At 56.7% G+C, this 54,947-nt stretch carries 63 protein-coding genes (2 of these 63 only partly in view); 24 read left to right on the plus strand and 39 right to left on the minus strand.

All coding sequences use genetic code 11. The features are described from left to right. On the minus strand, positions 1 to 515 hold the 5' portion of the coding sequence (locus A4E33_RS06535) for a respiratory chain complex I subunit 1 family protein (RefSeq protein ID WP_292346882.1). It extends 367 nt beyond the left edge of the window; the window shows 515 of its 882 coding nt (coding positions 1-515); its start codon is at positions 513 to 515; its stop codon lies beyond the left edge, outside the window. Next, positions 512 to 2,428: a proton-conducting transporter membrane subunit gene (locus A4E33_RS06540; RefSeq protein WP_363053937.1), complete on the minus strand. Its 1,917-nt coding sequence runs from the start codon at positions 2,426 to 2,428 to the stop codon at positions 512 to 514. Before A4E33_RS06540 ends, A4E33_RS06535 begins: the two co-directional genes overlap by 4 nt. 739 nt (positions 2,429 to 3,167) lie before the next feature. On the opposite strand from A4E33_RS06540, the gene A4E33_RS06545 reads away from it, so the two are divergent. Beyond that, entirely contained in the window at positions 3,168 to 3,581 is a 414-nt protein-coding gene (locus A4E33_RS06545; protein WP_292346883.1) for a hypothetical protein, read from the plus strand. 241 nt (positions 3,582 to 3,822) lie between these two features. Here the strand turns inward: A4E33_RS06545 and A4E33_RS06550 are convergent, their stop codons facing one another. After that, positions 3,823 to 4,290 (minus strand): hypothetical protein, encoded by a 468-nt coding sequence (locus A4E33_RS06550; RefSeq protein WP_292346884.1) that lies wholly within the window; start codon positions 4,288 to 4,290, stop codon positions 3,823 to 3,825. A 604-nt stretch (positions 4,291 to 4,894) separates the two neighbouring features. On the opposite strand from A4E33_RS06550, the gene A4E33_RS06555 reads away from it, so the two are divergent. Together A4E33_RS06555 and A4E33_RS06560 are read left to right on the plus strand one after the other, a co-directional pair. Next, positions 4,895 to 6,955, plus strand: a complete 2,061-nt coding sequence (locus A4E33_RS06555) for a sodium-translocating pyrophosphatase (RefSeq protein ID WP_292346885.1) — start codon at positions 4,895 to 4,897, stop codon at positions 6,953 to 6,955. A 67-nt stretch (positions 6,956 to 7,022) separates the two neighbouring features. Continuing rightward, complete coding sequence (locus A4E33_RS06560; RefSeq protein WP_292346886.1) at positions 7,023 to 7,832, plus strand: ABC transporter substrate-binding protein; 810 nt, start codon at positions 7,023 to 7,025, stop codon at positions 7,830 to 7,832. Positions 7,833 to 8,123: 291 nt separating this feature from the next. Here the strand turns inward: A4E33_RS06560 and A4E33_RS06565 are convergent, their stop codons facing one another. From A4E33_RS06565 to A4E33_RS06590, 6 genes are all read right to left on the minus strand, one after another. Beyond that, on the minus strand, positions 8,124 to 8,801 hold the full coding sequence (locus A4E33_RS06565) for an amino acid ABC transporter permease (protein WP_292346887.1): 678 nt from the start codon (positions 8,799 to 8,801) through the stop codon (positions 8,124 to 8,126). A gap of 20 nt (positions 8,802 to 8,821) precedes the next feature. Further along, a complete protein-coding gene (locus A4E33_RS06570; protein WP_292346888.1) occupies positions 8,822 to 9,562 on the minus strand; it encodes an amino acid ABC transporter ATP-binding protein in 741 nt (246 codons plus the stop codon). A gap of 3 nt (positions 9,563 to 9,565) precedes the next feature. After that, positions 9,566 to 10,240 carry an amino acid ABC transporter permease gene (locus A4E33_RS06575; RefSeq protein ID WP_292346889.1) on the minus strand — a complete coding sequence of 225 codons (675 nt, stop codon included), beginning with the start codon at positions 10,238 to 10,240 and terminating at the stop codon, positions 9,566 to 9,568. Between the two features lie 126 nt (positions 10,241 to 10,366). Continuing rightward, positions 10,367 to 11,164, minus strand: coding sequence for an ABC transporter substrate-binding protein (locus A4E33_RS06580; RefSeq protein ID WP_292346890.1), 798 nt, complete (start codon positions 11,162 to 11,164; stop codon positions 10,367 to 10,369). A 101-nt stretch (positions 11,165 to 11,265) separates the two neighbouring features. Beyond that, the gene (locus A4E33_RS06585; RefSeq protein ID WP_292346891.1) at positions 11,266 to 11,451 is read right to left on the minus strand and encodes a YHS domain-containing protein; all 186 of its coding nucleotides are present in this window, start codon (positions 11,449 to 11,451) and stop codon (positions 11,266 to 11,268) included. Positions 11,452 to 11,538: 87 nt separating this feature from the next. Continuing rightward, the gene (locus A4E33_RS06590) at positions 11,539 to 12,252 is read right to left on the minus strand and encodes a DUF6498-containing protein (RefSeq protein ID WP_292346892.1); all 714 of its coding nucleotides are present in this window, start codon (positions 12,250 to 12,252) and stop codon (positions 11,539 to 11,541) included. Positions 12,253 to 12,383: 131 nt separating this feature from the next. Between A4E33_RS06590 and A4E33_RS06595 the strand changes: the two genes are divergently transcribed. The 3 genes from A4E33_RS06595 (at position 12,384) to A4E33_RS06605 (ending at position 14,107) form a co-directional block, all read left to right on the plus strand. Further along, positions 12,384 to 13,247, plus strand: coding sequence for a GyrI-like domain-containing protein (locus A4E33_RS06595; protein ID WP_292346893.1), 864 nt, complete (start codon positions 12,384 to 12,386; stop codon positions 13,245 to 13,247). Between the two features lie 129 nt (positions 13,248 to 13,376). Next, a complete protein-coding gene (locus A4E33_RS06600) occupies positions 13,377 to 13,880 on the plus strand; it encodes a flavodoxin domain-containing protein (protein WP_292346894.1) in 504 nt (167 codons plus the stop codon). A gap of 50 nt (positions 13,881 to 13,930) precedes the next feature. Continuing rightward, a complete protein-coding gene (locus tag A4E33_RS06605; RefSeq protein ID WP_292346895.1) occupies positions 13,931 to 14,107 on the plus strand; it encodes a hypothetical protein in 177 nt (58 codons plus the stop codon). Between the two features lie 92 nt (positions 14,108 to 14,199). Here A4E33_RS06605 and A4E33_RS06610 read toward each other — a convergent pair whose 3' ends face one another. Together A4E33_RS06610 and A4E33_RS06615 are read right to left on the minus strand one after the other, a co-directional pair. Next, entirely contained in the window at positions 14,200 to 14,712 is a 513-nt protein-coding gene (locus A4E33_RS06610; RefSeq protein WP_292346896.1) for a hypothetical protein, read from the minus strand. A 178-nt stretch (positions 14,713 to 14,890) separates the two neighbouring features. Next, on the minus strand, positions 14,891 to 15,484 hold the full coding sequence (locus A4E33_RS06615) for a hypothetical protein (protein WP_292346897.1): 594 nt from the start codon (positions 15,482 to 15,484) through the stop codon (positions 14,891 to 14,893). 159 nt (positions 15,485 to 15,643) lie between these two features. Between A4E33_RS06615 and A4E33_RS06620 the strand changes: the two genes are divergently transcribed. The 3 genes from A4E33_RS06620 to A4E33_RS06630 all read left to right on the plus strand — a co-directional run bounded on the left by A4E33_RS06620 (position 15,644) and on the right by A4E33_RS06630 (position 18,047). Beyond that, positions 15,644 to 16,183: a hypothetical protein gene (locus tag A4E33_RS06620; RefSeq protein ID WP_292346898.1), complete on the plus strand. Its 540-nt coding sequence runs from the start codon at positions 15,644 to 15,646 to the stop codon at positions 16,181 to 16,183. A 102-nt stretch (positions 16,184 to 16,285) separates the two neighbouring features. Then, a complete protein-coding gene (locus tag A4E33_RS06625; protein ID WP_292346899.1) occupies positions 16,286 to 17,608 on the plus strand; it encodes a sensor histidine kinase KdpD in 1,323 nt (440 codons plus the stop codon). Between the two features lie 70 nt (positions 17,609 to 17,678). After that, on the plus strand, positions 17,679 to 18,047 hold the full coding sequence (locus tag A4E33_RS06630) for a hypothetical protein (protein WP_292346900.1): 369 nt from the start codon (positions 17,679 to 17,681) through the stop codon (positions 18,045 to 18,047). Positions 18,048 to 18,062: 15 nt separating this feature from the next. Here the strand turns inward: A4E33_RS06630 and A4E33_RS06635 are convergent, their stop codons facing one another. After that, positions 18,063 to 19,160 (minus strand): amidohydrolase, encoded by a 1,098-nt coding sequence (locus A4E33_RS06635; protein WP_292346901.1) that lies wholly within the window; start codon positions 19,158 to 19,160, stop codon positions 18,063 to 18,065. A 12-nt stretch (positions 19,161 to 19,172) separates the two neighbouring features. On the opposite strand from A4E33_RS06635, the gene A4E33_RS06640 reads away from it, so the two are divergent. The 7 genes from A4E33_RS06640 (at position 19,173) to A4E33_RS06670 (ending at position 23,153) form a co-directional block, all read left to right on the plus strand. Then, entirely contained in the window at positions 19,173 to 19,424 is a 252-nt protein-coding gene (locus A4E33_RS06640; RefSeq protein ID WP_292346902.1) for a hypothetical protein, read from the plus strand. Between the two features lie 256 nt (positions 19,425 to 19,680). Next, positions 19,681 to 20,127, plus strand: coding sequence for a hypothetical protein (locus A4E33_RS06645; protein WP_292346903.1), 447 nt, complete (start codon positions 19,681 to 19,683; stop codon positions 20,125 to 20,127). Beyond that, entirely contained in the window at positions 20,127 to 20,918 is a 792-nt protein-coding gene (locus tag A4E33_RS06650; RefSeq protein ID WP_292346904.1) for an SdpI family protein, read from the plus strand. The genes A4E33_RS06645 and A4E33_RS06650 overlap by 1 nt, the downstream gene beginning before the upstream one ends. Next, a complete protein-coding gene (locus A4E33_RS06655; protein WP_292346905.1) occupies positions 20,918 to 21,520 on the plus strand; it encodes a hypothetical protein in 603 nt (200 codons plus the stop codon). Before A4E33_RS06650 ends, A4E33_RS06655 begins: the two co-directional genes overlap by 1 nt. A gap of 181 nt (positions 21,521 to 21,701) precedes the next feature. Next, complete coding sequence (locus tag A4E33_RS06660) at positions 21,702 to 21,851, plus strand: hypothetical protein (RefSeq protein ID WP_292346906.1); 150 nt, start codon at positions 21,702 to 21,704, stop codon at positions 21,849 to 21,851. Between the two features lie 149 nt (positions 21,852 to 22,000). Then, entirely contained in the window at positions 22,001 to 22,669 is a 669-nt protein-coding gene (locus A4E33_RS06665) for a hypothetical protein (RefSeq protein ID WP_292346907.1), read from the plus strand. A gap of 91 nt (positions 22,670 to 22,760) precedes the next feature. Continuing rightward, entirely contained in the window at positions 22,761 to 23,153 is a 393-nt protein-coding gene (locus A4E33_RS06670) for a nuclear transport factor 2 family protein (protein ID WP_292346908.1), read from the plus strand. Between the two features lie 43 nt (positions 23,154 to 23,196). Here the strand turns inward: A4E33_RS06670 and A4E33_RS06675 are convergent, their stop codons facing one another. Beyond that, a complete protein-coding gene (locus A4E33_RS06675; protein ID WP_292346909.1) occupies positions 23,197 to 24,072 on the minus strand; it encodes a CPBP family intramembrane glutamic endopeptidase in 876 nt (291 codons plus the stop codon). 95 nt (positions 24,073 to 24,167) lie between these two features. Next, positions 24,168 to 26,135, minus strand: coding sequence for a M3 family metallopeptidase (locus tag A4E33_RS06680; protein ID WP_292346910.1), 1,968 nt, complete (start codon positions 26,133 to 26,135; stop codon positions 24,168 to 24,170). Positions 26,136 to 26,610: 475 nt separating this feature from the next. On the opposite strand from A4E33_RS06680, the gene A4E33_RS06685 reads away from it, so the two are divergent. Further along, positions 26,611 to 27,054 (plus strand): YdeI family protein, encoded by a 444-nt coding sequence (locus tag A4E33_RS06685; protein WP_292346911.1) that lies wholly within the window; start codon positions 26,611 to 26,613, stop codon positions 27,052 to 27,054. Here A4E33_RS06685 and A4E33_RS06690 read toward each other — a convergent pair. The 7 genes from A4E33_RS06690 to A4E33_RS06720 form a co-directional block, all read right to left on the minus strand. Further along, positions 27,011 to 27,580, minus strand: a complete 570-nt coding sequence (locus A4E33_RS06690; protein WP_292346912.1) for a flavodoxin family protein — start codon at positions 27,578 to 27,580, stop codon at positions 27,011 to 27,013. The genes A4E33_RS06685 and A4E33_RS06690 overlap by 44 nt on opposite strands. A gap of 21 nt (positions 27,581 to 27,601) precedes the next feature. Continuing rightward, positions 27,602 to 28,168: a nitroreductase family protein gene (locus A4E33_RS06695; protein ID WP_292346913.1), complete on the minus strand. Its 567-nt coding sequence runs from the start codon at positions 28,166 to 28,168 to the stop codon at positions 27,602 to 27,604. 81 nt (positions 28,169 to 28,249) lie between these two features. Next, positions 28,250 to 28,837, minus strand: a complete 588-nt coding sequence (locus A4E33_RS06700) for a nitroreductase family protein (protein ID WP_292346914.1) — start codon at positions 28,835 to 28,837, stop codon at positions 28,250 to 28,252. A 6-nt stretch (positions 28,838 to 28,843) separates the two neighbouring features. Beyond that, positions 28,844 to 29,494, minus strand: a complete 651-nt coding sequence (locus tag A4E33_RS06705; RefSeq protein ID WP_292346915.1) for a flavodoxin family protein — start codon at positions 29,492 to 29,494, stop codon at positions 28,844 to 28,846. Positions 29,495 to 29,523: 29 nt separating this feature from the next. Then, positions 29,524 to 30,342: a nitroreductase family protein gene (locus A4E33_RS06710; protein WP_292346916.1), complete on the minus strand. Its 819-nt coding sequence runs from the start codon at positions 30,340 to 30,342 to the stop codon at positions 29,524 to 29,526. A 55-nt stretch (positions 30,343 to 30,397) separates the two neighbouring features. Continuing rightward, positions 30,398 to 30,985 carry a flavodoxin family protein gene (locus A4E33_RS06715; protein ID WP_292346917.1) on the minus strand — a complete coding sequence of 196 codons (588 nt, stop codon included), beginning with the start codon at positions 30,983 to 30,985 and terminating at the stop codon, positions 30,398 to 30,400. Positions 30,986 to 30,989: 4 nt separating this feature from the next. After that, positions 30,990 to 31,553 carry a flavin reductase family protein gene (locus A4E33_RS06720; RefSeq protein WP_292346918.1) on the minus strand — a complete coding sequence of 188 codons (564 nt, stop codon included), beginning with the start codon at positions 31,551 to 31,553 and terminating at the stop codon, positions 30,990 to 30,992. 169 nt (positions 31,554 to 31,722) lie between these two features. Between A4E33_RS06720 and A4E33_RS06725 the strand changes: the two genes are divergently transcribed. The 3 genes from A4E33_RS06725 to A4E33_RS06735 all read left to right on the plus strand — a co-directional run bounded on the left by A4E33_RS06725 (position 31,723) and on the right by A4E33_RS06735 (position 35,174). Beyond that, complete coding sequence (locus A4E33_RS06725; RefSeq protein ID WP_292346919.1) at positions 31,723 to 32,100, plus strand: helix-turn-helix domain-containing protein; 378 nt, start codon at positions 31,723 to 31,725, stop codon at positions 32,098 to 32,100. Positions 32,101 to 32,341: 241 nt separating this feature from the next. Continuing rightward, a complete protein-coding gene (locus A4E33_RS06730; protein ID WP_292346920.1) occupies positions 32,342 to 34,300 on the plus strand; it encodes a glycosyl hydrolase family 18 protein in 1,959 nt (652 codons plus the stop codon). A gap of 160 nt (positions 34,301 to 34,460) precedes the next feature. Further along, entirely contained in the window at positions 34,461 to 35,174 is a 714-nt protein-coding gene (locus tag A4E33_RS06735) for a DNA alkylation repair protein (protein WP_292346921.1), read from the plus strand. Positions 35,175 to 35,497: 323 nt separating this feature from the next. Here the strand turns inward: A4E33_RS06735 and A4E33_RS06740 are convergent, their stop codons facing one another. Beyond that, the gene (locus tag A4E33_RS06740; RefSeq protein ID WP_292346922.1) at positions 35,498 to 35,827 is read right to left on the minus strand and encodes a tetratricopeptide repeat protein; all 330 of its coding nucleotides are present in this window, start codon (positions 35,825 to 35,827) and stop codon (positions 35,498 to 35,500) included. Positions 35,828 to 35,853: 26 nt separating this feature from the next. After that, positions 35,854 to 36,237, minus strand: a complete 384-nt coding sequence (locus tag A4E33_RS06745; protein WP_292346923.1) for a HEAT repeat domain-containing protein — start codon at positions 36,235 to 36,237, stop codon at positions 35,854 to 35,856. A gap of 256 nt (positions 36,238 to 36,493) precedes the next feature. Between A4E33_RS06745 and A4E33_RS06750 the strand changes: the two genes are divergently transcribed. Beyond that, positions 36,494 to 37,828, plus strand: coding sequence for a PAS domain-containing protein (locus A4E33_RS06750; protein ID WP_292346924.1), 1,335 nt, complete (start codon positions 36,494 to 36,496; stop codon positions 37,826 to 37,828). A gap of 66 nt (positions 37,829 to 37,894) precedes the next feature. Here A4E33_RS06750 and pdxT read toward each other — a convergent pair whose 3' ends face one another. From pdxT to A4E33_RS06795, 9 genes are all read right to left on the minus strand, one after another. Next, complete coding sequence (pdxT, locus tag A4E33_RS06755; protein ID WP_292346925.1) at positions 37,895 to 38,485, minus strand: pyridoxal 5'-phosphate synthase glutaminase subunit PdxT; 591 nt, start codon at positions 38,483 to 38,485, stop codon at positions 37,895 to 37,897. Then, positions 38,475 to 39,371 (minus strand): pyridoxal 5'-phosphate synthase lyase subunit PdxS, encoded by an 897-nt coding sequence (gene pdxS, locus A4E33_RS06760; RefSeq protein WP_292346926.1) that lies wholly within the window; start codon positions 39,369 to 39,371, stop codon positions 38,475 to 38,477. The genes pdxT and pdxS overlap by 11 nt, the downstream gene beginning before the upstream one ends. Beyond that, on the minus strand, positions 39,368 to 40,309 hold the full coding sequence (gene cbiB / locus A4E33_RS06765; protein ID WP_292346927.1) for an adenosylcobinamide-phosphate synthase CbiB: 942 nt from the start codon (positions 40,307 to 40,309) through the stop codon (positions 39,368 to 39,370). Before cbiB ends, pdxS begins: the two co-directional genes overlap by 4 nt. Next, the gene (locus A4E33_RS06770; protein WP_292346928.1) at positions 40,291 to 40,863 is read right to left on the minus strand and encodes a hypothetical protein; all 573 of its coding nucleotides are present in this window, start codon (positions 40,861 to 40,863) and stop codon (positions 40,291 to 40,293) included. The genes cbiB and A4E33_RS06770 overlap by 19 nt, the downstream gene beginning before the upstream one ends. Before the next feature lie 16 nt (positions 40,864 to 40,879). Then, positions 40,880 to 41,059: a methytransferase partner Trm112 gene (locus A4E33_RS06775; RefSeq protein WP_292346929.1), complete on the minus strand. Its 180-nt coding sequence runs from the start codon at positions 41,057 to 41,059 to the stop codon at positions 40,880 to 40,882. Beyond that, the gene (locus A4E33_RS06780; protein WP_292346930.1) at positions 41,056 to 42,069 is read right to left on the minus strand and encodes an adenylosuccinate synthetase; all 1,014 of its coding nucleotides are present in this window, start codon (positions 42,067 to 42,069) and stop codon (positions 41,056 to 41,058) included. Before A4E33_RS06780 ends, A4E33_RS06775 begins: the two co-directional genes overlap by 4 nt. 95 nt (positions 42,070 to 42,164) lie before the next feature. Continuing rightward, the gene (locus A4E33_RS06785; RefSeq protein WP_292346931.1) at positions 42,165 to 43,322 is read right to left on the minus strand and encodes an aminotransferase class I/II-fold pyridoxal phosphate-dependent enzyme; all 1,158 of its coding nucleotides are present in this window, start codon (positions 43,320 to 43,322) and stop codon (positions 42,165 to 42,167) included. Positions 43,323 to 43,331: 9 nt separating this feature from the next. Continuing rightward, a complete protein-coding gene (locus A4E33_RS06790) occupies positions 43,332 to 43,823 on the minus strand; it encodes an Lrp/AsnC family transcriptional regulator (RefSeq protein ID WP_292346932.1) in 492 nt (163 codons plus the stop codon). A 6-nt stretch (positions 43,824 to 43,829) separates the two neighbouring features. Continuing rightward, positions 43,830 to 45,122, minus strand: a complete 1,293-nt coding sequence (locus A4E33_RS06795; protein WP_292346933.1) for an ORC1-type DNA replication protein — start codon at positions 45,120 to 45,122, stop codon at positions 43,830 to 43,832. Between the two features lie 709 nt (positions 45,123 to 45,831). On the opposite strand from A4E33_RS06795, the gene A4E33_RS06800 reads away from it, so the two are divergent. Next, positions 45,832 to 46,320, plus strand: a complete 489-nt coding sequence (locus tag A4E33_RS06800; RefSeq protein WP_292346934.1) for a molybdenum cofactor biosynthesis protein B — start codon at positions 45,832 to 45,834, stop codon at positions 46,318 to 46,320. Between the two features lie 56 nt (positions 46,321 to 46,376). Here the strand turns inward: A4E33_RS06800 and cgi121 are convergent, their stop codons facing one another. The 6 genes from cgi121 to A4E33_RS06830 form a co-directional block, all read right to left on the minus strand. Then, positions 46,377 to 46,901, minus strand: a complete 525-nt coding sequence (gene cgi121, locus A4E33_RS06805; RefSeq protein WP_292346935.1) for a KEOPS complex subunit Cgi121 — start codon at positions 46,899 to 46,901, stop codon at positions 46,377 to 46,379. A gap of 4 nt (positions 46,902 to 46,905) precedes the next feature. Further along, the gene (locus A4E33_RS06810; RefSeq protein WP_292346936.1) at positions 46,906 to 49,101 is read right to left on the minus strand and encodes an ATP-dependent DNA helicase; all 2,196 of its coding nucleotides are present in this window, start codon (positions 49,099 to 49,101) and stop codon (positions 46,906 to 46,908) included. A gap of 154 nt (positions 49,102 to 49,255) precedes the next feature. Beyond that, positions 49,256 to 49,801, minus strand: a complete 546-nt coding sequence (locus A4E33_RS06815) for a KH domain-containing protein (protein WP_292346937.1) — start codon at positions 49,799 to 49,801, stop codon at positions 49,256 to 49,258. 78 nt (positions 49,802 to 49,879) lie between these two features. Next, the gene (locus A4E33_RS06820) at positions 49,880 to 50,608 is read right to left on the minus strand and encodes a serine protein kinase RIO (RefSeq protein ID WP_292346965.1); all 729 of its coding nucleotides are present in this window, start codon (positions 50,606 to 50,608) and stop codon (positions 49,880 to 49,882) included. Between the two features lie 87 nt (positions 50,609 to 50,695). Beyond that, a complete protein-coding gene (locus A4E33_RS06825) occupies positions 50,696 to 51,637 on the minus strand; it encodes a tyrosine--tRNA ligase (protein ID WP_292346938.1) in 942 nt (313 codons plus the stop codon). 138 nt (positions 51,638 to 51,775) lie between these two features. Next, entirely contained in the window at positions 51,776 to 52,807 is a 1,032-nt protein-coding gene (locus A4E33_RS06830) for a type II glyceraldehyde-3-phosphate dehydrogenase (RefSeq protein WP_292346939.1), read from the minus strand. A gap of 153 nt (positions 52,808 to 52,960) precedes the next feature. Here A4E33_RS06830 and A4E33_RS06835 point away from each other — a divergent pair, with 153 nt between their 5' ends. Next, positions 52,961 to 53,677, plus strand: a complete 717-nt coding sequence (locus A4E33_RS06835) for an HdeD family acid-resistance protein (RefSeq protein ID WP_292346940.1) — start codon at positions 52,961 to 52,963, stop codon at positions 53,675 to 53,677. Here the strand turns inward: A4E33_RS06835 and A4E33_RS06840 are convergent. Next, positions 53,666 to 54,175, minus strand: coding sequence for a DUF367 family protein (locus A4E33_RS06840; RefSeq protein ID WP_292346941.1), 510 nt, complete (start codon positions 54,173 to 54,175; stop codon positions 53,666 to 53,668). The genes A4E33_RS06835 and A4E33_RS06840 overlap by 12 nt on opposite strands. Positions 54,176 to 54,205: 30 nt before the next feature. On the opposite strand from A4E33_RS06840, the gene A4E33_RS06845 reads away from it, so the two are divergent. Beyond that, on the plus strand, positions 54,206 to 54,947 hold the 5' portion of the coding sequence (locus A4E33_RS06845; RefSeq protein WP_292346942.1) for a nucleoside 2-deoxyribosyltransferase. 116 nt of this gene lie beyond the right edge of the window; 742 of the gene's 858 nt are visible here — the first part of the coding sequence; it begins with the start codon at positions 54,206 to 54,208; its stop codon lies beyond the right edge, outside the window.

The raw sequence follows: 54,947 nt of genomic DNA on the forward strand, positions 1-54,947 counted from the left end.
TAGCCGATGAAGACGCCCGGGAGGTAGAGGATGATCGGGACCGCCGAGGAAACAATGGTGCTGACAAAGAAGCTCTTCGTAACCATGTACATCCCCACGGCGGTCATGATGATCATCGGCTCGTACGCGATGATCTGGAGGAGTTCCCGCTCTGCTCCCACGTGGCTGTACGGCGAGTACGAGGCGTACGCCCCGAGCACGATGAAGATATGGGAGAGCGTGAACGCGAAGATCACGAGCAGCATGTCCCCGCCCGAGAAGAACAGGGCGCCTGCCACGACCATGAAAACAAGGTAACTCAGGACGTAGAAGTTCTGGGTCACCGTGACCACCGGGTTCTCCTTCTCGAAGAGCTTGCCCACATCGTAAAACGGCTGGAGGATGGGCGGGCCGACCCTCCCCTGCATCCGTGCGGTGACCTTCCGGTCGATCCCGGCAATCAGCCCGCCGAGCAGGGGGGCGACGAGGATATACACCAGTGCATACACGATCGGCTGGAACTCTGCCGGGATCATAGCATCACCCCGACCAGCATGATGCCGGCAATGAGGAGCAGTCCCCAGCACATCGAGGTGCCGATCATGAACAGCCGCTCCTCGCCAAACATCTTCTCAAGGTAGTAGTTGGAGAGGACGACCTCGCGGGAGTTCCCCAGCGACCCGGCGAAATGCATGTTGCCGTCCATCGGCCTCCCGCCCATGTAGGGGGTTGCGGGGACGTGGGGGCCCTTCCTGTAGAAGAGCATGGAGAGCGGCATGATCATCAGCAGGCAGAGCATCATGATCATGATCGTGAGGTTGGCCTGCGCAAGCCCGGCCGTCTGGCCGTAGATGTTCAGGACGAACGGCTCGATCAGGACCCACGAGATGACCGGGAAGATGAGGCAGACGACCACGACGAGGCCGGTCAGGATCCAGAGCACGACCCACTTCTCCTTCTTCACGGTGTCCTCGAGAACCTCCTGCTCCCGCATCACCGAGATGATCTTGCCCATCCACTTGCTCCAGAAGAAGACGGTGGCAGAACCGCCGAAGGCCAGGATGGCGATGAAGATGAGGCCGAACGGGGCCTGGATGAATGCCTCGATCGCCGCCCACTTGGAGATGACCATACCGAACGGGGCAAGGAACATGCCGGCCATGCCGATGAACATCATGATGGCGATCCGCGGCATCCGGACAATGAGCCCGCCCATGTCCTCGATGTTCCGGCTGCCGATCCGGTTCTCGACTGTCCCAACGCAGAGGAAGAGGAGGGACTTGGCAATCGCGTGGAAGATGATCAGAAGGATCGCGACCCACATCAGGTTGTAGGTGCCGACACCGGCGCAGGCTACGATCAGGCCGAGGTTTGCGATGGTCGAGTAGGCGAGCACTTTCTTGGCATTGTTCTGCGATATCGCCATGAAGGAGGCGAGGGCGAACGTCATGCCGCCGACCAGCGCGATCATGAGCCCTTCGGTCGTTCCCGAGAGGACAGGGGCGAACTTCACAATGATATAGACACCCGCCTTGACCATGGTGCTGGAGTGGAGCAGGGCGGAGACCGGGGTCGGTGCGACCATGGCCCCGACCAGCCACGAGGAGAAGGGCATGAGGGCTGCCTTGGTGATGCCGGCAAAGCAGATCAGGACTGCCGGCACGAGCGCAAGGGCCTTGCCGGTCGTGAGCAGGTAGTTCAGGTCAAGCAGCCTGCCGGAGGGGTCCGAGAGGACGAGCCAGATGAGGGCTGCGAGGAACGCGAGCCCGCCCAGCAGGTTCATCACAAGGGCGAGGAACGAGTTGTTGGTCGCCTCCTCGGTTTCGGAGTACCCGATGAGCAGGAACGAACAGAGGGTCGTGATCTCCCAGAAGAAGAAGACCCAGAGCAGGTTGTTGGAGAAGACCAGCCCGAACATCGCGGCAAGGAAGAGGAACAGGATGGCAAAGAAGATGTTCCGGCGGTCCCTCACCTCGGGGTGGCGGGTGTGGTAGGTCTCCATGTATCCCACGGCATAGACGCAGATCAGGGTGCCGATGATCCCGATGATCAGGGCCATGATGATGGAGAACTGGTCGACGAACAGGTTGTTTGCGACATGCAGGCCGTGCGACAGGCTCGTCTCGAACCAGACGAGCAGGCCGGCCTGCAGCAGGACCAGGACCGCTGCAAGGGTCTTCCTGTGCTTCACCGCGAGATACAGGATGAATGCCACCATCAGCAGCTCAATGAAGAACATGACCTGCCCGACCTGTTCCGAGCCGACGGCATATAACAGCGTGTCCCGGTTATACCCGAGCACGAGCAGCAGCAACGATACAATCCCGATAGCAACCGCAGAGAGCTGGACGATCAGCGAGCGCGATGAGTCCCTGCGTTCAAAGAGCAGGAAGATCGCTGCAATCAGCGGAAACAGGATGAGATACCCTAAGAGATCCAATATATGCACCAGAGAGCCTCCTGAGAAGATCATGGGGATTTTTCATTATTAATCATATTGAATTGAGTCCGGAAACCGGTTCCGGTATGAAAAAGCTGAGATAAAATGGGGGATTTTGTTGTTTTTTGGATCGGATCGCGATTTTTGTACGGAGATCGGGCAGCGGTTTTTCCGGAAAAATCGATCCTCGAATTTTTTTCCGGATCGGATCGCGATTTTCAGAAAAAAATCGATCGCCGGAATTTTTTTTCAAATCGATCCGTGATTTTCAAAACAAAACCGGATCCTGTTTTTTGTTCAGAGATCGATCCGCGATTTTGATTCGTAAAACCGGGTTTCCGTATTTATTTTGGATCATGTCACGAATTCACTATCAACTCCGGATTCTGATTTTCTGCACCGCAGAAACCTCCGGTTGCTCGAAGTATACGGAACTTCACCTCCCGTAGTCTGGTACAGGTACTGACGGTTTGATCTGAAAATTCAGGCAACAGTCATATTCCGCTGACCCCCGGGGGAATCTTGTGGGACAGGTATACCTGCTGGAGGCAATGATCCAGGTCACGGGTTGAGTACCCTGCACCGAAATCGCAACCGGCAAATAGGAGGACAACTTATCACATTCTCTGAGAACATCCTACCCATAGGGGTTTGATCTTTATTGAGGGTAAAAGCAATCATACCCGATAAACGCATCTTCGTTTTCAGGGTCACCCAGTGGATTGGCCGGCTGAAAGGATCCCCATACATGGTACTGGAGGTTCCCGGAGAGTGCTCGCTGTATGATTTCGCCATATTCATCCTTGCGAACTTTGACTTTGACGATGATCATGCCTTCGGGTTCTACAACCACCTGACCCGGTATACCGAGGCAACGGAGGCATACGAGCTCTTCTACGATAACAAGGATACCCGCATGGAATGCCCGCCATTTGTCAGGAGCGTTAAGAAGACGCTGGTGAAAACAGCGTTTCCCGAACCGGGAAAGAAGATGCTCTTTCTCTTTGATTATGGGGACAACTGGCAGTTCCGCATTGAACTTCTGGAGATCGAACCGGCTGGTTCCAGAAAGCCGTACCCCAAATGCAGAGAGCGCCATGGGAAACCCTGTTCGCAATACGGGGACGATGACAATGAGGAGGGCGCCGGCGATCACTTCTGATCCGGACCGGTGGCAGGGAACCACGTCATGGCCGGCATTTCCATGTAGGACACAGCGTGAAGATATTCACCCTCCGATCCGGATGACATGTCAGCGCTGCTGAACGTGACGCAGATTGACTTGCTCTGTCTCATGTTGTTTGTCCGAGTCAGCCGGTCCTGCCCTGCCGCGTGGGGACCCCCCGCATTGCGATATTCTCTCAGAAAGTAAGCGGGAAAGTGAACAGAAAAAGAAAAGCCCGTCACCTGTTTCGACGCATCCTGATGAAAAGAGCGGCACATATTGCAATTGCAACGAATGCTCCCGGCACAACAAAACCCGGGGTTTTTCGGGCATTCACCGGAATCATCGAGCCCGACCAGGTCTCGTTGGCGCCGATAATCCAGACATCGGTAATCTGTGTCGGGTCATCCCGTGCCGCTCCTTTTCTGGCTTCGAAGATGAGTTGTTTCCCGCAGGAATTGGCCGCCGCGAGGTGAACAGACTTGTAGTATGCACCCATATGCTCTTCGTGCCAGCGCCCTAAACCGCATTCCCCGATAAATCCCATGATGGCAGTGTTACTTTTTGCCATCGGATACCTGCCATAAAAGTCAGAATCTGAATCTCCCTTACCGGGATAGATGGGGGTTGTCTCTGCTGCCAGAACCGCACCGGGAACTATCCCGGTTACAAGGATTATGATCAAAACAAGTGCAGTCGGTCTCATTGAACTCCTCAGGAAAACACTATTGGAATTTCATATCACAGATGACAGCCTTGTAGCCCGGATCCGGATACGTGACTGTCTCCGCCTTCCCTTCATATCATTATATGTTAAAAATAATTCATAATAATATTATTGATTTGATCCCGTGTGAGTTCGTTTCGCATTGTTTTGAAAAAATCGGGGCAGGGAAATTTCCTGCCCCTTGTTGTCGAAGAACGTTGAAACGTTCATCTCCTCCTTCAGGTCTTACAACCTTCAGGATTTTTGAGGGGATAACATGTACAATCATCCCAGGTTCCAGCAATAAACCACCATTTCCCCGTTTCCGCCCGATTATCAAGGCGCTTTTAGAATCTGGTGCACCTGAATACAGAAGATAAAAGTTTAATCTTCCAAATGTGCACTAATAATCTCTTAGGATGGGGCGTGGAAAGCCGTTGCACCCTCCTTTGGTTCCGTTCAGGCAGGATTCTGCCGATACCAATTCATCATACTTCATCAGACCTGATGTGATGCCGGGCCCTGCCCGGAAATCCTGCATATGCACCACGCGTATGCCGGTTTCCGGACGGCTGCCCGGCAGGTACAGCAGGGAGGTCATGGAATGATCGATCTACCGTTACAGATTGTAATTGCAATATGCATCCTCGCGCTGGCCCTTGCCGCGATTCTCGCCCGCAACCTGCTTGCGCAGGACCAGGGCACGCCGAAGATGCGTGAGGTTTCCGATGCCATCCGTGTGGGTGCGGAAGCATTCGTCAAACGCCAGTATTCGACCATCGCTATTCTCGCCGTCGTTCTTGCGCTGGTGATCTTTGTTGTCTACTTCCTTACCGGACAATCGGACCTTGCCCTGGCAACCGCCGCCGCATACATCGTCGGCGCGACCTGCAGTGCCGTTGCCGGTATCGTTGCCATGTACGTTGCCGTGCGCGCCAACATCCGCACCGCTGCAGCAGCCCAGACCAGCGATGGCAAGGCACTCGACATGTCCTTCCATGGCGGGGCCGTCTCCGGCCTGATCATCGCCTCGATGTCGCTCCTTGGCGTCTCGATTACGTACATCGCCCTTGGCGCTGACCCGCTGCACACCCCGTTCGTCATCGTCGGGTTCGGCTTTGGTGCGTCGTTCGTCGCCCTCTTCGCCCAGCTTGGCGGCGGTATCTACACCAAGGCAGCAGATGTCGGTGCTGACCTCGTCGGGAAAGTCGAGGCCGGTATCCCCGAGGACGATGTCCGGAACCCCGCGGTCGTTGCCGACCTTGTCGGCGACAACGTGGGCGACTGTGCCGGCCGTGGCGCCGACCTTTTCGAGTCTACCGCTGCCGAGAACATCGGTGCGATGATCCTCGGTGTTGCGCTCTTCCCGGTCTTCGGGGTCAACGGCATCCTCTTCCCGATCGTCATGTGTGCCTTCGGTCTCCTGGCGAGCATGATCGGTATCCTGTGTGTCAGGGGCAGGGACGGCGCCGACCCGATGGACGCCATGAACATGGGATACTACATCACGGCGGCTATCTCCGCGGTCTTCCTCTTCTTCGGGGTCCAGTGGCTCCTCGGCGCCTCCGCAGGCTGGATGTACTTCTTCTTTGCCGGCCTCATCGGTATCATCCTCTCCGTCTGTTTCCTCCGGGTCACCCTGTACTACACCGACCACCACTACCGGCCGGTGCAGGAAATTGCCGACGCGTCCGAAACCGGGGCGGCGACAAACATCATCTCCGGGTTCTCCGTTGCCCTCGAGACCACCGCGATCCCCGCGATCCTCATCGGCATCTCGCTCCTGCTCTCCTACTGGTGCGGTACCCAGACCGGTATCGCAAACGGCGGCCTGTATGGCACTGCCGTTGCAACCATCGGCATGCTGATGGTCTGCGCCTATGTCCTTGCCATGGACACCTTCGGCCCCATCGCCGACAATGCCGGCGGTATTGTCGAGATGAGCCAGGCACCTGATGCGGTCCGGCACCGCATGGACAAACTTGACGCAGCAGGCAACACCACCAAGGCACTCACCAAGGGATATGCCATCGGCAGCGCATCGCTCGCGGTCTTCCTGCTCTTCAACGCCTACATGGCAGACATCGCCAAACTCACCGGCAAGGCATTCGAGGTCGTCAACCTTGCCAAGGTCGATGTATTCGTCGGGGGACTGCTTGGTGCAATGCTCGTCTTCCTCTTTGCCAGCTTCGCCATCCGGGCAGTCTCCAAGACCGCCCAGTCGGTCATCGAGGCCGTCCGCGTCCAGTTCAAGGACAACGCCATTATGGCCGGCGACCGGAAACCCGACTACGCCGCGGTCATCGACATCACCACGTCCGGGGCCCTCCGGAACATGGTCCTCCCCGGTATCCTCGTGGTTGGCTTCCCCGTCATCATCGGCATGACCATGAAGTACGAAGCCCTTGCCGGCTTCCTCATGGTCGGCACCATCGCCGGCATCCTCCTCGCCCTCATCCTGAACAACGGTGGCGGCGCGTGGGACAATGCCAAGAAATACATCGAAGCCGGTGCCCACGGCGGCAAGAAGAGCGAGGCCCACAAGGCAGCCGTCATCGGCGACACCCTCGGCGACCCCTTCAAGGACACCGCCGGCCCGTCGCTCCACGTGCTCATCAAGCTCCTCGCGACGCTCACGCTCGTGCTTGCGCCGCTCTTCATCTGAAATACCTTTTTTTTATACCCGTCACGGATCGCAAGTTCTTTTCATTGCCGGCTGTTATCCTCTGAGCATGAAACACAATTACCTGACATGCACTCTTGCTGTTTCCTTTGTCGTCGTCTTCCTGCTCCTGGCAGGATGTACCGGCTCCCCGTCGTCGTCCCAGCCTGCTGCCCCGGCATCCGCCGGCAGCCAGCCCGAGAAGACCTATATCGTGGGTATCGACGGCCAGTACCAGCCGTTCAGTTACATAGACGCCAATGGCACCGCGCAGGGTTTCGATGTCGATTCCATGCGCTGGATCGCGCAGAAGAAGGGGATGAAGGTCACGTTCCAGGCAACGGCGTGGGACGGTATTATCCCGGCGCTCCAGGCAAAGAAGATCGACCTCATCTATGCGGGGATGACCATCACACCGGAACGGGCGGAGCAGGTCAACTTCAGTATCCCGTACTGGGAAGTGAACCAGGATGTTGTTGCCCGGAAAGATTCGAACCTCACGCTTGACGATGTGAAGGCGGGAAAAGCCATCATCGGCACCCAGAGCGGGTGTACCGCGGCCATCTGGATCGACAAGAACCTGATCAGCACCGGCAGGATGCCGCAGGGCAACCTCAAGCTCTACGACAATACCCCGCTTGCGGTCGACGATCTCTCTGCAGGCCGGGTTGATGCGGTCATGTACGATGACCTTGTCCTCAAGGATATCATTGCAGGCAAGTCCATCAAAAAGATCGGCAACATCGAGACAAAGGAAGAGTTCGGCGTGGCTGTCCGGAAGGACGACACGGAGCTCCTTGCCACCATGAACGACGGCCTCACCCAGCTGAAGGCGGACCCCTACTGGCAGGAACTCATCGTGAAGTACAAGATGAAGTAATCTGAAAACACTGGTTTTCTTTTTCGACTCTTTGAAATTTTTCTTTGGTGAAATCTTTCCCACAGCGTCCTAAGTCGAATTGCGAGGGTGACCCCCTCTCTCCCCCAGAGGGGGAGGCAGCCCAAGGGGGCAAGCCCCCTTGACCCCCGTATTCTATCATTTTTTCGATACCCGGATAAGCTCATGCTCCACGGGGCGAGGGTCGAAAGACCCGAGCGCCCGTGGCTCCATCCCAATCCAATATTATCCCTTGCGAGGTTTCTATAGAGCCGATTTTTTTAAAGACATTGTCTACGCCCGGCTCTTCCCGGTCAATCCCGGCACCGCCACCCGTTTCTCGAGCAGGTGGACACCGTACGTGGTGAGCGTGACCAGCACGAGGTAGACGACACCGACGGCAAGGAATGCCTCGTTGAACATGAAGTACTTGGTGGCAACGAGCTTGGCTGCGCCGGAGAGCTCGACAACGGTGATCATGTACGCGAGCGACGAGTACTTGATGAGGTAGATGAACTCGTTCGAGAGGCCGGGGATAGCCCTGCGGAGCGCCTGCGGGAGGATGATGGTCTCGATGGCCTGCACCTTCGTCATGCCGAGTGCCTGCGCTGCGGTCATCTGCCCGTCCTTGATCGACTTGATTGCCCCGCGGACATACTCCGAATTGTATGCGGCGTTGCAGAGGATGAACCCGAGGACCGATGCAGTGAATGCCGGCAGGGTGATCCCGACCGTCGGGAGACCGAAGTAGAGCATGAAGAGAAGGAGGAGGAGCGGGCAGCCCTTGAAGAAGACGACATAGCCGGCGCAGGCAGTGGAGAGCGCGGGCCCGCCGTACTGCCTCCCGAGGGCGATCCCGATCCCGAGCACGAGGCCGAACGGGGCCGTGAGAAGCACCAGCTCAAGGGTGACGATCAGCCCCTGCCACAGTGCGGGCATCAGGAACTGGGTGAGAAAGGTGACCGGGTCCATGGCTGGTGAGTGCTCCGCGTTCAGTGCTCCGATATCTTTCCGATGAACTCGCGGGTCCGGGGGTGCTTCGGGTTCTTCATGATCTCCGACGGGGGGCCCTGCTCCACGATCTGACCGCCTTCCATGAAGACCACCTCGGTGGCAACCGACCGTGCGAATCCCATCTCGTGGGTGACCACGAGCATGGTCATGCCGCTCTTTGCCAGGTCCTTCATGACCTCCAGGACTTCACGGGTCAGCTCGGGGTCGAGCGCGGAGGTCGGCTCGTCGAAGAGGATCACTTCGGGGTCCATGGCAAGCGAGCGGGCAATCGAGACCCGCTGGGCCTGCCCGCCCGAGAGCTCGGACGGGTAGTGGTCCGCCCAGTCCTCCATGCCCACCCGGCGGAGCTCTTCCATCGCCTTATCCCGGGCCAGTGTTTTGTCCATCTTCCGCACCTTGATCGGGGCGATCTCCACGTTCTGCACCGCGGTCAGGTGGTCGAAGAGGTTGAAGTTCTGGAAGACCATCCCGATCCGCTGCCGGTACTCGCTGATGCGGTGGCCGCAGCCGGTGATCTCGTCGTCGTCGATATAAACGTGGCCCCGGTCGGGTACGGTCAGCTGGTTGATGCAGCGCAACAGCGTGCTCTTGCCGGTCCCCGAGGGGCCGATGAAGACGATCGTCTCGCCTTTTTTTACATTGAACGAGATTCCGTGGAGGATCTCCCGTTCGCCGAAATTCTTGTGCAGGTCAACGACCCGGAGGATGTAGTCGCTCATGGTTCACCCTGATTGTATCCCGAAGCCCGGGATGGCGAATTTCTCTTCTGCCCTGAGGATCACCTGCATGCCGGCGTAGTTCAGCAGGATGAAGATCCCGGCGCAGGCCATGTACACCGGCAGGGTGACATAAGTCTGGCTGACGATCTGGGACGTGCGGGTCAGCAGTTCCATCACGCCGATGGCATAGCAGACTGCCGAGTCGGTGAGGATCTCCGGGTACTCGTTCGACCAGCCGGGAAGGGAGATCCGCAGCGCCTGCGGCAGGATGATTGTCCTGATCGCCATCCACCGCGTCATGCCAAGCGAGAGGGCTGCGGTCATCTGTCCTTCGGCGATCGACTGGATGGCTCCCCGGAAGATCTGGGACTGGTACGCCGCCCCCCGGAGCCCGAGCACAACCGCGCCCACGACAAACGGTGGGAAATCGAGCCCCATGACGGGAAAAATACCGAAGTAGAAGAGGAAGAGGAGGACGAGGATGGGCAGGCCGCGGAAGAACCAGACATAGACCGCCGCGGGCGCCCGGAGCATACGGTTCCCGTACACCTGGATGAGAGCTATCGGGAGGCCGAGGACAAACCCGATCGCAAGGGCGCTCAGGACCAGGCCGAGCGTGACAGCAATGCCCCCCAGAAGGTAGGGGCCCCACGCGATCAGGATTGAGATGATGTCCATGTCCGCTCCCGTGTCCGTGCAGCCTGCCCGTGATGCCGCCGGTGAGTGGCTGCGATATAGAGTATAAGCAGGCCGGGCGGTTAAAAAAATTGTCTTTTAATCTTCCACAGGGGCTGCGGGAGGAAATCACCCGAGGGAATACTTCGTCCGCAGGGTCTGCCAGTATGGATCCTTCATGAGATCCGCGAGGCCCTCATTGATGGTCCGGAGGAGCTCAGGATTGTTCTTCGGGATGGCGACGCCATACTGCTCATTCGTATCGATCTCCGTAATGAGATGCGCGGGCTTCCCGGCAATGGCCGTGACCATGGAGGGTTTGTCGTAGATCGCGGCATCGAGCCGGCCGATGGCGAGATCCTCGGCAACAAGCGGGAAGCTGTCGTACAGCTTCAGGTTATCGGCGGGCATGAGGCCCTTGTTCACCAGGTTGTTCTCCACCCAGATAGCGCCGGTCGTGCCCCGCTGGGCGCCGACCACCATCTTACCAGCGTAGAAGTCGTCGAGGGTCTTCTTCCCGCTGTCGGGAACCGCAACGGTCTGGTTGATCTTGAGGTACGGGATCGAGAAATTCACCTTCTCCTGCCGCTCGGGCGTGATGGTCATGCCCGAGTAGACCATGTCGATCTTGCCGGCGTCCATGGAGGGTATCATGCCATCCCAGGCGGTCGGCTGGAACGTCACGTTCAGCCCTTTCTTCTGTGCGATCCACCGCATGGAATCCACGTCAAACCCGGTGGGGGTGCCATTCGGGTCGAGATAGCTATACGGCGGGTACTCGGCATCGATGCCGACAATGTACATTTTCTGCTGTCCGGATGCAGGTGCAGAGGCCTGCTGCGGGCTGCTGCCGGTGCCAGTACATCCGGCAAGGAGTAGTACAGTAACGAGCATGATGGTGAGAGGTACTGCAAACGATCGTTTCATGAAAGAAGAGGTACCTGCCGGCCGCTATTTACCCGTTCCGTATTGATTCCCCAATCGCTGGGCCGCCTGATCCAGCAGATGCCGGGGAGCATATGGTACGGTCAGTCGCACCCGCAGCCGAGATCGACACTGGCATCGATCCCCAGCCGGGAATACCGTTTCGGGTTTGCCTCGAACTGCTTTTTACAGTAGCCTGAGCAGAAATAATACTTTGTGCCCTTGTAGGTTGTGGTCGCTTTCGCTTCTTCCTCGCCAATGACCATGAGACAGACAGGATCAGTTGCCACGGGTATCGCCTTTTCCTGTACAAGAATCGTGCCGGGATCCTTAAGATTTATCCCATGATTCCGGAGACGGACCCCAAGAGAGACCCATCAGAAAAACCGGACCGGCGCATCCGGATTCGTCTCCCGCTCGTGCTTAATCAGGTGGGCGTTGATATCCGAGAACGTTTTGAGGATGAGGAAGAGGACGAGCACCGGAAGGGTGGTTGTCAGGCCGAGGATCTGCAGGGCAAGGATCACGATGCTCCCGAAGATGATGGTCAGGTGCATCGGTATGATCCGCCCGTACGGCGAGAAGAAATTCTCGTTCACGAACCGGTAATCCTTCGGTCCTGTATGCCGGTACGTGATATACGAATACAGGTGATTTACAAAGAAGAGGCCGCAGGCGATCCGGATATTAGGATCGGAAAAATTCACGGCCCCGAAGATCTCCGAATCGACGATGATGAAGAAATAGCCCAGGTGGAAGAGACCGTAGTGGAGCGTGAAAAATCCTGCCATGATACACAGGTAGAACCAGGCAAACCTGAGGGTGACCCTGTCTGTCCCGCCCCGTTCGTCAATCGGTCTCTGGAGGTCGCCCCGGATGACCGCTGTATCGGCACTGAGAATTGAGATCACGGAGAAAATACCGATCACGACGCTCTGCACCCAGTAGACGAACAACACCGTGGCAAGGTCCCAGTTACCAAGGATGGCAAGGACGATGGTGACGATGTTGGCGAAGATGAGGGAGACGACCGGATAATTATGGAGGAGATCTCCCGGAAGTACCCGCGGGATGATTTCCGGGAGCTGCATGAGGGTGTGGTTGCCCGCAGGGCACAAAAACCTGCGCATCCGCGGCGGGCCGGCTGCCGCTTTTGTGTACCTTCCCCCGCGGCAGACTGCGACACCCTATAAGGTTCCCGGGAGCACACAGTACGGTAACAATGGCTTCCGACCGTATTCCCATCGGCAGGTTCTCGCTCATCACCCGGCTGAGCCCCCGGGCGCTCCGGCTCTATGACGAGCGTGGCCTGCTGGTACCGGAGATCAAAGATCTCTGTACCGGGTACCGCTATTACGCAGGAACCCAGATCCCGCGGGGTGTCTCGATCAAGACACTCTGCAGCCTCGGGTTTTCCCTCTGTGACATCGACGTGCTCCTGACGGCAAAGGAGGAGCATGACAGCACAACCGTCCGGGAACTCTTTGCAAAGCGCCGGGGAGAGATACGGTCCGAGGTCTCACGGTTACAGCAGATCGAGGCCATCCTCGCTGACGGGGAGGCCTCGCTGGAGTCGATCTACATGTCGCTCAATGAACCACTCATCAGGGATGTCCCTCCCCAGCGGATCGTCGGGAAGAAAGGGACCGGACCGTACAGCGAAACGATCTCCCGGCTCATGCCGGAACTCTGCAGCCAGGTATCGTCAGAAGAGAACCGGAAGAACGGCCTGAGGGTGACCGGGCCGCCCATGACCCTGTACCATGACAGGGAATACCGCGAGAAGGATGCGACCATGGAGGTCGTTCTGCCGATCGCCGGCAGGATCGTTCTTTCGGACCCTGATATGGAAGTGCGGACCCTGCCCGGCGGCAAGGTCCTCTCGCTCATCCACAAGGGATCTTACAGCGGGCTTCACGGGGCATGGAGCCGGATCGGGGCGTACGCCGAGGAGCGGGAGTTTGTCCTCACCGGCAGCCACCGGGAAGTGTACCTCAACGACCCGGCCACGGTCAGCGAGGAGGAGCTGCTCACCGAGCTCCAGATCCCGGTCGATACGGCAGCCCGCGGGCCGGTCGCTGACTGAACGCAGCTGGCCTCCTCTTTTTTAATACCGGGTCATTGGGGAAGCTCTTATCGAATTCTCGTCCTGTCCCGGCATCTCCGGAAGGACGGGTTTAATCCGCCTTCGAGGCCATAGTACCGCTGATTGGTTATGGCCGCACGCATTCTTGTCGCATATACCACCCGGAAGGGATCGACTGCAGAGGTTGCCCTTGCCATCGGGAAGGACCTGGAGAAGACCGGTGCTGTCGTCACAGTGGCTGACATGACGACAATCTCATCGCTGGAGGGATATACCGGGGTGGTGATCGGTACACCGGTTTATACCGGGAAAGTGAGTGGCGATGTTACCGCGTTCGCCACACGGTTCAAAGACCAGCTCCAGCAGGTACCGGTCGCGGGATTCGTCACCGGGATTGCTCCTGTATACCCGAAGACCGGCGATGTGTCGGTGTTCACCGGGCAGCTTGCCGGAGCGCTGGCTCCGGTACAATTGGTTGCAGTCGCCATGTTTGCCGGAAAGCTTGATGCCGCCCGCCTCTCCCTCATCGAGCGGGGGATGACTTCGCTTCTGAAAGTCCCGACCGGCGACTTCCGTGACTGGGCTGCCATCGCCGCATGGACCCGGGAGCTGCCGGCAAAGATGGGGATATAACTACCATTACCCGAAACGTTACACCAGTTCCGGCACGAGGTATCGTATCCATGTCCCCGACCGTCCGCAAAGACTGCGCCTGCCCGAAGGTGACGTGCCGGCGTCACACCCTCTGCGATGAGTGCGAGGCGGAGCAGGCAAGGAAGGGGAACCTTCCATTCTGTAAACGACCACGAAAGGTATCGCTCCGGGACCGGATACGGGAACTGCTGGGGCTCGGGAAATAATACGGCCTTGTCTTGTCATTGATTTTGAAAAGATCTTTATGGATTACAAACCGCGCCCCACCCCGATCCTTCATGTGAGGAAAAAGAGAGAGTTATGCGGTCTTCTTTGCCCACCAGCTGGGCGGGAAACCGGCCTCGGGGCCATATCCCCCGGTCTGATACATGGCTCCCATGAACGACTGGTTGTCTGCTGCCATGGTGACGAAGAAGGTCCCGGCCGAGCTGTCAGCTTCAGTGGTACATGTCTCGCTGTATTTTCCGGCATAGACATTTTTCTCGATCTTCCCGTTCAGCGTGCCCTGGCAGCCTCCTCTCATGTAAGTCCCGCTCACATCCCAGCACTTCTGGGTGAGGGTAACGGGCACCGGATCTTTGTCTTCCCAGACGCCGGCCTCGCGGACATCGTGGTTCGATGCATACCCGACTTCGCGGGAGTCCCAGCTGCCGGTCAGGACTTCCTTGTCCGGGCAGGGGGGGTGGTGGCCGCCGCTGCTGGTGCCGCGGTCTGCGATGCTGTCCCGGCTGCTCCCGGGGTTGCCGGAGCGGCCTGGGTAGTCTGGACCGGTGTGGGGATCCCGTTCGTCGTGGTCGTTGTTGTCGTACACCCTGCGAACAGCAATGCCATGCAGGTCAGCGCAAGCAGGAGAACAATGGATCCGGAGAAATTCATAGACCTAGGGAATGTGCCGTGATTCCAGAAAAACACGGTGGATATTCGTTGTTCCCGTGAGGGCGGCATACCTCACAGTAAAAGCGGGATATCCGCCCGTTGAAAAAAGGAGATTATGCCTTTCTGCCAATCCAGCTGGGCGGGAAATTATACTCGGGGCCGTAGACACCGGTCCGGTACCAGGCTCCGATGAATGACTGGTTGTCGGCTGACATGGTGGCTTTGAAGGTTCCATCAAAGCTGTCGATATCGGTCGTGCACTTGTGGGCGAATTTCCCGGTGAACACATTCTTGTCCAGCTTCCCGGTGATCGTGCCGGGGCACGAGCCGACCGTGTAGGTCCCGGTAACGTCCCAGCATTTCTGGGTGAGGGTCATCGGTTGCGGATTATAATCGGTCCAGACATTGGGATCGCTGGCATCGTGGTTGGCGGCATACCCTACCTCGCGAGTGTCCCAGCTGCCGGTCAGGACCTCCTTGTCCGGGCAGGCAGGGGTGGTTGATGCAGCTGCAGGAGCCGCCGGGGCTGCAGAGGATGCAGGCGCTGCTGCTGCCGGGGCCTGTGCGGCCGGTGCCGATGCGGGGGCGGCCGTCTGCGCCGCGGTCGGGTTTCCGAAGGTCGTGGTTGTCGTTGTGGTACAACCGGCACTAAACAGCACGATACACGCAAGTGCGAGCAGGAGAACTGCAGGGATGGCAGGTTTCATGATATTACCATAGCGGGAAAAATAATAAAGGATTATGATATGATTTGCAGAAACCGGCGCTGTCAGACCGGCTTTTTTCGTGCCCCCCTTTTAAAAACCGGTACTATATTGTGTTCAGATCACACGGTTTTTTATCCCTTCACCCCGAAATGGGAAACCATGGAACACCCAAGGATATTCTGCATTCTCGCCGTACTCCTGTGTATCACCTTGGCCCTTGCCGGGTGCTCATCATCAAAAGGGCCGGCTCCGTTATCGATATCGCAGCCTGCATCGGCAGCTGCTGCAACAACCACCCCTGCATGCCCGGACAAGCTCGTCTGGGACGGCGAATGGCAGACTGCCTGGCTTGCTATGGCCGGCAACCATGACCTGAGCACCGCATGGACCAAGTATAAGGACCGCCCCTATGGCGATGTGTCGACAATGACCATGAAACAGACATGCTGGGACGTCGAGACTACCCTGAATTATCCGAACGTGCAGTGCGTAGCCACCATGAAAGGAACCATCGACAAGAATGTCCTCTCGGGAACCTGGTCTGCTCCGACAATGTGCGGGACGAAATCCGAAACGGGCCGGAAATTCTCCCTGACCATGGCGGCAGACAACAAGTCCTGGCTTGGCGATTTCTATTCCGACGGACAAGATCCCTCAGTTTTCCCGCCCAACTTAGCCGGCCGCAGGCCGGTTAAGTAACTATTTTTTGTCCGGCCGGACACCAAAATTCATAATATCACAGGAAAAAGATCAGCATCCATTACGTACTGAGCACTGGCAGCGGATTACCGGGAAGGAGACATGATCATGTGGTTTCCGGATATCAGGACAATTTTTCTGATGATCTTCCTTATCAACGCCTTCCTGACGCTGATGATCTTTGCCTACTGGAAGACCCAGAAGACCCATGACGGATTTGCTCTCTGGGCAGTCAGCCTGCTCTTCCAGTCGCTTGCCTACCTTCTCTTCATGCTCCGGGGAGAGGTCTCCGATCTTCTCTCAATACCGGTCGCCAACGTCTTCAGCATGCTCGCCATGATCATGCGGGTCGATGCGATACGGCGGTTCATCTGGGGCAGGCCGATACCGGCGGGGTATTATTCACTGCTGGTCCCGATCTTCATCATCTACTGGTATTATACGTACATTCTTGATTCGATCATCCTGCGGGCCCTTGTTTCAACGCTGTGTATCGCCCCGGTGCTTATCATTGCGGGATACCTTGCCCTAATATCTGTCGAGCGGGAGAACCGGATTATCCGGTACCTGTTCGCAGCGTCCCTGACCATCCCCGCCTTCATCCTGATCGTCCGTCTCGCTGCCTGGTTCGCTATCCCAGAACAGTATACCCTGTTCAGCACGGATATCTTCAACACGGCGTTCTTCGTCATCGCGATGATCGCCGATATCCTTGCAACCGGTTTCTTCCTGATGCTGAACATGGTCCGCTCCCAGAAGGAGCTCCGGCAGACCAATGAAAAGCTGAACCTCCTCTCCAGTATAACGCGGCATGATATCAGGAACCAGCTCCATGCCCTTTCCGCCTATCTTGAGTTGTCCCGGCAGGCCGTCGGGAAGCTTGACACTGCCACCGAGCTGATTGCCAGGGAAGAGCAGATCGTCGCGACTATCACCCACCAGCTCAATTTTACCGGGGATTACCAGGATATGGGAATCGCTGCTCCTGTATGGCAGAACGTGGACGATGCCGTCAGGACCGCTTCTGCTGCGTTGCAACTCAGGGATGTACGGATCGATATCGACCGCCAGGATCTCGAGGTCTGGGCCGACCCGTTGTTAGGCAAGGTCTTCTACAACCTCATCGACAATGCCCTGAAATATGGCGGCGGGAAACTCTCGGTTATCAGGATATCCTCGCGGGAGACGGGATCGGGACTTGCCCTGGTTTTAGAGGATGACGGCGCCGGGATATCGGAAGGGGACAGACAACACCTTTTCGAGCGCGGGTATGGAAAGAATACCGGCCTTGGCCTGTTCCTCTCCCGCGAGATCCTGTCAATCACCGGGATTACCATCAGAGAGACCGGAAAAACAGGTGGCGGGGCACGTTTCGAGATGACCGTGCCGAAAGGCGGGTACCGGTTTATAAAGAGAGAAACCTGAGTCCGGCTTCGTGGTCTCACAGAACATCATTATTTTACCGGCATTCGTGCGTTGACATTTCCTTCTCCCCATGAATGAAAAGCCGTTTGAATTCTGGAGGATGCGGCGCGGCGGCTCATTCACTATCACAAGAGCCAACCTGCCGGGCATCTTCCGGCAGGTGGTCTCCCCCGCCCGCCTCATCGCAGGTAAGAGATCAGAGACCACACTCCGCGAGATAGTACAGGCAAAACAGATCGGGATCGAAAAGATCAATGCGGAACGGATTGTTCTCACCCGCCATTCCATCCCCTTCAATGCTGCAGCAATTTTTTGTATCTGTGAAGTGTGGAACAGGTTTAAGGACTGGCGCTATACCGACACATCGATAATCACCATGAAACAGGCCTGCCGGGACCGAAATACGCAGGACTCCCGCCGGATCCCGGCGAGCCGGTGATGTATCCTGCAGCACTCAAACCGGGTTCACCTTTGCCATCAGGTTTCCGGCAGCCTCAGCGGCATTCCGGAGGATCTCCTCCTCCCGCGGGACAAAGCGTTCGTGCATCAGGACCCGGCCATTGCAGATGGTTGTCACCACATCGGCACCTGAACCGCGGGAGACAAGGTACTCCGCGATGGCTCCGGGCCGCATGGAAGGAGAGAACGCAGGACGGACCAGGATGATATCAGCAGGGGCTCCCTGTTCTATCCTTCCGGAGGGGAGCCTGAGCGCTTCCGCTCCTGAACGTGTCGCCATGCCGAGAGCAATTTCCGGCGGGAGAGCTGCACGGTCGTTCCACGAGAACGCATGGAGAAGCGAGGCCATCCTCATCTCCCTGATGAGATCGAGGCTGTTGTTCGATGTGCATCCGTCAGTGCCAAGGCCGCAGTTCACGCCGGCAGCCTTCAGCCATGGCAGGGGCATGGTCCGGGAAACCGCAAGTTTCATGTTGCTGACCGGGTTGTGGGCAACATGCACCCGGTTTGCGGCAAGCAGGCTGCATTCGGCCCGGTCAAGCCAGCAGCAGTGGGCGGCAACGGTTGACGGGGTGAGCACCCCGCACCGTTCGAGCCACAGCGCCGGCCGCATCCCGTGCAGGTCGATACAGTCCCGGACCTCCCTGCCGGTCTCGCTGAGGTGGATATGGATCCCGATATCCTCCGTACGGGCGAACGCGGCGCTCCACCGGAGACCTTCTTCGGAGACCGTGTATACCGCATGGGGACCGATAGACGGCTGTACCCGATCGCAGCCCCACTGCCGTACAGCCCGGACAAACGTCTCCGCCTTCTTCCGGGCTCTTTCAAGCAGGTCCGGATCCCCGAGATCCGTAAACCCGCACGAAACGCAGGCCCGCATCCCCATGCCACGGGCAGCCCGGGCAGTCTCCTCCGGGAAAAAGTACATATCGTGAAACGCCGTGGTCCCGGATTTAATCATCTCGAGGCAGGAGAGTTCCGTCCCTCTGAAGACGTCCTGGGGGGTCATCCCGGATTCGGCGGGGAGAACCCGCTCGGACAGCCAGGAATCAAGGGGCAGATCATCAGCATAGCCCCTGATCAGGGACATGCCGGCATGGGTATGGAGGTTGATCAGGCCCGGAAGGGCATGAAGGCCACGTCCGCTGATGACAAATTCCGCCCCGCTCCTGAAATCCCGCCCGGCAGCCGCCCCCGCTGCAGCGATAATCCCCTCGTTATCAATGCAAATGTCCTGCCGTTCACCGTCGACGATGACATCCTGCAGGAGAATAGACCTGTTCCCCTCAAACAGGGCATCCTCGATTCCGTGGAGCGGTATGTTCTTCCTTCTCAGGACAGGATGGTATCCTGAATTTACCCATTAATTTTTTCTCTGCCGGTGCCTTTCGGACGGAGGGCTCCGGGGCGCCCCGAATGCGTTCCTGCTCCACCCAAGCTTTAAACAGGGAAATCTCATCCTGCACGAATACCAGGATGATGACCGGTTTTTTTGGCCGGATCATGGGACCGGTAATCAGGGTCCGGAAACAGGACGGAGTTTTTTACACATTCCGTCCCGTACCTGTTCCCAAAAAATTATTATAAGGTCAACATGCATATGTTGACATATGCTTCTGCCCACCAATGAAAAGCAGTTTGAGTTCTGGAAGCTGCGGCGCGGCGGTTCGTCCAACATCACAATAGCCAACCTGCTGGGCATTTCGCGGCAGGCAGTGTCCCGCGCTCTCCTTGTCATGGACGAGAAGATCGAGACCACCCTCCACGATATGGCTCAGGCAAACCAGATCGAGATCGACAAGATCAATGCGGAGCGGGGCGTTCTCATCGGCCGGTCCATTCCCTTCAATGCCGCCGCAATCATTTTTATTTCGGAAAAGCACGGGATCCAGGTCTGGTACGAGCACGACGGGAACTGCGGGTCGTGCCAGCGGTACACCGAATGCATCGAGCTCCTCTGGGACTATGCAACCGAACTCGGCATAAAAATTGAAAAAACCGCAGACCCGACGAAAATGGCAGAAGAACTGTTCGCGAAAGTGAAGGCGATAGTCTGATGACGCGGTTTACTGACGTCATACGGGGATGGTTCGGGTGGTGCCCGATGGATACCGCAGGGAGGCAGGAACCTGCCAAAAGTATTGCGGGAGAGCCCCATGACAGGGATACCGCAGGTGCCGGCCCGGTGGAACGGCGCACGGCGCTTTTTCTGTACCTCACCCTTGCAGTCGTGGGGCTGTCCTGGATCACCGGCATCGTTGCTCTGCCCTATCTCCCGGAGATTATCCCGGTCCACTGGAATATCTACGGGGAGCCCGACGGGTTTGCAGGGCGGCTTGCGGGAACCTTCGGCCTTCCCGCAATCATGACCCTTGTCGCGCTGCTCCTCGTTGTGCTGCCCCGCTTCGAACGAATGCGGGAGCAGTTTGAAGAATCCCGTGATATCTATACCATGGTCGTCTTCGCAGCAATGTGCCTGCTTCTTGGTATCCATATCACAGCGCTGCTCTCATCAGCAGGGTTGGACCTGCCGGTGGCAGTCGCCTTCCCGGTGCTGCTCGGATTCTTCTTCATCGTGATCGGCAGCCTCATGCCCTCGATCCGGAGAAATACCACCGTGGGATTCCGCCTGCCATGGACGGTGCGGGACGATACGGTCTGGAGGAGGACACACGAGCATGGCGGGCCGGTCTTTGTCATTGCCGGCATCCTGATCATCCTTGCAAGTACCGCTGCAGGGGCAGCGGCAATGCCGGTCGCGTTCGGGATCATTGTCATTGCCTGCGTGTATATCACTGTCTGGTCCTACCGGCTGGCACGCGCCGGAACAACGGAGGCAGCGGAATAATGACCACAAAACCGGGTGCATGGATACGGGACCGGCTTGGCTGGTGCCCGAATAATAGTATGGTCCGTTTCGGCAGGCCTGCAACACGGGATCCGGATTTCCCTGTACGGACTGCCGGCAGTCTCCCGGGCAGGACCGGCAGTTCAGGAGAGCCGGGCGCACCATCCCAGCGGACCTACGAGCATACCCAGACCGGGATGCTCCAGATCATCGCGGTTCTTGCAATCATCGTCATCATCCTTGTCATGACACTCCTCTTCGGGCCGCTTCTCATCCCTCTTGCGGTCCTGTTCCTCCTTGTTGTCACGGTGCTCTGCTTCGCGACACTGACCGTCACGATTGAAGACGATGCAGTGCGTATCCGCTTCGGACCCCTCGGTCTTGTCCGGAGGGAATGGCCGGTCCGGGACATCGTTGCAGTCTCCGAGGTCACGAATCCCTGGTACTATGGGTACGGGATCCGCTGGACGCCGCACGGGCCGCTCTATAATGTTTCCGGAAGCCATGCGATCGAGATCCTGCTCCTCTCTGGGAAAAAAGTCCGGATCGGCACTGATGAGCCGGAAGCGCTGGTGAGGGCTATCAGCCATGGAATCCGTTAACAGGAGAGATCTGCGGATACAAGGGGGAATCCGTGGATGGCCGGGGTGGTGCCTCTCTGCGCCTGCACGGCAAGCACGGATCCCGGAAATACCGGATCAGCGCTGCAACCCTGTCGAACCGGATCCGGGGTTGCCCCCTGCAGGAAAAAACCTGATTATGCCGGTTGTCATACCGTGCTGGATGACAGCAATATCCCTGCTCATTTTGATTTCTACCGGCTTTGTCGGCGGCAATGCCTGGTGGCCTGTCTTTGTCCTTATCGTGATCGTCATATTTACAATCATTCTTTGCCGGTCGCACCAGACCGGCATTCAGGATGAATCCCGATGATGCTTCAAAAGCTGTCGTTCCTCTGCCTGATGCTTGTGTTGGTAATTTTCGCAGCCGGTTGTACCGGCACAGACACTCAGTCATCCCCGGTTCCTGCGTCTCTGGCGATTTCTCCCGATCCACCCATTTTCAGGACAACCGGAGTTACCGTGTCTCTGCAGCCGTCAGCTGCCGCGGCAGCAGAAGCGGTACCGTCCCCGGTACCGGCCAGGATCTTCAGCGGCGAATACCGGTGGGCGGAGTACCGGATCAACAACACCATAACATTACCTCCCAATTCCCGCTACCAGTGGGAGTATGCGGCAAGGATCGAACGTTCGTATGAGGAGTGTAACGGAACTCCTGCAATCCATGAAAACGTGACCGTCACCGGTGATTACGGCGAATGGATTGGCAATGAGCTGGTCACTACAAAAAACGGTTTCCACGCCACGGAGAACATGTACTATGAGCGATCGACGAAACGTATCCTTGGCGGGACCTTCACCAGCTCCGGTGCCGGGAGGAATTACTTTTCCGAGACTGTTCCCGAAGATGTAGTATATCGCGGAGACCATGCCGGGGGGTGGCTGCTCATTTCCCCGTTTGAAGACCTGAACACCTCATTGTCTTATGATGGAAAGGATCCCGTCACCGTACCGGCAGGCACGTATCGGGATGCCCGTAAATATACCGGGAACTTCCGTAATCTGCCCCGCTACCCGATGACCTTCTGGGTAGCCGAAGACATTCCTGTGCCGGTCCAGTACCGGATCAGCAACCCGGATCTTGGAGGCGAGGATCCGGTCCAGACATTTGAACTGATTGCCTGGGGGTGAAACCACAGGGTTCCGGTTTTCCTGACATGCCGGACAGCCGTTTTTTTACCAAATCCATCTCTTTATCTGCGATGCCGGCAACCTGCTTTTCATGACACTGAACACGAAAACAACGCAGGAGATCAAAGCCGTCATTGACGAATACCTCCGCCTGTATAATGCAAAGGATGAGCGGGGAGTCCTTGCACTCTTCTCAAAAAATATTGCCGGTTTCGGCACTGCAAAAGACGAGATCGTCACGAACCACTCCCAGCTCAGGATGCTGATCCATTCAGATCTCAATCCTGCAAATGCCATACGGCTCGGCATCACGGTGCTCACGATGGGCGGAGAGGGGCCGGTCGCATGGGTCACCGGGCTCTGCACCTTCGGAGGCAGTATCGGCGGGAACCGGATCCACATGGACGGCCGGATGACGGCGGTTCTCGCGAACCATGGCGGCCGGTGGCTCTTTGAGCAGGTCCACTTCTCGGTACCGGGATGAGAGGAATCGGATCCGGACTGCCCTTCCCCTTCAGGTTCTTTTTTTACACATTCTCAGCCGGCAGCTCCGGCAGCCTGTCACGGAAGTACCAGAACACGAACGCGAGCGCGATGTAGAATACGGCAACGAACCACCCGAACTCCCCGAGCATCGCCTGGCCTGCATCGGTGGTGGTGGTCAGTACCGGATAAAACTGCTGGATAAAGTAGTTCCAGAAGCCATGGAAGAGGACGGCAACCCAGACGCTGCCGGACACCAGCCGGAGCCATGCCAGAATGAGCCCTGCGCCCATAACAGACGGGATGAAGACGGCCAGAGAATACCAGATCGATCCGGTTCCATGGTAGGTACCAAAGAACATCATCGGGAAATGCCACGAGGTCCATACTGCAGCGGATAGCAGGGCCAGCTCAGTAAATCCCATGAACCGGGCAAGTTCCGGCACGAGGAAACCCCGCCAGCCGAACTCCTCGCCTGCAGCTGCGAAACAGTTGAAGGCAATGGCAAGGAAAAAACCGGGGATAAAGGAAACCGCGAAGATGAGGGGGATGTTTGCCGTATTCACCGGGGCGATGCCGGTGAGCCATGCAGTACCGAACATGATGAGGCCGGCAATAACCGGAAGGCCGATGCCCGCGGCAATCCAGACCGGTTTTTTCAGGCCGGTGCCAAACCCCTTCAGGTTGCGCTGGAAATACAGCCGGGTGCTCACCGCCGCAAGCGCCGGGCACCACATAGCACCCACCGCATAGATCATCAGGAGGGTTGCGTTCTCCTTTACCAGAGCCGTCTGCGAGGTCAGGTACCAGAATACCGATGAAAAGAGGAACGTCAGGATCACAAAGGTGATGACCATGATCTTCGGGTTCGTTGCCGTGTGGGATGTACCCTCTGGGTGCCGTGATGCGGGCTTTGCCATAGAATGATTTCATGCCGTAATAAGGTATAATCCCATCTTTCTGCCCGTGGCGGTATCGGAAATATCCGGGCGGGAAGCATAATAAAAAGTGATTGTTACGGACTCCCGGTTCCGGATACACCAGTAATCCCGAGGCGCTGGTAGAACGCCGCTGTTCCGGGCTCATGGCCGAGGAAACGCTCCAGAAGCACGCCACCGTCATGCATATTCCCCTGCGAGAGGATCTGGTTCCTGAGCCGCATCCCTGTGGTCTGGTTCGTCATGCCGTCACGCCGGAACTCATCCGCAATCTCGAGCGCGTATACCTTGGACCAGAGATACCCGTAATACCCGGCATCGTAGCCGCTCATAAGGTGTACGAACGATGCCGGCTGGTGGATTCCTTCGGGCTGGGAAATTCCCGTTACCTCGCTGTAGATGCGGCGGGAGACCGCGGTGACATCGACGGGCCCGTCGGCCGTATGGTATTCCATGTCTTCGAGCGAGTTAGCCAGGATGCGGCCGTAATACTGCCCGATACCGGCATCCCGACCCGCGATGACGCGGTCGCGGAGTTCCGGCGGGAGCTTCTTTGAGGAGTTGGTATAGTGGCTCGACAGGGAGTCAAGCACCACCGGATCCCAGGCCCATTCCTCGAGTGTCTGCGACGGGGTTTCGACGAAGTCGAGCTCGGTACTGAACCCGGACCAGGTGCCGTACGGGACGGTGGTCAGGAGGTAGTGCATCGCATGCCCGCCCTCATGGAAGAGCGTCTCGATATCATCCATGGTCAGCAGGCCGGGTTTGTCCCCCTGCGGGGCGGGGAAGTTGCCGATAATGGCAGTGACCGGGACCGACCATGCGCCGTCCTTCATCCGCCCGCTGATGAGCGGGAACGTGGCAAAGTGCCCGTACTTGCCCTCGCGGGGATAGAGATCAAGATACAGGTAACCAACGGTCTCTCCGCCAGTCGCGTTGAGTGCACGGTACAGCCGGACATCCGGAGACCAGACGGGTGCACCCGTGACCTCCTCGAAACGGATGCCAAAAAGCTTGCCGTAGATCCCGAAGATTCCCTGCACGGTACTGTCCGCCGGGAAATACTCTTTCACCGCATTCTCATCGTAATCGAACTTCCGGAGTTTCTGGATCTCCTCCAGGTATGATACATCCCACGGATCAACGGATGTTGCCAGGGGATCGGTCTCCTTTTTAAAGAGCAGGAGTTCTGCATCCTCAACCCGGCACTTTTCCTTCAGCGGCTCTCTGATGGTCCCCAGAAAAGCCATGACCCGGCTGCTGTTCTGTGCCATCCGTCCGTCGGTCCGGTAATCAGCCCATGTCCGGTACCCGAGTTCCTTTGCAATGGACTGGCGCAGGAGGATTGCCTGCTCCAGGATCGCAGTATTCTCCACTGCCTGCCGGTTATTGTACGCCATGTACATCATTTTCCGCGTTGTGTTCAGGCTGGCATACTTCATTACAGCAATATAGTCGGGATACTTTGTCGTGACCCTGTACGTGCCGTCCGGCAACTCCGTAAACGTACCGAGCGTGCCGGCCGGGACCCCGGCCAGTTCCGTTGCCGTAAACACGAGCGTGGTGTTGTCGTTGTTGAGGTTGGCGGAGAACCGGGATTCAAGCCCGCTCAGCTCGTCATTCATCTTCCGGACCTTTTCCAGCCGTTCATCAGGAAGCTTCAGACCGTTCCTCTCGAATTCCCGCAGGGTAAGATTGAACAGCCGGGCCTCTGCAGGCGTGCGGGGAGATACTGTCCGCAGCGCATCGTACAGGCCGCGTCTCGAATAGATATCGTTCATGAATACCGCGGAGGATTCCTCGACAGCCATTCCCTCGGCGGAGACCTGCGGGTCGGGATAGACATATCCCATCAGCGTGAGCGGCCAGATCGCACCCGTGTAATCGGTCATTGCCGTGTCGAAAGCAAGGAGGGTATTTTCGAACGTGCGCTCACCAGGGGGCAGAGCTGCGATCTTGTTGAAGGAGGCGTTTGCATGCTCCTGTGCGGATGTTGCCAGGAGGGGGATTTCACCCGGCGTGTACTGGGCCCGGAGCGGGACCATCGGATCCTGCGATGCACCGGTCGCTGGATTTTGCGGCGACCGGGACGGATTGCTTCCGAGGCACCCGGCAGTTGCGAGGAAGAGAATTAACAGGATAATTCCACCGGCTATGCACCGGATTTTTCTGTCATGACGGGAGAACATGGGGCTTCAGCGATCAGATAGGATGCAGGTACTGATAAAGAAGCCCGGCATGGCATCATCTCCCTGAGCAATCCTTTTTCCTTAAGGGGATATTTCCCCATACTAATGGCCTCTCCTTGAAATGTCACCATGAAAAGCCGGGCTGCATGGCGCTCATGGCTTACAGGGAACCATGATAAAAGAAAGGAGATCTGGCTCGTTCAAACAAAAAAACGAGCAAAATCCCCTCTGGTTCGTACGATGAGGCCGTGGAGGAGGTGATCTGTTCCGGCTGAATTGACGGGCAGGTCCGTGCCGTCGATAATGACCGGTACCTGCAGCGGTACTCACCATGAACGATAAAGAGCCGCTGGTCGAAGATGAACATCTCCCGAGAAAAAGGATAATCGCGGCAGGTCTGGTGACCGGTGGGGGCAGGACAGTGTTCGAAGGAGCCATGCAGGAGGATCGGACTGTTCCGTCGCAGGAGAGCTGTTCTGTTCCGGCCGAACTGGCAGCCGCCCTTGAATCAAATCCCGTGGCAGCAGAGAATTCTGAGAACATGACTGCGACCCACCATCTGATGTATGCTGCCCGGGTGAGCTCTGCCAAAAAGCCTGAAACACGACAGAAAAGGACAGAGCGGAGTATTGGTTCCTCATGGAGAACAACCGGCTCGTGGATGTCTTCGGGATCAGGAAAAAGGAATGATGAGGTGACAGGTATTTCATGGATCGATATTATCAAAAAGGTTACCGCAGTAACTCCCGGCCTATCAGGTACGCCCGGTCCATGAACTCCTTCTTCGTTTCGACCGCCGGCTTATTCCCGGCATCGAGATCATAGCCGACCATGTACTCTTTTACCAAAAGTCCGGAAAGTCCCACGGCGAACATGAACGAGTCAATCCCGGGCCGGAACAGCCGGGCATCCGGCTGGTTCTGCGTGAAGATGAACGAAACCTTCTTTCCTGCAGGCATCTTCGGGGTCAGGTCCATCCCGATGTACGGGAACATCCGGTCGAGCCATGCCTTGGCCTGCGCGGTAACGCCGCCGAAATAGATGGGTGACGCCACGATCATCCCGTCACATTCCTTCATCAGCGTATGGATCTTCTGCATATCGTCCTTCACCGCACATTCTGCAACATCGTTCTTCTTGCACCAGTAGCAGGCCTGGCAGCCTTTGATCTTCAGGTCATTCAGGAATATGGTCGCGACATCGACGCCCTGTTCTTTCAGCGCCTTTTCTGCTTCTGCAGCCAAGATTGCCGTGCTGCCGTTCTTCCGGGGGCTCCCGATCAGGATGGTTGCTTTTTTCATGGCTGATATTCCCCCTTCCTGTTACCGGACCCAGGTCACGTTTGCCGGGTGTTTGTCGTGAACCCCGGGATTCTCCTCCGGGTATCCGAAGACAATCGTACCGACCGGGCTGTATCCTTCCGGAATCCGGAACCCGGCCATGAGCTCCCTGTTCCCGTACGCTACTTCCGTCGAGCCTATCCAGCAGCTGCCGATACCGAGAGCATGGGCGGCAAGCATCATGTTCTCAGCGGCGAGCGAGCAGTCAATCTCCCGGAACCGGCTGCCGGTCTTCCCGACAACCATGATGACGGTCGGGGCATCGTAGTAGATCGAGTATCCCGGGCTCTCCAGCAGCTGCCGGAACGCGTCCGACATCCCGTTGTGTGCGTCCTTCATGAGCGAGATCATGATCGGCCTGACATAGTCCGAGACCTCTCGCAAGAAGTTCTGGTCCTGCACGACAACGAATGCCCACGGCTGGAGCGCGAGCGCCGACGGGGCATAGGTCCCGGCCTTCAGGATCTTTTCAATAACAGCATCGGGAATCTGCTTCTTCCCGAACTTCCGGACACTGCGGCGTGTCATGATTGCTTCGAGTGCTTCCATAATGGTTTACCTCCCTTGTTCTGGTTCATCATGGGTTCTTCAGTCATACAACTCGTCATCTTCAGGGGATTCCGTTCGATATCATCCCACCCACCGCACTTTCTGCGTCAGGTCAGCATCGATACGGGCCGGAGCCCGGGGGATCTTCTCCGGGTACCCGAGCGGCGTCACCGCGACAATCTCCCTGTCATCAGGGATAGCGAGGATCCTTCGCAGGGCGGATTCATCGCGGAGCGGGCCGGTCATCCAGCAGGTTCCAAGACCGAGGGCGGTTGCCGCGATGAGGAGGTTCTCCATCGCTGCGCTCGCACTCTCGAGGTCCGCTTTCCGGAAATTCGGCTTTTCGTCAATGGGGATCAGGACCACGATGACAACCGGTGCCCCTCCGTACGTCTCGGCAAACCGGGTGAACCCCTCCCGTGTTATGAAGTCCCGCATGGGGGACTGGTCCCAGTGCGAGAGGTACTCATCAAGCGTGGACCGGTAATTCGCACCCATTTCAAAGATCTTCTCCCCGGTAACGACAACGAACTCCCATGGCTGCCGGTTAAGGCCGGAAGGTGCCCTGTTGGCCGCATCAAGGACCGCAAGGATATCCTCGCGGTTGACCGGGTCGGGGAGATACTGGCGGATCGCCCGTCGCTTCTGAATCGCTTCAAGAACATCCATTGCGTATCACGCCGTATCAGCAGTTTTTGTGAGCCGCACGCCAAGTTGATAGGCACGCCTGCAGTCCTGCGGGAAGACCTCGCGCTGCCGCTTTCTCCGCTCTTCAGGGTCACAGTAACTGAAGACCACCTTGTCGTAATCCTCGAACTGGAGCGTCTCGTTGCAGATGAAGGATTCGGCATGGCCAAACATCATCTTCAGGGCGTTTGCACTCGCCTTAATATGCCAGCCCAGCCGCTCTTTCATCATCTGCTCGGTGACATTCATCGTATAGACAAACGCTGTGCGGAGTGCCGGGGCAAGAGAGTGCGGAGGGGGCGAGTACACCAGGTCCGGGAAGAAGAGCCGTTCCATAAATGACCGCATCTCCCCGGTCACGATACCGAAATCGATCGGTGAACCGAGGATCAGGACATCGCTTGCCCGGATCTTTTCAAGAACGGGGGAGAGACCGTCCTTCATGGCGCACTTGCCGTAACTCTTACCGTCTTTGAGCTTGCAGGCAAAACAGCTGCTGCAGCCCTTGTAGTCGAGGTTGTAGAGATGGATGAGTTCCGTCTCCGCTCCCTGCGATTCTGCCCCTTTGAGGGCATGTTCGAGCAGCGTTGCGGTATTCCACGTCTTCCGCGGGCTTCCGTTGATTGCAATGACGTTCACGCTATCATTTCCTTTCCCCGGGGGTTCCTTTACGCCCACGTTACCTTCAGCGGTTTCCGGCGCGGGATCCCGAAAATCTTGTGCTGCGGGTAACCGAACATCATCGCATACGCGCACTTCCTCCCTGCAGGGATCCCGAGCGCCTCCTGCAACGGCCTGTACTGCGAGGCAGCCATTGCGACGAATCCCGCCCAGCACGTCCCGACGCCGAAAGACGGTGCTGCAATATCGAAATGGGTCATGGCGATGATCGCATCGGTCTGGGCCATCGGATTCCCATCCGGTATTGTGGCAACGAGAAGATGGGGGGCGCCCCGGCAGATGACATCACTGCCAGCCTCCCAGGCACCGATGAGGAGCGGGATGTAGCCATTCATGGGATGATCGGTGTTCCGGAGCGTCTTCATCCATTCGATGGTCAGACCGGCAACCTTCCGGACCTTATTCGGATCATGGATGACAACCCATTCCATTGGCTGCCCGTTCCCCGCCGATGCCGCGTACCGGGCGATATCGAGGACTTCGAGTATCTTCTCTTTCGGCACCGGATCCTTTGTATAGCGCCGGACGGACCGGCGTTTTTTCAGGTAGAATCCCATCTCCTCCGGTGCGATGGTTCCCGCACCAGCAGGGAGACGTTGTTTCTCGTCCGGGCGGTCGTTGAAGATGAGAGCCTGGGACGGGCAGCAGGCCTCGCAGTGCCCGCACCCGATGCACATTCCCTCGTTTGCTTTGTTCACCTTCGGCAGGGTGTTCTCGTCAGCGGGGTCGATGACCCCCATCACGCAGACGCTGGAGCAGATCCCGCACCGGGTGCAGAGATCCTGGTCGACAAGTATCGAAGTCATGCTTTCATTCCTGTTTCTTCATCTTATTCATCCGTTCATCGGGCACTTCCGGTTTTTATGCGGGCAGCGGGTGACGGATGAAATGTTTCAGAAGCTGTGCCATGGTCTTCCCGAGATGCCGTGCACGGTCCATCCCCTCTTCGTCCTTTTCGACATCGCCAATATCCCGGCCGATACCGATAACGGGAAGGCCAGGGACGATCATGTCGTTTGCAAGAAGGAAGTGGAGCATGGAATCCGCCGTGCGGCTTGCCCCGGCCCTCCTGACCGCGACCGTCACGTTCCCGACCTTGTGTTTCAGGGGGTGGCCGTTGGCATACGAGACAAACCCGGCCCGGTCGATGAGCGCCTTCATCTCTGCGGTGATATCGAGGAAATAGACAGGGGAGCCAAGAATGATGCCATCCGCTTCCCGCATCTTCCGGATACACAAATTGACAATGTCGTCGTCGATGACGCACTTCCCGTCCCGGTTCTCAAAGCACTTCATGCAGGCGAGACAGCCGTGAACCTTCTTCCCCCCGATCTGGATAGTCTCTGTCTCTATGCCCTTCTTTTCCATCTCTGCAAGGATGGTCCGGATAAGGACAGATGTGTTGCCATCCTTCCGCGGGCTCCCGTTGATTGCGAGGACTTTTGTCATGGCATCAGCTCTTTATCAGTTTCCTGCCGGCACTCCACGCATTCCCGGCATGCTTCCCGAGCGTCCAGTAGCGGTTGTCGGGCATGGTCAGGAAGAGAGGGTCGATCTCGGGGAAGTCGGGTTTCCTGTCCTTGATGACACGCCCGTCAGCATACGCACCAACAATCTCACCGATATACAGGCTGTTGGTAGGGAGGGTGACCTTCTGCACAAGCCGGCATTCGAGCGTGACCGGGCACTCCTGTATCATCGGAGCGGTTTTCAGGGTGCCATAAAAGAGATCGAAGATCTTTGATTTGTCGGCTTTCCTTCCTGATACGAGCCCGCAGTAATCGGTCTTCTCGAGAAGAGCCGACGACGGGATATTCACGGAAAATGTCTTGGTCTCAGCAATCCCTTTCTGAGTATAGTGATTGTTGTTGATCCCGCATACGATCATCGGCGGATTCGCGTTCGCCCGGGTACACCATCCCACAGTCATGAAATTTGCTTTTCCTTCAACCTGCGTCCCGACGAGAACGACGGGCATCGGAATGAAAAAGTTCTGTCCGATTGGATTCTTCTCCATGTATCATCTCCCCGCACGGTGTGCGGCATGACGGGACAGAAAGCCATATACAGGCGGAATACAAACTATTCTTCTGTAAGGGCAATCTGAACCATTGGATTAGAATCAGCCTTAACTGATTATATAGCAAATACGGTAAAAAAAGAAATATACTTTCATTGAGGTAACCATGACATACACGAAGAACGGCAAGACCTTCCACTGCCCGGTTGAGGCTGCCCTGGATGTAATCGGAGGCAAATGGAAACCCCTTATCCTCTGGGCACTGAGGGACAATGTCATGCGCTTTGGCGAGTTGCAGAAGCAGCTGCCGGGGGTTAACACCAAGATGCTCACGAAGCAGCTTCGTGAACTTGAAGAGGACGGCGTGATCAGCCGGAAAGTATACCCGGAGGTCCCGCCGCGGGTTGAATACGCTATTACAGATTTCGGGAGGACGCTGATCCCGATTCTCGAAGCGCTCTGCAACTGGGGCGCAGAATATCTCGGAGTAAACAATGAAACCGCGCACCAGTGTCCGACTAAGTCTGCGAAGAAGAAAAAATAACATCCTCTCCGAAATTTTTCGGATACCCGCAGAAAACGTCACGGGTTTTCAAAAAAACGCATTTCATCCAACAGATTGCCGTCGGCCGCTGATGAGTTATACTGATTCTATCCTGTAACCCCGGAGTTTGTCGTTCTAACCATTCCCGGCGCGGGAATATATTATCCGGGCATTCCAGAAATCCACTATCAGCCTGCATGCTCCTGTCCTGCATGCTCAGTACCCCGGGGAGGGGATTCATATGAACCGATCGAAAAGGATAGCTGCATTTTTCCTCACTATGCTGTTCCTGTACGTCCCGGCAGCACCTGCTGCCGCAGTACCTGACGGAAGTATTGGGACATCACACTGGGTTACCGGTTATTATGCCGGGTACCAGCGGGATATGCTCCCGCCGGAGAACATCGACTGGAACGGCCTGACCCATATCGCCATGGGTGCGGTGACCGCAAATGCCGATGGCACACTCAATACCGATTTCTATATTGATGATACCAATGGCCCGGCTCTCGCCCGGCAGATCTCGACACTTGCACACCAGCATAATAAAAAGGCCATCCTGATGCTGGGCGGAGCGCAGAACGGTGCAGCAATTAATTCCGCCGTGAAGAATCACCGCGCTGTCTTCATCGCCAATATCGTCAGCACCATGAACGATCTCGGCTATGATGGCGTAGACCTCGACTGGGAGGACGACGTCGACCTCGTCCTGTTCGAGACCTTTGCAAAGGAGCTCCGGCAGGCCGTACCGGGAAAGATCATCACCCTGCCGGGGGGTGCGATCAATGGTAACTACATGACGGTGGATCCCCGGCTGGTGAAGGTGGTACAATACGTTGACCAGTTCAACCTCATGACATACTACCCGTCAACAGCCTGGGCCGGCGACGGCTGGGATTCATGGCACAACTGCCCGCTGAAAGGCGCCAAGGGCAGCACGCCGGTCTCCATTGAGGATTCCTTCGCGCGGTATAATGCATCCGGTATTCCGAAAGAGAAGATGGGAATGGGAGTAGGGTTCTATGCCATCGGGTACAAGGGCGGCATAACTGGCCCGAACCAGCCGACAAGTCCGGGCGATATCGTTGGTGGCGACAACGCATACCCGCTTTCGAGACTATTCGGAGCCGGCGGGGCATTCGACCGGCAATACCGCCAGTGGGACAGCGCTGCAGCCGAACCCTACCTCAGCCTGCCGCAGCCGGACAGCTTCGGGGCGAGATACGTGTCGTTCGAAGACGAAGAGTCGCTGATCGCCAAGGGGGAATTTGCCCGGCAGAACGGGTACGGGGGGATCATCATCTGGACCATCAACCAGGGGTATGTTGCATCCCATGCCGATCCCAATTTCCTGATGGAAGCGCTCAGGACCGGGTTCATCGAGCCCGGTGCTGCAAGAACCGTGGCGGTGTCTGTTGACCCGCCGTCATCATACGTAATCTCCGGAAATACGGCCATGTTCAGGGCACTGGTCACCGGTACGGATACCAAAGGGGTCCTGTGGACCGTGCAGGAGCCTGGCGGTGGATCGATCAGCTCTTCGGGAATCTATACCGCACCCGCAACCGTTCCCGCCGGGACAACCGCCACGTACCATATCATTGCAACAAGCGCCGCAGACCCTGCAAAAACTGCCACGGCTGCCGTTACGGTCGGCGATGCCCGGACCCTTGCATGGGATCCCGGCCTGCACCGCATGAACTGTGCCGAGTGGTGGATGGAAGTGTTTGCGGACGACCTGAATATCACCACCATCGACGTTGAACATGATGGCGTACTGACACGGATGGACCTTCAGGATTACACCTACCATGGAAAGCCCGTCTTCACGGCAAACATCCGGGTAGCAGCAGGGGACACCGTCATCTACCATGCCACGGCAAGGGATGGGCGGAAAGCATCGACGGTTCCGATAACCTTCACCTATACGACCAGCGGGCAGATCCTCGACTGCCCCGTACCGGCGATAACGCCGGAGGTAGTGACTATTCCGGGGATGGCTGCCCTGCCTTCCGATCCGGATAATGACGGGAAATATGAGGACCTGAACGCGAACGGCAGGCTGGACTTTGCCGATGTCGTCCTCTACTTTGATCAGATGGACTGGATCGCCGCAAACGAGCCTGTCGCCGCTTTTGACATGAACGGGAACATCAGGATCGATTTCGATGATATTGTCGGGTTGTATAACGAGATCTGAAAAACCGCGGAAAGTTGTATGAGACTGGCGTGCTTCTTCTGAAATCTGATACGGGCCGGCCTGACGACACGTTCTATCCCATATACCCGGTAATCCCTTTTTTTATTTTCACCCTCCGTCTACCACATGCCTTATCACGTCTTCTGGTTCACGTACAGGCATGGACCCGGTCATCGCACAGATACGGCAGGAACTGAAAAACATAGCTGATCCTGATATACAACGCTCTGCGAAGCGGTATTTCAAGGAGGAGATCCGCTGCTATGGAACAAAGACTGCGCCGGTTATTGCGATGGCAAAGAAATACTGGAATGAAGTAAAACACCGGCCGAAAAAAGAGATTTTCTCCCTGTGCGAGGAGTTATACCGGTCAGGATACATGGAGGAATCCTTCATTGTTTCCGAATGGGCCCACAGACTTTCGGGACAATGGGAGAGGGATGATCTCGCGGTCTTCCGGCACTGGATTGATACGTACATAACCAACTGGGCGTCCTGTGACGGGTTCTGCAACCATACCATGGGTGACTTCGTGGATAAGTATCCTGACTGCATAGAAGAGTTGAAACGATGGACCCGGTCAAAGAACCGATGGATGCGCCGGGCAGCAGCGGTATCCCTCATCCTGCAGGCACGGCAAGGCAAGTATCTTGAAGAATCGATGGAGATCGCGAGCCTCCTGCTGACGGACCGAGACGATATGGTCCAGAAGGGGTACGGGTGGCTCCTCAAGGAGGCCAGCAGGAAACATACCAGCGAGATCCATGCGTTTGTCATGAAGAACAAGAGAGAGATGCCCCGGACTGCCCTGCGGTATGCGATCGAGAAGATGCCTCAGGATTTAAAAGCAGAGGCCATGAAAAAAGACTGGTGATGCCGGTAACGGACTCTCCGTCATCCAAAAAGGAACCTGATGATGTTATGACAAGTACCTCTTTTTCTGAAACACCGGCATGTGGGTTGTGGACTGTGCCCTGACATATTGTTACCGGGACGCGCAGTGTCACGAATGCGGGTTGGAAAATCCGCACCAGAAACGAACCTCCAGGTGGAAGCGCCGGATCCGTCCCTGGGTTCTCTCACTGCAGCTGAACCACTGCAGGGAATGCCCGGATTTCCCCTGCAAATGATTCCGGACTGCCCGCACCCTCAGGAACAATGAGAATCGCGGAGATCCAGAACGGAATGGAAAAAAAATTACCGGACAAGGAAGGAAAGACATGAGCCGGGAATCGGCCTGCTCCCTTCCCGTCCATTCAGAGCGGTCCCCGCGGTCGGATTCCCGCCGTTCACCGGATCGATCCGGGAAGCTTTATGATAATATACCAAGGCTTCATCCATCCGGCCGAGACGGGCAAGGCAGTTCCCCAGGTCCAGGTAGGCTTTTGAAAAGCCCGGTGCGATGAATACGGCCTGCCTGAGATAGGCCAGGGCAAAATCCTCCTTCTGCTGGTCCATCAGGTCCCGGCCCCGACGGTACAGATACTGTGCCTCCAGCGGGACGCCCGCAGTATTGTATGGTTTCATGGCAATTCCTCCAATTCTTCTTCCTTTCACGACGTGCAATGTCCCTCCCGGGATTGCGTCCGGGCAAGCGCTTCTTCAGCGATGAGCCGTATCATGCATCCTGAGCATTGATCCGGCTGCGTATGGAAGACAACCGACTGCTGCGTATGGATCATTTCCAGTGCCTGTGCTGAGATAAACCGGAGGTCCTGGTCACGATCGACCAGCAGCGGTTTCAGGTACTCAATCGCACGGGGATCCCCTGAATTTCCAAGCATCCCGGCAGCAAAGATCCTGATCCATTTATCATCCTCTTCAAGACCGCTGATAAGATAGTCAACAAGCGGCTTCCGGAACCGGAACACTGCTGATGCCGGGGTTGCCAGAACGCCTCCGTCCCTTCCTGCCATCATGCGTCTGTTGTTTTCCATATGCCTGGTCCGCCTCCCGTGGGGGATTACGCGTCCATGGTCAGGGGTATATATTCAAAATTTGCACACCGGTTCTGCAGCACACGAGTGCAACGCAGCGGTGCACCAGGGTCTGCCATGCATATCCAATACGGGGTCCGGCAAGGGTAGATTCCGGCAGATATTCATGATATGCGGAAAAGATTCACCGGCATCATGACGGTTGAAATATTGACATACGAGTATATTTACTACCAAAACCACACAAGAAGATACTATGAGCGTTCTCGACCAGGAAAAAGTCGACCGGATCAAACGGCTGCTCAAGTGGCACCAGCGGGGTATGACGATCTCGGATCTTGCATCTGAAATGAAGATTAACCGGAATCTCGTGGCCAAGTATCTTGACATGCTCCTGATTTCGGGTCAGGTTGAGATGCAGATTGTGGGTGCTGCCAAGGTTTTTTTCCTTTCGCGCCGCGTCCCTGTCTCTGCACTCCTTGAGTTTTCTTCTCATCTCGTCATCGTTCTTGACAGCGACGGACGGATCCTGCAGATCAACGAACAGGTTCCCCTGATGCTCGAGAAAACCAAAGATTCTCTTATCGGGAAAAACCTCCGGGATCTTGATGATCCATTCATCGGAGCCCTGCAGGCAAGCCTGAATGTTCGGAACCCGCAGGCAAAAGGCGAGTCCGTAGCCGATATTGACTGCATCATCCGCGGCGAGCAGCGCCATTTCCGCGTAAAGCAGGTACCGACAGCGTTTGAGGACGGGAGTGACGGATTGACGTTCATTGCAGAGGACATCACAACCCGGAAGAGATACGAAGAGATGCTCCGGATCAGCGAGGCCCGGTACCGGGGACTTGTCCAGTCGTCCGGTGAAGCCATCATCGGCAGTGATCCGGCCGGGAAGATCGTCAGCTGGAATCCCGCAGCAGAGCGGCTCTGCGGATATAAAGAGGATGAGATCGTTGGAACAACAATGGATGCACTGGTTCCTGCGGAGTGCAAAGAAAACCTTTCCGGAATCCTGAAACAGGTACACGGGGGGGAAAGCATCCGCCGCAAGGAGATAAAAATGGTGAGGAAAGGCGGTGCAGTCCTCGATGCACTGATCACAATCTCCCCAATCCTCGGTGAGCACGGTGCGGTCACCGGAGCCTCATCGATTGCGAGGGATATTACCGGGGAGAAGATGGAACAGTACCTGCGGGAGCACGAAGACCAGTACCGGACCCTGGTAGAGGACTTAAACGTCGGGATTTACCGGAGTACCGGGGATCCCCGCGGCAGGTTTGTCTGGGGGAATACCGCGCTCCTGAATATCCTGGGCTATACGACAATATCGGACCTGCAGGACATACCGGTTATCGATGTCTTCTCAGATCCTGCTGCACGCCTCGAACTGCTGGAGGAACTCCGGAACAAACAGTTCGTGAAAAACCGCGTGCTTCACCTTAAAAGACATGATGGCAGCCCTGTCAGTGTCAGCGTGACCGCCCTCGCAGAGTTCGATGAAAAACGGCAGCTGGTTTTTATCAACGGGATCGTCCAGGACATCACGCATTTCACGAACACCGAGGCCGGATATCCCGAACATTCCTGAAACCACGCACGGGTCTGCTGCCGTTCCTGAGAACGGGCAGCAGATTCGTCAGAGAGATTGAACGCGTCAGTACCCGTTCTTGTGGAGGAACAGTTCGTGCAGCCGGGTATCGTTCCCGAGTTCGGGATGGAATGAGAACGCCACATGCCTGCCGTATTCAACGGCAACGATCCCTTTGTTGATCCGGGCAAGCACCTTCACGCTTTTCCCGGTACGGGAAACTACCGGAGCGCGGATGAAGACGGCATGGAACGGTTTCCCGACAAGCCCCGCGACAGGAAGGTCGGCCTCAAACGATTCCCTCTGCCGGCCAAATGCATTCCGGTCTACAGTCATTTCTATCAGTCCCAGCGGGCGGACGCGCGGGTCGTCAACGCGGGTTGCCATCAGCACCATGCCGGCACAGGTAGCAAAGATGCCGCCTTTGAATACCCGGATAGGATCATACAGGGAATTCTTGTCAATCAGCCGGGAGATGGTGGTGGATTCACCCCCGGGGATTGCAAGGACACTGCACTCTGCGAGATCAGCAGGGCTCCGAACCTCAAATACCTCGGAGGAGGAGCCATGCCCCATCCGCTCGAGTGCGAGCAGGAATGCATCGATATGCTCGCTGACGTTCCCCTGCAGAGCGAGTACGCCGATCCTAGCGTCCACGGGTCTGGAGCACCTCGTCTTCGCTCAGCTTATGCACGTCCAGGCCGGGCATTGCGTCGCCAAGGCCGGTACTCACCTTTGCAATTACCTTGGGATCATCGAAGTGATTCACCGCTTCGACAATTGCTTTTGCCATGCGCTCGGGACTCGAGGATTTAAAGATGCCTGAGCCTACAAACACGCCATCGGCACCCAGCTGCATCATCAGGGCTGCATCCGATGGTGTTGCGATACCACCGGCCGAGAAATTCACGACCGGCAGGCGGCCGCGTTCTGCACACTCGATGACCAGTTCGGCGGGAGCTTCGATCTCGCGGGCATAATCGATCATCTCCTGCCTGTCCATTCCCCGGAGCATCCGGATCTCTCCCATGATCGTGCGCATGTGGCGGACCGCTTCGACAACGTTGCCGGTCCCGGCCTCGCCCTTGGTCCGAATCATTGCGGCTCCTTCGTTGATCCTGCGGAGGGCTTCGCCAAGATCGCGTGCGCCGCAGACGAAGGGGACTTTGAACTGTTTCTTATCGATATGGTATTGCTCGTCTGCCGGTGTCAGGACCTCGCTCTCATCGATCATGTCCACGCCGAGGACTTCAAGTACCTGAGCTTCCACGAAATGTCCGATCCGGACCTTCCCCATGACCGGGATGGAGACAGCTTCGATGATCTCGGTGACTTTTTCCGGGTCGGCCATGCGGGCAACGCCCCCGGCTTTCCGGATATCGGAGGGGACCCGCTCCAGCGACATGACTGCGACGGCTCCGGCTTCCTCAGCGATCTTTGCCTGCCCGGCATCCACGACATCCATGATTACGCCCCCTTTCTGCATGGATGCAAAGCCGCGCTTGAGAAGCTCAGTGCCAAATCTCAGTTCCTTGAGTTTCATATACCGGTACTATTGATCAGCACACCCAATAAAATCACTGTACTCCCGGCAAGGATTGCCGCCATCAGCGTGACTGCCCGGACCGCGCGGATAATTTCAGGCCCGGCCTCGTCAAACGTCCTCTCCCCGTCTCCAATCGTATACACACCCGGTTTTTCAAACCGGATACCGATACCCCCGGCCATTGCAGCCATAACGATGCCGCCGTTAAACCCCGGCCGGTTCTTCCTGTCGCGCACCATGATCCTCACTGCATTGGAGAACCTGCCCTGCAGGGCAAAATACAGGAGCAGCAAACAGGCAGTGATCCGGGCGGGAATAAGATTGAGCAGGTCGTCCATCCGGGCAGCACACCAGCCGAGCCGCTCACGATCATCGAGATACCCGAGCATCGCATCCATGGTGTTCGCTGCACGATAGACGGCTGCACCGGCAAGACCGAAGATCGAGAAGTACAGCAGGGGGGAGACGATACTATCTGTCAGGTTCTCCGTCATGGATTCATAGCCTGCCGAAAGGATATGATCCCGGTCGAGCTGTGTCGTATCGCGGGAGACCAGAAGTTTCACCCGCTCCCTGCCGCTTTCGATGTCCTCCCCTAATGCCGCGACAACTGCCTGCGTGTGCTCTTCAAGGGATCGCCATGCAAAACAGGTCTTCAGCAGGAACGGTGCAATAAGGAGATACAGAAGCAATGGAGCCATTTCTGCAAAAAGATAAAAAGGGAGCGCAAAAATGGCTGCAGTCATGATCCAGAACAGCACGCCTGCGCCCCTCTGGAAAGCGGCAGGATATAATGCGGGCCGTCCCCACCAGCCGATAAGCCTGCCAAGCAGGGCAACCGGGTGATATGCGGAATGCGGATCCCCGAAAAGCCGGTCCGCCACCAGCGCGAGAAGCAGAACCAGTACGGGAATCGCTATCTGAGACGGTACCATGTATAGAGTACACCAACGATGAGGACAATAAATGCGGTCAGGTTCAGGAACATAACATCAGGATAGTAGAGCCACGCGCAGTATAAGATGAGCCCGATTCCCATCGCGATCATCAGGAGATGCGGGCGTCCGTGCGCCACCGGTTGCAGCGGGTACTCTTCGTGGACTCTTGGTCTCTGGTGCTGTGCGGAAACGATCGTGACCGGTAACGCGGCCTTGACCGCACCAAGCCCCGCAAGGATCTCAAGAACAAAGGATCCTTCCCTGCAGTCCTTCCTGATCGGGATACTGAGAACAGCCTCGTCCACAATATACATGTTCTCATGAAAAAAATCGGTGAACGTGCCGGCATTGGCAGACGTAATCGTGATGTGAATCGGCGCACCGCGATTCAGGAATTTCAGGATCAGCCCGGAACCGGGTTCGGCAAGAACCTTCTCCCGGGGAATATCGATGGAATTGATACCGGTACGGTTGAGGAGAATCTCGTACCCCCCCTCGCCGGGCCCCACGCCGGCAGACAGAAGCATCGTGACAGGCAGCGGGAGGTTCATTCCGGCACCAGGGATGTTAATGATCGGAAGGGGGCAGAAGGTTGGGGATTCCCTCGTGGATCGGATAGTCCGCCCGGCAGGCAGCACAGCGGAGCTTCCCTTCAAGAACCTCCTTCTCATTCTCGTTTTCTACGTCGAGGGTGAGGTCGCCCTTACAGACAGGGCAGCAGAGGATATCCATCAGCGAGCGCTTCATGCCAGTTCTTCCCGTAAATCGATAATCTGGGTGATCTCAGGGCCGGTCGAGATAAGGGTGATCGGGCAGCCGATGTCATCCTCGGCGGTTTTCAGGAAGTCCTTTGCTTTCTTTGTCAGCTTACTGTAGTCGGTGACCCCGAAACATGCCTTATCGACGCGGTCGATCCCGGTGATTGCTGCCTGGGTGCAGCCGTTGATCATAGCCGAGTAGCGGGCCATCCCGCCATCCCATCCGCCGATCCGCCTCTTGCGGTGGGTGACCGTCCCGAACTCCTGAATACCCATTGCATCAGATTTTTCTGAAGGCATTTCTGTACTGAAAGGCCCTTCACCGACGCGGGTGGGGTAGGCCTTGAATACGACAACAACATCGTCAATCCGTGTAGGGCCGACGCCGTTGTCCGCAGCGATCTGCGAAGCGGAGGTGTCCTTGCTTGTCACAAAGGGGTATGTGCCGTAATAGAGCGAGATGCCAAAGCCCTGGGTGCCTTCTAGGAGTACACAATTGTCTTTCTTCAGTTCCTCATCGATAGCCTTCGGGACGTCCATCAAATATTCTGCAAGTTCAGGAACATCTTTCGCCTGGGGTGAGATCCGCATGACCCGGTCGGAATTTGCCGGTCCGCACCCGGAGCCGGTGCTCCCGATCTTTTTTGCAAGATGATCGCTGCCCTTGTCACGGGCGATATGATCCTCGGTGATTACGCCGCACCGTTTGTCAACGAAGACCCGGCCCCGGACCCCGAGCATATCGACCTCGTGTTTCAGGACACGGGGATCGACGAGCACACCGCTGCCGATACAGAGTTTTGCATCCTTGTACACAAAACCGGACGGGACCATCCGGACACCATATTCCTTTGTCCCGACCTGGACAGTGTGTCCGGCATTCGGACCTACACCGCCGCGGGAGATGATAACGGGTTTATCCTTATAGGCAATGTGGGCAACAACCTTGCCCTTCCCCTCATCCCCAAAAAATCCACCAACGATGATTGTACAACTCATTGTCTTTCATGTAGTATTGGTAAGGTTCCAAAATAAACTATCCCTCGTATCAACGGAAGTCAGAAGGTTTTGCCAGGATCATGAGAAAAGGGGAATCAGAGTGTTTTTATGAACTCTTCCATCCTTCCTAGGGCGGTGTTCAGGTCCTTCCTTGAGACTGCATACGCACACCGGAGGTGATCCACCCCGCCGGCGCCGAACACGCTGCCCGGGACGACCGCAACGCGGTGTTCCTTCAGCAGCCGCTCTGCAAAGTCCGTATCGGAAAGACCGGTCTCTTTTACTGACGGGAATGCATAGAATGCGCCGTCGGGAACATGGCAGGGGAGACCGATGCGGTTGAGACCGGCGACAAACATGTTGCGGCGGAGCCGGTATTCATTTACCATCCTGTTCTTATCCTCTTCGGCGGATTTGAGGGCCTCGAGCGCCCCGACCTGGCCCATGATCGGGGCACAGAGCATGACGTACTGGTGGATCTTCAGCGCTGCATCAAGGAGTTCCTTCGGTGCACAGAGATACCCGATCCTCCAGCCGGTCATGGCATAGGCTTTCGAGAACCCGTTCAGGGTGATGGTCCGCTCCCAAAGATCTCCAACGGTCGCGGCTGCGCAGTGTTTTGTTTCATAGGTGAGTTCAGAGTACACCTCGTCACTGATAAGGAGGAGATCATGATCGGTAATGAGGTCAGAGATCCCTTTCAGATCGCTTTCAGTCATCACCCCCCCGGTCGGATTGTTCGGGAAATTGATAATGAGGGCTTTGGATTTCCGGGTGATCTTTTCAGCCAGCGTATCCGGGTTGAGTTTGAAATGATCCTTTTCCGTGCACCGGACCGGAACCGGCTTTCCTCCGGCCAGGGCGACACATGGCGTATAGGATACATAACTGGGTTGTGCAACCAGGATTTCATCGCCCGGGTCCGTGATTGCCCGGACAGCAATATCCAGTCCCTCGGATACGCCGGTGGTGATGATCATCTCTTCATCAGCGGAATACCGGAGGTTATAGTGCCGGGCAAGGTATTGGGAGAGGGCATCGCGGAGGGGCTGGAGTCCTTTATTCGAGGTATAGTGTGTTGTGCCCTGCTCAATCGAGTAGATGCTCGACTCGCAGATGTTCCACGGTGTACGGAAGTCCGGTTCGCCAACACCAAGGGAGATCACGTCCTCCATGGTGAGGACAAGGTCGAAAAACTTCCGGATTCCCGATGGCGGGATCTGCTCTGCACGCTTTGAGACAAAATTCCGCATGATGGCACCCTAGGGTGAATACGGCAACCGTTCCGGCTCTGACTCTTCAAAGAGAACATTTCCGTTCTCCTTGTACGATTTCATGATGATGTGGGTCGCGGTCTCGCGGATCCGGTCCATGGGTGCTACATGTTCGGAGACGAACCGGGATACTTCCTGCATGTTCTTCCCGGTGACGAGGAGCTGCAGGTCATAGGTACCGGTCATCAGGCGAAGGGTCTTAACCTGCCGGAATCTCGAGAGCCGCTCGGCGATCCGGTCGTACCCGTAATCGCGCTCCGGACTGACCTTGAGTTCGATAATGGCGGAGACCTCGCCGTTACCGGCTTTTTCCCAGTTGACCACGGTAGAGTACCCCTTGATAACCTGGGCAGCTTCGAGTGCGCAGACCCGTGCCTCGACCTCGGCCGGGGTGAGGCTGGTCATGGTCGCAACTTCTTCTGCCGAGAGCCGGCTGTTCTCCTCCAGGATGCGGAGGAGTTCGAGATCCTTTTCATCCATTCTTGTTCACCTGAACCAGGTTTTCAACCATTTTGCTTCCATCTGGGATACGTCGAGATCCCTGAGTCCGTTCAGGCGGGGATCCTTGAGGACGACCTCGCGGATCTTTCCCGTGTTTGAATCGAACCACATCTCCTTGGTCCTGCCGTACCGGCCGCGGCTGACAACCCGGGTGTTGATCACGCCAAGCATGTTCAGCTCAGATATCAGGTCGGTGATCCGCCGGTGTGTCAGTACATCGAGCTCTACGGAGGGGGCGATATCCTGGTATATACGTGAGACTTCCCCGCTCGTAAAGATATTCTGTCCCAGCTGCTCGAGCGTCAGCATGGAGAAGAGGATGAGCTTGCTCTGGGAAGGCAGGGTCGCGATGCACTCGATCATGCTGTCGGTTTCGATCTTGGCCTGGGCCTGCTTGACATGTGCCTCGGTCACCTGCTGTGACTCGTCCCGGTCTGCAAGTTCTCCTGAGATCCTGAACAGATCCAGAGCCCTCCGGGCATCGCCATGCTCCTGCGCTGCAAGCGCTGCACACAGCGGGATAACGCCCTCGGCAATCGCACCGGGCATGAATGCACCCTCTGCACGCTGTGCAAGGATATCCACCAGCTGGGGAGCGTTGTAGGGCGGGAACACAATCTCCTCTTCTGAGAGGGACGAGAGTACACGCGGATCAAGAAAGTCTTTGAAACTCAGATCGTTTGAGATCCCGATAATACTCACTTTTGAGTTCCTGAGATCGGAATTGATCCTTGTCAGGTTGTAGAGGGTATCGTCCCCGCTTTTCTTGACCAGCTTGTCTATCTCGTCCAATACGATAACGAGAACTCCACCCCCGGCCTCAAGCTGGTTCTTCAGTTCAGCATACACCTGGTCGGTTGGCCATCCGGTCATGGGTATATGGGTCTTGGTCTTGTCACTTGCTACTTCGTCCGGGACATCGAGGCATTTGGCGATCTGAGCAAGGACCCGGTACTGGGTATCGATGACTTCGCAGTTGAGGTGGACGATCCGGCAGAGGGTTCCCATCTTGCTGCTGGCCTTCTCCAGTTCAGTGCCGACATACCGGACGCAGGCGGTCTTTCCGGTACCTGTTTTTCCATAGATAAGAATATTGGACGGTGTCTCATTCCTGAGGGAGGGGGCAAGGATGGAGGCAACTTCATCAATCTGGGGTTTCCGGTGGGGAAGGATCTGGGGACGGTACGAGTGGCGGAGAACCTCCCGATCCTTGAAAATCCGGTTATTGGTTAGATATTTCTTAAAAAGGCCGGTCGAGGGGTCTTCTGGATCGGGCATAGTCACACCGTGGAGCTGAGCATTGGCGGGATAAGACTAAAAAACGATCGGTCCGTCCTGGTTATAAACCCCTTCATTTCCTGTGGAAACTGCCTGCTTTTTGCTTTGTTTGTAAAAAATGCCAATTTTTTAAGTATTTATTGATAAATATTTTTTATATCAGCACCGAATATGATCATGAAGAAAAAATTCATCTCATTCATTTCCAGCGAAATTCTCCGGAACCTGCGTCCTTGTGCGCATAAGAGGGACACCCCTTCGTTTCCTGTGGAACGGCTACAGGAAGATCTTTCCTTCCTGTAAATACAAAAAAACGATCCCATTGTATATGTATTAAAACTACTATATAAATAATTTGAAATGTTCTTGCAGCACAGATGATTACACTGCACTTTTAAGACAGGATGAAATTAAAAGCCAGTGCCAAAGGAGTGAAAACATACCTTTCCAGCCGGTACGGACCCTGAAGTAGCGGTAAAAATGCCGATGGAAGAGAACCGGAGAACCCGAACCTCCACTGGAACCAATGGGGGGTACCTGTGCAGGAATCCCACCAGAGATTGAAGACAGGATACAACGGATCACACGGCCAAATCTCCCGAATGACAGGCACCCGGATTCTTGCATGAAAAAAGACCGTCAGGAAATATAGACAACACGCTTACCTCAGGAATTCTCAATACGGATAAAGGGCAACATCTCACCAGCCATGAGCCACAATCATGTCAGGCAGGTCAAGATCACCGGTGCAGTCATTACCGTATCAACAAGCCGGACTGCTGAAACCGATGCCAGTGGAAAAACAATTATGCGTCTTATGGAGGATCAATCCATTCCCATCTGTCATTATTCCGTTGTCCCTGATCGAATCGATGCAATCCGGAATGAGCTCTTTACCGCACTGAAAAAGGCGAACTGTATCGTTATCAGCGGGGGAACCGGCCTAACCTTCGACGACTGTACCATAGAAGCGGTCTCTCCACTCCTGGAGAAGAAAATGGATGGGTTCGGGGAATTTTTCCGGATGAAGAGCATCCAGCAGATCGGGACTGCAGCGATGCTTTCAAGGGCATTAGCCGGAACTATCGGCGGAAGAGCTGTTTTCTGCATCCCGGGATCAACGCCCGCAGTAACTCTGGCGACATCAGAGCTCATCCTCCCGGAAATCACCCATATCATCAGTCATGCAAATCACTGAGCAGCGGTATCCGGAATCACATCTCGTCTGAAGGTCCGGGATTCGGGACCGGGTCGCTATCGCGTTACCTGCAGCAGCGCAACACGTTCCAGAACCAAATCCACGATCCGATCATCCCCGCCGGCAGCAGCAATTTCTTCAGATGAAATTCCAAAGGACCGCATCAGCCGCTCCCGCTTCTCCGGATCAAGTACCTCCGGAATATCCTCAGAGAAACGGAATACCGGTTCAAGCGCGGTCCATATTCCCGGATGCGATGGATAACAGCAGATATACAAATGGTTCTCTCCCTCATGAATCCCGAATGAGGCTGCAACACTGCACTGCCGGGAACCGGCAGCATACAGGAGACACTCCATCTCAAGATTGTTTGAGATATTCTCGCCAGCTCCGAATGCACGCACCGCATGCCCCACTGCAGACAGGGCATGGACACTCCCTGCCATCATATCCGCGTTGAAACAGATAATGCGGGTATCGCAGTCTGATGCAATTTTCCGAAGATCCCGGAGGAAATCCGCGACATCGCGGATTACACACCGGGCAGCCCGGATATCGATCACAAGCGGGTCATGCGGCATTGGATCACCTGAAGTGAGAGAGTGTTGACTGCCCGTCCATATTATTGTCATCCGGGGCCGGATCTTCGTTCAGCCCATCCCGCCTGCCCTTGGCCGGAACAGGAACACCCGTTCTTTCCAGCTGGGCAAACACCTGCTCGGCAATCCCCCGGCCGATGATCCTTGTAACAGTCTCTATCCCGGCGCCGAAAACCTCCTGCGGGGATGTAATGTTGTTATTGAAGAGCCGGCGTGCCCTGACCCGGCCGATACCCCGCAGTTTCACAAGCGGCAGGAGTTCCCGGCGTATCCCGTTCTTCATGCAGATCTCGTACTCCCGTATCTGCGGGTGGAATGCCGGGGCGAACATGCGCGAGAGCTCCGCGGTTGCGTGCAGGAGCCAGTTGACGCTCTCGACCATCCCGTACACATCGCCGGGACCCACGGCATACCGTTCGCAGATCCTGGCCTCGGGCATCTCATCGGACCAGTCCGTCAGGAGCATGGCGGTCTTGATCCCGCGGAAGTACTCCTCGATCTCATCCTCATCGGAGGGAATGGGAAGCCAGAGCGCTTCATCGTGCTCTTCAATCATCCGCTCCAGCTGGGGCCGGTCGGTATTCCGGACATAAAGGCAGGGCATATCCGGGGTGCTGCAGATGAGCTGGAGGAGGCCGACATCGGAATACTCCTTTGTGGTGCGGAGTGTCGACACGATCGTTGCCGCGCTTCGCGGATCTATATAGAGCCGGGAGACGAGCGATCCGAACTCGGTTGCCCCGAGATGCTCACCGATCTCCGTCACCATCTCCGATTCCGCAAGGAATTTCAGGGCAGAGTCTACTGCCCGCTGCATCAGCCGGCCCTGGCGGTGCTCGTGGACGTAGAACGTCCGGTTCATGAACTCTGAGAGTTCCCTGCGGGTTCCGGCAAAACCGGAGGCGATGAGAGAGAGGACGTGGGTATAGAGGGCTGTAGGCTCGGCAATCTTGGAGTGTACTTCCTCAGCGGGAGCCTCGATATACCAGTCAAAGAGCTCTTCCACCTGCCCCTCATCCTTTGCAATGAGCACGGCTTCCCCGTACGGATCGAGACGGGGCCGGCCGGCACGCCCCGCCATCTGGTGGTATTCGCTTGCCGGGATCGGCTGCATTCCCTCGCCTGCCGAAAACCGGAGATAGTCGCGGATGATGACCCGGCGGGCCGGCAGGTTCAGGCCGGCGGCAAGGGTCGGCGTTGACGAGATGCACCTGATAAGCCCCCTGCGGAACCCGTCCTCCACGATCTTCCGCTCCTCCCGGCTCAGTCCGGCATGGTGGAATGCAGCCCCCCTCGCGACACAGAGGGCAAGGTTTTTTGCCATCTCGGTCTCGGCGTGGGCACCAAGCTGGTCTGCGTATACCTTGAGCTCCGGGTCCTCGCTCTTGATTGCCCCGGCGGCCCGTTTCGCAAAGGCCTCTGCGTTCCTTCGCGAGGAGACAAAAACCAGGCACTGCCCGCCTTCTTCGATGGTATCGAGGCAGAGGTTGAGATCTTCGTAGTTCTTCGATACCTGTTTTACCTTCCGTTCCCCCTCCCGGAAATGGATCCGGTCGTTCCAGAACACACCCTGGCGCAGGTCGACCGGCCGCCAGGTGCTGGTAACCAGTTCCGCGTCCAGCCACCCCGCAAGGAGCTGGGGATTGCCGATGGTTGCCGAGAGCCCGATGACCTGCATGCAGGGATTCCGTGAGCGCATCTTGGCGATCACCATCTCGAGCGTCGGCCCGCGGTTATCCGAATCGATGAGGTGGATCTCATCGATAACCAGCAGTGTGATATCTGAAATCCAGCGTGCACGGTTCCGCAGGAGCGAGTCCACCTTCTCGCACGTGGCAACGATGATATCGTTCCTGCCTAGTGCATCGTCCCGGCGATCGAAATCACCGGTTGCAATCCCGATCCGGACACCCTTGTTCCCGAACTCTTCGAATTTTTCACTCGCCAGCGCCTTGAGCGGAACAATGTACAGGCACTTCCCCCTCCTGGCGATATGCGTATGCATCGCCATCTCGGCGATCAGGGTCTTCCCGCTCGCGGTCGGAATGGAGACGAGCAGGTTTTTACCCTCAAGCATCCCCGCCTGCACGCATTCCGCCTGAGGGGGGTAGAGCTCCACGATGCCGCCTGCAAGGTAATGCTTCCTGAGGTTTTCCGGGATCGGGAGCGTGGAAGTCAGCATGGCAGGAACCCGTTCCAGACCCCTTTAATTCCACTGAAATTCGCTGGCATTATGGCCCTTTTTCATAATACTAACCATAAAACGGAATTACTCTCCACAGGAAATCGTGGGAAATGCATAAATATGAATTGGCGATTTTGTCCGGGGAATGGCATCAGTAGTAATAACTGATCATATCCTGTTTCTGCTCTTTCTTCTTCCGGTCAAGGAAGGCAAAGACGTTCTCGTGCGGGACGCCCTCGATAAGCATATCGATGGCCGCCCGGGCCGTCTTGAGCTGTTCGGGGTACCCGATCAGGGCAACAGTCTTGCCGAAGACCGAGATCTCGACATCGGTCATATCCTCGATCTGTTCGCGGGCCCTCCCGTCCTTGCCGATGATTCTTCCCCTGAGGCGGTCAAGTTGCCGGGGACCATCCGCCATCACCGAGAGATCGATGACGTCAAGGAGCAGGTCCTCATCCTCGATCATCTCGAACGCCCGCTCGGGTGAAAATCCCCGGTTGATGGCATTCACGATCTCGACAGCGCGGAGCAGCGGGATCGTGTTGTCGTCCGCGGCCTCGATCTTCACAAGGCCTTCCTTGCTGTCGACAGTGATTGTCGTATGCGTCTTTGTTTCGAGCTCTTTTTTGGTTGCCCCGCCCTTTCCTATCAGGACACCGACCCTGCTTCCTGCAATCTTGACTTCCTGTAACATGACGGTTCTCTCCCGGGTTTTCTGGCTATGCGGATCCTGGTGCATCGACAATAATTCTCATTCTCAGGTCCTCTGATATCATGGTTCAGCAGTATCAAGCCCTGTTATGGCATTGAAGATCCCGACATCGCTCCGGACATCACAGCGGCTCCTGAAAAACCGGTTGATGTTCCGGATATCCCGCATCAGGAACGGGAGGGCGCGGGGGTGATCGCGGGTAACAGACTGGCCCATGTCAATGATATATGGTTTGTCGCCGTACAATATATTGAACTCGCTCAGGTCCGCATGAACCAGCTCTGCCTTCTTATACAGCGTTTCAATGATCGTCAGGATTTGTGAGTAGGTTTCCTCCGGGCTCTCCAGCTCCACGTTGCGGAGCTGGGGATACGGGACGTCGCCCTCGCCGATGAATGACATGATCAGGATATTCCGGTCCCAGACCAGCGGTTCGGGAACCGCGACCCCGGCATCCCTGGCACGGACAAGATTCGAAAACTCCTTTTTCGTCCAGGCAAATATGAGCTCCTTTTTTACCTTCTTAACCCCGGAGAACCTTCGGTCGCCCACGATATACGAGCTCATGGTCGTGAAATTCGCCGTCCGGATCCGGTAGATCTTGATTGCAATGCCGGCCCCGTCGCGTTCGCCGTAAAAGACATTTGCCTCCTTGCCGGTGCTGATGGATCCCCCTATGACCGAGATCCATTTCTTGTGCACGAGCTTGTAGAGCGCGAGGAGCGTGACATCATCAAAGACGTCCTCCCGGACCTTGAACTGGTTGGCATCCTTGATCCGGATCCCCATCTCTTCAAGGCGCTGGTCGAACCGGTCCACCTTTTTATCAAGCTCTTTTCCGGAACTCACGGGAGGGTCACCAAGGTCTCCTGCCGTTCACCGGATATGGTCCCGGACCGGCGCAAGGATTTCGATAAGCGATTCCCCGCAGGCCTTCTTGAGGTCCATCGGGTGCACTTCACCGTTGCCATATGCAGATTCGAGATCGGCATAGGACGCAAAGCTCCGGTCGCCGCCGAACTTCTCCGGACGTCTGATCGTGATCTCCGGCATGCGGGGGAAGATGTGGTGCTGGAAGATCTGGAGGATCGGGTTTTCTGCGATCTCCGGCGGGCAGAACGCCTTCTGCAACTTCTTTCTGATATTATCCCCGCTGTCCGCAACAGAGATGTAGTTCCCCTGCGAGGAGGACATCTTCTTGCCATCCAGTCCGTTGAGGATAGGCGTGTGGATGCAGACAGGTGCCGGGTAATGAAAGTTGATCAGGTGTTCGCGTGCGAGCATATGGATCTTGCGCTGGTCGATGCCGCCGACTGCCGCGTCAACGCCGAGCATTGCAATGTCAGCAGCCTGCATGAGGGGGTAGATCATCTGGGAGACTGTGGGGTGGTCCATCTGCCGGCCGACCTCATCCATGCTGCGCTGCGCACGGTTCAGGGTCACCTGCTGGGAGAGCTGGAGAACAAGGAGCTGGTACTCCCGGCTGAGCTGGAGTTCAGAGCCAAGCACGTACCGGACATTTTTCAGGCCGAGACCTTCAAAACACTTCCGGTTGTATTCCGCAAGTTCCCGGACTTTTTCCATGGTCCCCTTCCGGTTCAGGAATGCGTGGAGATCGGCAAGCAGCACCGTGACCTCGAATCCTGCAGCCTGGAGATCGACAAGTTTGTTGATCGTGACAAGGTGGCCGAGATGGATCTCGCCGCTCGGCTCGTACCCGGCATAGACCCGCTTTACGGGCTTTGAAAGAAGTGCCCGGAGGTCGTCGTCCGTGACGATTTCGACAGTGTTCCGGGTGACACGTTCGTATGCGTCCATCAGAAAGAATGGGTTATGCCGGGAATTAATGGTTATTCCGGGTGGATCAGGCCGGGGGGTCGGCCGGGAAAAAAGGATCCTGTCCCTCCGCTGCCCCGTGGCATCGGCAGGGAATACACTCCCCGGTTCCGTGTATTCTCAGTGGGAGTTCTGTATCGTTTTGAAGTGTAACGCTGCGTTTGTCGCTGCGATGGACTTTGCTGCATCCTTCTCTGCGCCCATCATGGCCCGGATCGCGTCGATGTTCTCAACAACGACATCGGCCTCCTGGTGGATGGCCTGGAAGAAGCAGAGCTCGTTTTTGTTCGCGTAGATCGAATCCTCGAAGATGCAGTTTTCCCAGAGATCGGAACGCTGCCGGCCGAGGTCCATGGCGAACTCCTTAAGCTCCGCGGTGCTCTTGAGGCCTGCGGCCTTTTTAATCAGGCCGAGGCGGGGGTGGGCGTTGATGAGCTCGATGACCCGTTCTTTTGTCACCGGTTTCTTCGTGGTCATCTGGATCGCGTGCATGTGCATCATCGTGGTGGGGACGATCATGGCCATGGTGGTGATGGAGATATGCGGGAGGACCGAAAGGACATCCGGGCCGTGGTGGCTTGGCACGCTTACGGGATCCAGTACGATGGCATCGATTGGGCCCTTCTTGATCTCGCCCGGATCGGAGCCTCGGCGGACCATGATGGCGTGGACATGGGTGACGCCATATTCCCTGTCAATCTCGTGGATGATCCGGCAGAGGCCTGTGGTGTTGCAGGAGACTACCCGCACGAACTGCCGCCCGATCGCGTCCTTGTAGTTGCAGGACGAGTTGAAGGAGAACCCGGCCACTTCGTGCTCTTCCCCGCCCTGCCAGAGCGCCTTCTTCCCCAGCTTCTCGTACAGCGGCTTGTTGGTGGCTCCCACATCGCCGGGCGTTGCATCGACTATAACATCCGCCGCCTTGCACATATCCTCGACACTGCCGGCAACCTTCAGACCAACCTTCTCAAACGCCGCCTTTTTGGAGAGATCCGCGATATACAGGGGGAATCCCCGCTGCTTTGCAACGAACGCTTCGGCATTGGGGCGTGTCTTGGAGACTCCGATCACCTTCATGTCCTTCTGAGCAGCCACGGCATCGGCAACGCGCTTGCCGATGGTCCCGTACCCGTTAATGGCAACCTTGATCATACAATCGTACATTGCGCCGGAATGGAAAAAGCTATGTGGTTTGCCTGCACGGAATAACCGGTGCCCGGCCGGCCGGTTTTGCCGGAATGCCTTCAAATGAGCCGGATTCCAGCGGCAAATATTTAAAGGCAACTTGGAAATAACTTCAATAATATGGAACTCCCGAAATTCGTCCTTTCAGAAACACCTGTCCAGTGGTGGCAGATTTTCTTAATCGGGGTCATTATTTTCATTTCCGGTATCGATGCATTTGTCTGGACAGACAAATTCATCAACATCCTTCTCACGCTCTTCGGCATCCTTGCACTGGCGGTCGGGCTTATCATGATCGCATTCGCGTTCGCGGTGAAACAGGAGCTCATCTACCGGTTCCCGATCTTTTTTACCGGGCTGATCTCGCTGATCGTTGCCGGGATCGCAATCCTGTTCCCGGGATTTCTGACATCCAGGTTCATCGTCATCATGGCGATCCTTGCCATCATCAACAGCGTGCTCCTGATCATTGTCGGCTGTTCACTCTCCGATGAATGCAAGACCAACCTTGCCATCGTCCTGTGCGGCATGGTGACCCTTTTCTTAAGCTTCCTGATTGCGCTGTTTCCCACCCTCACCGCACCGATGCTCGTGAAGATCTGGGGCATGTACGCCATGGTTGTCGGAGGAATCAGCATCGTGGCCGGCATCCAGCTGAAACGAAGTGTCTGTTTCCGGGAAAAAAAAAGGCTTACCCGGGTAACGTGCAGATCGCTCTCCCCGTATTTTATTTACTCAGAAGAGCGGATAACCCTGAAAAGCCGGATACCCCGTTGTCGGGGAGGTGCCTGGAAAAGAGGCGTTATTCGCAATCGTCTGCTGATCTTAATCCCTTGATTCGGGATCGAGATACAGGGCCTGGATCTTCACGACTTCCGTGCTGTCTTTTGCGCCGGCATAGAGATCGAGAGGTTCCCGGTTGACCTCGATGAACCGGATCCCCCAGTTCACTTTCGACAGGATCGTCCGGGCCTGCTCTTTCTCGCCCATGATGTACAGTGCGGCTGCCAGTGCCTCGACCGATGAGAGCCTGCAGGGCCTGCCGAAGTTGACCGGGTTTGCCGCCATCAGGAAGGGCAGCGCCCTGCGGATACGCCAGGAGCTTATCGCGCCGGTGTCCAGCACCTCCCACGAGCAGTCGAGAGCAGTAATGGATTTGACGTGCCGGTCGGCCGGGGACAGTGCCTGTTCGGCAGTTGGATCGAGGAGCAGGGTGTTCCGGGGGATCCGGGGAATTTTTGTAAAAATGGTCAGGAGCCCCGCCTTTTCCAGTTTTTTTACCGTGCATTTCCGGGGATCGCACGTATTGTCCCGGTATGCGTACAGGGGGATCATTGATCATCTGTGCGTGCACACACTGTATCAATGTACGTGCTCTGCAGCCCCTGCGTGCTCAATCCCGCCCTTCGTGCCGAGGGCATAACACGGCAATCCGATCTGGATCTTTTTCGGCAGGTTATCGCACGGTGCGACAGGTTCGGGATCGGGATCGTCCCGCTCCCCTGCCCTGAGACGCTGTATCTCGGCCAGGAACGGAAGCCCGGTACGTTTCTCGAACGGCTCAATACCCCGGCATTCATGCGTCTCATGGATCGGCTGGATGAGGGAGTGAACGACATCATCCGCGAGCGCGGCCCCCCGCTCTGCATCATCGGCGTCAACTCGTCGCCTACCTGCGGCGTGACCAGCACGTATTACGGCGAAGAAGCCGGCAGGCCCGCGAAGCGGGAGGGGCGGGGCGTGTTCCTCTCGCGGCTCCCGGAAATCCCTGCGTTCGATGTTGCAGTGTTTGCCCGGTACCGGGTCTACCTTGCGGCGCCGCTCTTCTCGGAAGCGGAACGTTCGTTCAACGCGTCTGTCGCGAGGACCCTGGGCAGCCACCTGTTCGATGTCCACCTGCCGCAGGAGACTGGCGATGATTGCGATACAAGGGACATCCGGGAGCAGGAGCGGCTCTTTTCCGTAAACAAAACAGCACTGGATACCAGCGATTTCATCGTCGCCATCATCGACGGGGCGGATGCGGACTCCGGCACCGCGTGGGAGATGGGGTACGCGTTTGCCCGGGGAAAACCGGTCATTGCCCTGCGCACGGATTTCCGGCGCG

Origin of the sequence: Methanoregula sp. PtaB.Bin085 (genome assembly GCF_002067035.1) — an archaeon.
In the GTDB taxonomy this organism is placed as follows: Archaea; Halobacteriota; Methanomicrobia; order Methanomicrobiales; family Methanospirillaceae; genus Methanoregula.

What these genes read in the sequence shown, in the direction of transcription:
- A4E33_RS06635 (WP_292346901.1), bottom strand. Translation starts at nt 19,160, where the DNA reads ATGTCCCTGATCAGGGGCTATGCTGATGATCTGCCCCTTGATTCCTGG.
- A4E33_RS06830 (WP_292346939.1), bottom strand. Translation starts at nt 52,807, where the DNA reads ATGATCAAGGTTGCCATTAACGGGTACGGGACCATCGGCAAGCGCGTT.
- cgi121 (WP_292346935.1), bottom strand. Translation starts at nt 46,901, where the DNA reads ATGCCGCATGACCCGCTTGTGATCGATATCCGGGCTGCCCGGTGTGTA.
- A4E33_RS06590 (WP_292346892.1), bottom strand. Translation starts at nt 12,252, where the DNA reads ATGCAGCTCCCGGAAATCATCCCGCGGGTACTTCCGGGAGATCTCCTC.
- A4E33_RS06575 (WP_292346889.1), bottom strand. Translation starts at nt 10,240, where the DNA reads ATGGACATCATCTCAATCCTGATCGCGTGGGGCCCCTACCTTCTGGGG.
- A4E33_RS06815 (WP_292346937.1), bottom strand. Translation starts at nt 49,801, where the DNA reads ATGTTACAGGAAGTCAAGATTGCAGGAAGCAGGGTCGGTGTCCTGATA.
- A4E33_RS06745 (WP_292346923.1), bottom strand. Translation starts at nt 36,237, where the DNA reads ATGGAAAACAACAGACGCATGATGGCAGGAAGGGACGGAGGCGTTCTG.
- A4E33_RS06650 (WP_292346904.1), top strand. Translation starts at nt 20,127, where the DNA reads ATGACGCGGTTTACTGACGTCATACGGGGATGGTTCGGGTGGTGCCCG.
- A4E33_RS06795 (WP_292346933.1), bottom strand. Translation starts at nt 45,122, where the DNA reads ATGCCCGATCCAGAAGACCCCTCGACCGGCCTTTTTAAGAAATATCTA.
- A4E33_RS06780 (WP_292346930.1), bottom strand. Translation starts at nt 42,069, where the DNA reads ATGAGTTGTACAATCATCGTTGGTGGATTTTTTGGGGATGAGGGGAAG.
- A4E33_RS06835 (WP_292346940.1), top strand. Translation starts at nt 52,961, where the DNA reads ATGGAACTCCCGAAATTCGTCCTTTCAGAAACACCTGTCCAGTGGTGG.
- A4E33_RS06565 (WP_292346887.1), bottom strand. Translation starts at nt 8,801, where the DNA reads ATGGACCCGGTCACCTTTCTCACCCAGTTCCTGATGCCCGCACTGTGG.
- A4E33_RS06670 (WP_292346908.1), top strand. Translation starts at nt 22,761, where the DNA reads ATGACACTGAACACGAAAACAACGCAGGAGATCAAAGCCGTCATTGAC.
- A4E33_RS06770 (WP_292346928.1), bottom strand. Translation starts at nt 40,863, where the DNA reads ATGAACCTCCCGCTGCCTGTCACGATGCTTCTGTCTGCCGGCGTGGGG.
- A4E33_RS06645 (WP_292346903.1), top strand. Translation starts at nt 19,681, where the DNA reads ATGCTTCTGCCCACCAATGAAAAGCAGTTTGAGTTCTGGAAGCTGCGG.
- A4E33_RS06660 (WP_292346906.1), top strand. Translation starts at nt 21,702, where the DNA reads ATGACAGCAATATCCCTGCTCATTTTGATTTCTACCGGCTTTGTCGGC.
- A4E33_RS06715 (WP_292346917.1), bottom strand. Translation starts at nt 30,985, where the DNA reads ATGACAAAAGTCCTCGCAATCAACGGGAGCCCGCGGAAGGATGGCAAC.
- A4E33_RS06730 (WP_292346920.1), top strand. Translation starts at nt 32,342, where the DNA reads ATGAACCGATCGAAAAGGATAGCTGCATTTTTCCTCACTATGCTGTTC.
- A4E33_RS06640 (WP_292346902.1), top strand. Translation starts at nt 19,173, where the DNA reads ATGGAGGTTGATCAGGCCCGGAAGGGCATGAAGGCCACGTCCGCTGAT.
- cbiB (WP_292346927.1), bottom strand. Translation starts at nt 40,309, where the DNA reads ATGGTACCGTCTCAGATAGCGATTCCCGTACTGGTTCTGCTTCTCGCG.
- A4E33_RS06750 (WP_292346924.1), top strand. Translation starts at nt 36,494, where the DNA reads ATGAGCGTTCTCGACCAGGAAAAAGTCGACCGGATCAAACGGCTGCTC.
- A4E33_RS06595 (WP_292346893.1), top strand. Translation starts at nt 12,384, where the DNA reads ATGGCTTCCGACCGTATTCCCATCGGCAGGTTCTCGCTCATCACCCGG.
- A4E33_RS06710 (WP_292346916.1), bottom strand. Translation starts at nt 30,342, where the DNA reads ATGACTTCGATACTTGTCGACCAGGATCTCTGCACCCGGTGCGGGATC.
- A4E33_RS06810 (WP_292346936.1), bottom strand. Translation starts at nt 49,101, where the DNA reads ATGCTGACTTCCACGCTCCCGATCCCGGAAAACCTCAGGAAGCATTAC.
- A4E33_RS06685 (WP_292346911.1), top strand. Translation starts at nt 26,611, where the DNA reads ATGAACGATAAAGAGCCGCTGGTCGAAGATGAACATCTCCCGAGAAAA.
- A4E33_RS06790 (WP_292346932.1), bottom strand. Translation starts at nt 43,823, where the DNA reads ATGGATGAAAAGGATCTCGAACTCCTCCGCATCCTGGAGGAGAACAGC.
- A4E33_RS06560 (WP_292346886.1), top strand. Translation starts at nt 7,023, where the DNA reads ATGAAACACAATTACCTGACATGCACTCTTGCTGTTTCCTTTGTCGTC.
- A4E33_RS06570 (WP_292346888.1), bottom strand. Translation starts at nt 9,562, where the DNA reads ATGAGCGACTACATCCTCCGGGTCGTTGACCTGCACAAGAATTTCGGC.
- A4E33_RS06675 (WP_292346909.1), bottom strand. Translation starts at nt 24,072, where the DNA reads ATGGCAAAGCCCGCATCACGGCACCCAGAGGGTACATCCCACACGGCA.
- A4E33_RS06725 (WP_292346919.1), top strand. Translation starts at nt 31,723, where the DNA reads ATGACATACACGAAGAACGGCAAGACCTTCCACTGCCCGGTTGAGGCT.
- A4E33_RS06720 (WP_292346918.1), bottom strand. Translation starts at nt 31,553, where the DNA reads ATGGAGAAGAATCCAATCGGACAGAACTTTTTCATTCCGATGCCCGTC.
- A4E33_RS06840 (WP_292346941.1), bottom strand. Translation starts at nt 54,175, where the DNA reads ATGATCCCCCTGTACGCATACCGGGACAATACGTGCGATCCCCGGAAA.
- A4E33_RS06735 (WP_292346921.1), top strand. Translation starts at nt 34,461, where the DNA reads ATGGACCCGGTCATCGCACAGATACGGCAGGAACTGAAAAACATAGCT.
- A4E33_RS06800 (WP_292346934.1), top strand. Translation starts at nt 45,832, where the DNA reads ATGAGCCACAATCATGTCAGGCAGGTCAAGATCACCGGTGCAGTCATT.
- A4E33_RS06775 (WP_292346929.1), bottom strand. Translation starts at nt 41,059, where the DNA reads ATGAAGCGCTCGCTGATGGATATCCTCTGCTGCCCTGTCTGTAAGGGC.
- A4E33_RS06695 (WP_292346913.1), bottom strand. Translation starts at nt 28,168, where the DNA reads ATGGAAGCACTCGAAGCAATCATGACACGCCGCAGTGTCCGGAAGTTC.
- A4E33_RS06785 (WP_292346931.1), bottom strand. Translation starts at nt 43,322, where the DNA reads ATGCGGAATTTTGTCTCAAAGCGTGCAGAGCAGATCCCGCCATCGGGA.
- A4E33_RS06615 (WP_292346897.1), bottom strand. Translation starts at nt 15,484, where the DNA reads ATGAAACCTGCCATCCCTGCAGTTCTCCTGCTCGCACTTGCGTGTATC.
- pdxS (WP_292346926.1), bottom strand. Translation starts at nt 39,371, where the DNA reads ATGAAACTCAAGGAACTGAGATTTGGCACTGAGCTTCTCAAGCGCGGC.
- A4E33_RS06605 (WP_292346895.1), top strand. Translation starts at nt 13,931, where the DNA reads ATGTCCCCGACCGTCCGCAAAGACTGCGCCTGCCCGAAGGTGACGTGC.
- A4E33_RS06620 (WP_292346898.1), top strand. Translation starts at nt 15,644, where the DNA reads ATGGAACACCCAAGGATATTCTGCATTCTCGCCGTACTCCTGTGTATC.
- A4E33_RS06740 (WP_292346922.1), bottom strand. Translation starts at nt 35,827, where the DNA reads ATGAAACCATACAATACTGCGGGCGTCCCGCTGGAGGCACAGTATCTG.
- A4E33_RS06600 (WP_292346894.1), top strand. Translation starts at nt 13,377, where the DNA reads ATGGCCGCACGCATTCTTGTCGCATATACCACCCGGAAGGGATCGACT.
- A4E33_RS06690 (WP_292346912.1), bottom strand. Translation starts at nt 27,580, where the DNA reads ATGAAAAAAGCAACCATCCTGATCGGGAGCCCCCGGAAGAACGGCAGC.
- A4E33_RS06555 (WP_292346885.1), top strand. Translation starts at nt 4,895, where the DNA reads ATGATCGATCTACCGTTACAGATTGTAATTGCAATATGCATCCTCGCG.
- A4E33_RS06545 (WP_292346883.1), top strand. Translation starts at nt 3,168, where the DNA reads ATGGTACTGGAGGTTCCCGGAGAGTGCTCGCTGTATGATTTCGCCATA.
- A4E33_RS06580 (WP_292346890.1), bottom strand. Translation starts at nt 11,164, where the DNA reads ATGAAACGATCGTTTGCAGTACCTCTCACCATCATGCTCGTTACTGTA.
- A4E33_RS06550 (WP_292346884.1), bottom strand. Translation starts at nt 4,290, where the DNA reads ATGAGACCGACTGCACTTGTTTTGATCATAATCCTTGTAACCGGGATA.
- A4E33_RS06700 (WP_292346914.1), bottom strand. Translation starts at nt 28,837, where the DNA reads ATGGATGTTCTTGAAGCGATTCAGAAGCGACGGGCGATCCGCCAGTAT.
- A4E33_RS06820 (WP_292346965.1), bottom strand. Translation starts at nt 50,608, where the DNA reads ATGGGGATCCGGATCAAGGATGCCAACCAGTTCAAGGTCCGGGAGGAC.
- A4E33_RS06680 (WP_292346910.1), bottom strand. Translation starts at nt 26,135, where the DNA reads ATGGTCCCGCTCCGGGCCCAGTACACGCCGGGTGAAATCCCCCTCCTG.
- A4E33_RS06625 (WP_292346899.1), top strand. Translation starts at nt 16,286, where the DNA reads ATGATCATGTGGTTTCCGGATATCAGGACAATTTTTCTGATGATCTTC.
- A4E33_RS06825 (WP_292346938.1), bottom strand. Translation starts at nt 51,637, where the DNA reads ATGGACGCATACGAACGTGTCACCCGGAACACTGTCGAAATCGTCACG.
- A4E33_RS06655 (WP_292346905.1), top strand. Translation starts at nt 20,918, where the DNA reads ATGACCACAAAACCGGGTGCATGGATACGGGACCGGCTTGGCTGGTGC.
- A4E33_RS06630 (WP_292346900.1), top strand. Translation starts at nt 17,679, where the DNA reads ATGAATGAAAAGCCGTTTGAATTCTGGAGGATGCGGCGCGGCGGCTCA.